55 protein-coding genes (2 of these 55 running past the window's edge) are annotated in these 57,671 nt (G+C 48.8%); 39 read left to right on the forward strand and 16 right to left on the reverse strand.

The features are described from left to right. Together SU32_RS02305 and SU32_RS02310 are read left to right on the forward strand one after the other, a co-directional pair. Positions 1-1,127, forward strand: the end of a protein-coding gene (locus SU32_RS02305; RefSeq protein ID WP_053997710.1) for a TRAP transporter permease. The gene continues 1,483 nt to the left of window position 1, outside the view; 1,127 of the gene's 2,610 nt are visible here — the last part of the coding sequence; its start codon lies off the left edge, out of view; the stop codon is at positions 1,125-1,127. Further along, positions 1,124-1,555 carry a universal stress protein gene (locus SU32_RS02310; RefSeq protein WP_053997711.1) on the forward strand — a complete coding sequence of 144 codons (432 nt, stop codon included), beginning with the start codon at positions 1,124-1,126 and terminating at the stop codon, positions 1,553-1,555. The genes SU32_RS02305 and SU32_RS02310 overlap by 4 nt, the downstream gene beginning before the upstream one ends. Here SU32_RS02310 and SU32_RS02315 read toward each other — a convergent pair. The 5 genes from SU32_RS02315 to SU32_RS02335 form a co-directional block, all read right to left on the reverse strand. Then, entirely contained in the window at positions 1,535-2,443 is a 909-nt protein-coding gene (locus SU32_RS02315) for an NAD-dependent epimerase/dehydratase family protein (RefSeq protein WP_053997712.1), read from the reverse strand. The genes SU32_RS02310 and SU32_RS02315 overlap by 21 nt on opposite strands. After that, complete coding sequence (locus SU32_RS02320) at positions 2,440-3,255, reverse strand: glycosyltransferase (RefSeq protein WP_053997713.1); 816 nt, start codon at positions 3,253-3,255, stop codon at positions 2,440-2,442. Before SU32_RS02320 ends, SU32_RS02315 begins: the two co-directional genes overlap by 4 nt. A 1-nt stretch (position 3,256) precedes the next feature. Further along, positions 3,257-4,477, reverse strand: coding sequence for an NAD-dependent epimerase/dehydratase family protein (locus SU32_RS02325; RefSeq protein ID WP_053997825.1), 1,221 nt, complete (start codon positions 4,475-4,477; stop codon positions 3,257-3,259). Between the two features lie 155 nt (positions 4,478-4,632). Beyond that, positions 4,633-5,298, reverse strand: a complete 666-nt coding sequence (locus tag SU32_RS02330; RefSeq protein WP_053997714.1) for a ferredoxin reductase domain-containing protein — start codon at positions 5,296-5,298, stop codon at positions 4,633-4,635. 154 nt (positions 5,299-5,452) lie between these two features. Then, on the reverse strand, positions 5,453-5,710 hold the full coding sequence (locus SU32_RS02335; protein WP_053997715.1) for a hypothetical protein: 258 nt from the start codon (positions 5,708-5,710) through the stop codon (positions 5,453-5,455). Positions 5,711-5,868: 158 nt separating this feature from the next. Here SU32_RS02335 and SU32_RS02340 point away from each other — a divergent pair, with 158 nt between their 5' ends. From SU32_RS02340 to SU32_RS02350, 3 genes are all read left to right on the forward strand, one after another. Further along, positions 5,869-6,447 carry a hypothetical protein gene (locus tag SU32_RS02340; protein WP_053997716.1) on the forward strand — a complete coding sequence of 193 codons (579 nt, stop codon included), beginning with the start codon at positions 5,869-5,871 and terminating at the stop codon, positions 6,445-6,447. 248 nt (positions 6,448-6,695) lie between these two features. Beyond that, positions 6,696-8,549 (forward strand): methyl-accepting chemotaxis protein, encoded by a 1,854-nt coding sequence (locus SU32_RS02345; RefSeq protein ID WP_053997717.1) that lies wholly within the window; start codon positions 6,696-6,698, stop codon positions 8,547-8,549. Between the two features lie 176 nt (positions 8,550-8,725). Continuing rightward, positions 8,726-9,343 (forward strand): MliC family protein, encoded by a 618-nt coding sequence (locus tag SU32_RS02350; RefSeq protein ID WP_053997718.1) that lies wholly within the window; start codon positions 8,726-8,728, stop codon positions 9,341-9,343. A gap of 4 nt (positions 9,344-9,347) precedes the next feature. Here the strand turns inward: SU32_RS02350 and phnX are convergent, their stop codons facing one another. Then, complete coding sequence (gene phnX, locus SU32_RS02355; RefSeq protein WP_053997719.1) at positions 9,348-10,184, reverse strand: phosphonoacetaldehyde hydrolase; 837 nt, start codon at positions 10,182-10,184, stop codon at positions 9,348-9,350. Between the two features lie 58 nt (positions 10,185-10,242). After that, positions 10,243-10,980, reverse strand: coding sequence for a phosphonate metabolism transcriptional regulator PhnF (gene phnF, locus SU32_RS02360; protein WP_053997720.1), 738 nt, complete (start codon positions 10,978-10,980; stop codon positions 10,243-10,245). 125 nt (positions 10,981-11,105) lie between these two features. Between phnF and phnG the strand changes: the two genes are divergently transcribed. From phnG to SU32_RS02450, 18 genes are all read left to right on the forward strand, one after another. Beyond that, a complete protein-coding gene (gene phnG / locus SU32_RS02365; protein ID WP_144421008.1) occupies positions 11,106-11,555 on the forward strand; it encodes a phosphonate C-P lyase system protein PhnG in 450 nt (149 codons plus the stop codon). Beyond that, positions 11,555-12,181: a phosphonate C-P lyase system protein PhnH gene (phnH, locus tag SU32_RS02370; protein WP_053997722.1), complete on the forward strand. Its 627-nt coding sequence runs from the start codon at positions 11,555-11,557 to the stop codon at positions 12,179-12,181. Before phnG ends, phnH begins: the two co-directional genes overlap by 1 nt. Beyond that, positions 12,181-13,293: a carbon-phosphorus lyase complex subunit gene (locus SU32_RS02375; RefSeq protein ID WP_053997723.1), complete on the forward strand. Its 1,113-nt coding sequence runs from the start codon at positions 12,181-12,183 to the stop codon at positions 13,291-13,293. Before phnH ends, SU32_RS02375 begins: the two co-directional genes overlap by 1 nt. Next, positions 13,290-14,165 (forward strand): alpha-D-ribose 1-methylphosphonate 5-phosphate C-P-lyase PhnJ, encoded by an 876-nt coding sequence (locus tag SU32_RS02380; RefSeq protein WP_053997724.1) that lies wholly within the window; start codon positions 13,290-13,292, stop codon positions 14,163-14,165. Before SU32_RS02375 ends, SU32_RS02380 begins: the two co-directional genes overlap by 4 nt. Further along, positions 14,162-14,938 carry a phosphonate C-P lyase system protein PhnK gene (gene phnK, locus SU32_RS02385; protein ID WP_053997725.1) on the forward strand — a complete coding sequence of 259 codons (777 nt, stop codon included), beginning with the start codon at positions 14,162-14,164 and terminating at the stop codon, positions 14,936-14,938. Before SU32_RS02380 ends, phnK begins: the two co-directional genes overlap by 4 nt. A gap of 16 nt (positions 14,939-14,954) precedes the next feature. Further along, complete coding sequence (gene phnL / locus SU32_RS02390) at positions 14,955-15,659, forward strand: phosphonate C-P lyase system protein PhnL (protein WP_053997826.1); 705 nt, start codon at positions 14,955-14,957, stop codon at positions 15,657-15,659. Between the two features lie 2 nt (positions 15,660-15,661). Continuing rightward, positions 15,662-16,279, forward strand: coding sequence for a DapH/DapD/GlmU-related protein (locus SU32_RS02395; protein ID WP_053997726.1), 618 nt, complete (start codon positions 15,662-15,664; stop codon positions 16,277-16,279). A 118-nt stretch (positions 16,280-16,397) separates the two neighbouring features. Further along, the gene (gene phnC, locus SU32_RS02400; RefSeq protein WP_053997727.1) at positions 16,398-17,258 is read left to right on the forward strand and encodes a phosphonate ABC transporter ATP-binding protein; all 861 of its coding nucleotides are present in this window, start codon (positions 16,398-16,400) and stop codon (positions 17,256-17,258) included. A 90-nt stretch (positions 17,259-17,348) separates the two neighbouring features. Next, on the forward strand, positions 17,349-18,257 hold the full coding sequence (gene phnD, locus SU32_RS02405; RefSeq protein WP_053997728.1) for a phosphonate ABC transporter substrate-binding protein: 909 nt from the start codon (positions 17,349-17,351) through the stop codon (positions 18,255-18,257). 72 nt (positions 18,258-18,329) lie between these two features. After that, positions 18,330-19,304, forward strand: a complete 975-nt coding sequence (gene phnE / locus SU32_RS02410) for a phosphonate ABC transporter, permease protein PhnE (RefSeq protein WP_053997729.1) — start codon at positions 18,330-18,332, stop codon at positions 19,302-19,304. Between the two features lie 2 nt (positions 19,305-19,306). Next, the gene (gene phnE / locus SU32_RS02415; protein WP_082376336.1) at positions 19,307-20,896 is read left to right on the forward strand and encodes a phosphonate ABC transporter, permease protein PhnE; all 1,590 of its coding nucleotides are present in this window, start codon (positions 19,307-19,309) and stop codon (positions 20,894-20,896) included. 7 nt (positions 20,897-20,903) lie between these two features. Beyond that, the gene (locus SU32_RS02420) at positions 20,904-21,566 is read left to right on the forward strand and encodes a DUF1045 domain-containing protein (RefSeq protein WP_053997730.1); all 663 of its coding nucleotides are present in this window, start codon (positions 20,904-20,906) and stop codon (positions 21,564-21,566) included. Between the two features lie 11 nt (positions 21,567-21,577). After that, entirely contained in the window at positions 21,578-22,720 is a 1,143-nt protein-coding gene (locus SU32_RS02425) for an alpha-D-ribose 1-methylphosphonate 5-triphosphate diphosphatase (protein WP_053997828.1), read from the forward strand. Next, the gene (phnN, locus tag SU32_RS02430) at positions 22,713-23,324 is read left to right on the forward strand and encodes a phosphonate metabolism protein/1,5-bisphosphokinase (PRPP-forming) PhnN (RefSeq protein WP_160316281.1); all 612 of its coding nucleotides are present in this window, start codon (positions 22,713-22,715) and stop codon (positions 23,322-23,324) included. Before SU32_RS02425 ends, phnN begins: the two co-directional genes overlap by 8 nt. A 281-nt stretch (positions 23,325-23,605) precedes the next feature. Beyond that, the gene (locus tag SU32_RS02435; protein WP_211097655.1) at positions 23,606-25,366 is read left to right on the forward strand and encodes a sensor histidine kinase; all 1,761 of its coding nucleotides are present in this window, start codon (positions 23,606-23,608) and stop codon (positions 25,364-25,366) included. Next, positions 25,363-26,688 (forward strand): sigma-54-dependent transcriptional regulator, encoded by a 1,326-nt coding sequence (locus SU32_RS02440; protein ID WP_053997732.1) that lies wholly within the window; start codon positions 25,363-25,365, stop codon positions 26,686-26,688. Before SU32_RS02435 ends, SU32_RS02440 begins: the two co-directional genes overlap by 4 nt. A 239-nt stretch (positions 26,689-26,927) precedes the next feature. Next, positions 26,928-27,914: a TAXI family TRAP transporter solute-binding subunit gene (locus SU32_RS02445; RefSeq protein WP_053997733.1), complete on the forward strand. Its 987-nt coding sequence runs from the start codon at positions 26,928-26,930 to the stop codon at positions 27,912-27,914. Positions 27,915-28,004: 90 nt separating this feature from the next. Continuing rightward, positions 28,005-30,233, forward strand: coding sequence for a TRAP transporter permease (locus SU32_RS02450; protein WP_053997734.1), 2,229 nt, complete (start codon positions 28,005-28,007; stop codon positions 30,231-30,233). Positions 30,234-30,260: 27 nt separating this feature from the next. Here SU32_RS02450 and SU32_RS02455 read toward each other — a convergent pair whose 3' ends face one another. Continuing rightward, the gene (locus tag SU32_RS02455; RefSeq protein WP_211097656.1) at positions 30,261-32,675 is read right to left on the reverse strand and encodes a bifunctional diguanylate cyclase/phosphodiesterase; all 2,415 of its coding nucleotides are present in this window, start codon (positions 32,673-32,675) and stop codon (positions 30,261-30,263) included. A gap of 205 nt (positions 32,676-32,880) precedes the next feature. Here SU32_RS02455 and SU32_RS02460 point away from each other — a divergent pair, with 205 nt between their 5' ends. Together SU32_RS02460 and cueR are read left to right on the forward strand one after the other, a co-directional pair. After that, positions 32,881-35,328 (forward strand): heavy metal translocating P-type ATPase, encoded by a 2,448-nt coding sequence (locus tag SU32_RS02460; protein WP_082376341.1) that lies wholly within the window; start codon positions 32,881-32,883, stop codon positions 35,326-35,328. 15 nt (positions 35,329-35,343) lie between these two features. Continuing rightward, positions 35,344-35,739, forward strand: coding sequence for a Cu(I)-responsive transcriptional regulator (gene cueR / locus SU32_RS02465; RefSeq protein ID WP_053997735.1), 396 nt, complete (start codon positions 35,344-35,346; stop codon positions 35,737-35,739). 93 nt (positions 35,740-35,832) lie between these two features. On the opposite strand, the gene SU32_RS02470 is transcribed toward cueR, so the two are convergent. From SU32_RS02470 to hemP, 5 genes are read right to left on the reverse strand one after another with little or no spacing between them, the layout of a single operon-like run. Next, complete coding sequence (locus tag SU32_RS02470) at positions 35,833-36,627, reverse strand: heme ABC transporter ATP-binding protein (RefSeq protein ID WP_053997736.1); 795 nt, start codon at positions 36,625-36,627, stop codon at positions 35,833-35,835. Between the two features lies 1 nt (position 36,628). After that, positions 36,629-37,717 (reverse strand): FecCD family ABC transporter permease, encoded by a 1,089-nt coding sequence (locus tag SU32_RS02475; RefSeq protein WP_053997737.1) that lies wholly within the window; start codon positions 37,715-37,717, stop codon positions 36,629-36,631. Further along, a complete protein-coding gene (locus SU32_RS02480) occupies positions 37,707-38,624 on the reverse strand; it encodes a heme/hemin ABC transporter substrate-binding protein (protein WP_053997738.1) in 918 nt (305 codons plus the stop codon). The genes SU32_RS02475 and SU32_RS02480 overlap by 11 nt, the downstream gene beginning before the upstream one ends. 1 nt (position 38,625) lies before the next feature. Further along, complete coding sequence (locus tag SU32_RS02485; RefSeq protein WP_082376343.1) at positions 38,626-39,696, reverse strand: hemin-degrading factor; 1,071 nt, start codon at positions 39,694-39,696, stop codon at positions 38,626-38,628. Positions 39,697-39,706: 10 nt separating this feature from the next. Further along, entirely contained in the window at positions 39,707-39,895 is a 189-nt protein-coding gene (hemP, locus tag SU32_RS02490) for a hemin uptake protein HemP (protein WP_201454857.1), read from the reverse strand. Between the two features lie 230 nt (positions 39,896-40,125). Between hemP and SU32_RS02495 the strand changes: the two genes are divergently transcribed. The 9 genes from SU32_RS02495 (at position 40,126) to SU32_RS02535 (ending at position 46,368) form a co-directional block, all read left to right on the forward strand. Next, complete coding sequence (locus SU32_RS02495; RefSeq protein WP_245625475.1) at positions 40,126-42,225, forward strand: TonB-dependent receptor domain-containing protein; 2,100 nt, start codon at positions 40,126-40,128, stop codon at positions 42,223-42,225. Between the two features lie 56 nt (positions 42,226-42,281). Then, a complete protein-coding gene (locus SU32_RS02500) occupies positions 42,282-42,677 on the forward strand; it encodes a hypothetical protein (RefSeq protein WP_144421009.1) in 396 nt (131 codons plus the stop codon). Continuing rightward, positions 42,674-43,387, forward strand: coding sequence for a MotA/TolQ/ExbB proton channel family protein (locus tag SU32_RS02505; RefSeq protein WP_082376345.1), 714 nt, complete (start codon positions 42,674-42,676; stop codon positions 43,385-43,387). The genes SU32_RS02500 and SU32_RS02505 overlap by 4 nt, the downstream gene beginning before the upstream one ends. Further along, positions 43,377-43,760 carry an ExbD/TolR family protein gene (locus SU32_RS02510; protein WP_053997743.1) on the forward strand — a complete coding sequence of 128 codons (384 nt, stop codon included), beginning with the start codon at positions 43,377-43,379 and terminating at the stop codon, positions 43,758-43,760. Before SU32_RS02505 ends, SU32_RS02510 begins: the two co-directional genes overlap by 11 nt. A 9-nt stretch (positions 43,761-43,769) precedes the next feature. Beyond that, positions 43,770-44,174, forward strand: a complete 405-nt coding sequence (locus tag SU32_RS02515) for an ExbD/TolR family protein (RefSeq protein ID WP_053997744.1) — start codon at positions 43,770-43,772, stop codon at positions 44,172-44,174. Continuing rightward, the gene (locus tag SU32_RS02520; protein ID WP_053997745.1) at positions 44,174-45,133 is read left to right on the forward strand and encodes an energy transducer TonB family protein; all 960 of its coding nucleotides are present in this window, start codon (positions 44,174-44,176) and stop codon (positions 45,131-45,133) included. Before SU32_RS02515 ends, SU32_RS02520 begins: the two co-directional genes overlap by 1 nt. A 4-nt stretch (positions 45,134-45,137) precedes the next feature. Continuing rightward, the gene (locus tag SU32_RS02525; RefSeq protein WP_053997746.1) at positions 45,138-45,338 is read left to right on the forward strand and encodes a hypothetical protein; all 201 of its coding nucleotides are present in this window, start codon (positions 45,138-45,140) and stop codon (positions 45,336-45,338) included. 15 nt (positions 45,339-45,353) lie between these two features. Then, positions 45,354-45,668, forward strand: coding sequence for a heme-degrading protein HmuQ (hmuQ, locus tag SU32_RS02530; protein ID WP_053997747.1), 315 nt, complete (start codon positions 45,354-45,356; stop codon positions 45,666-45,668). A 250-nt stretch (positions 45,669-45,918) separates the two neighbouring features. Then, positions 45,919-46,368 (forward strand): winged helix DNA-binding protein, encoded by a 450-nt coding sequence (locus tag SU32_RS02535; protein ID WP_245625476.1) that lies wholly within the window; start codon positions 45,919-45,921, stop codon positions 46,366-46,368. Here the strand turns inward: SU32_RS02535 and SU32_RS02540 are convergent. From SU32_RS02540 to SU32_RS02550, 3 genes are read right to left on the reverse strand one after another with little or no spacing between them, the layout of a single operon-like run. Next, positions 46,365-47,666, reverse strand: a complete 1,302-nt coding sequence (locus tag SU32_RS02540; protein WP_053997748.1) for a TRAP transporter large permease — start codon at positions 47,664-47,666, stop codon at positions 46,365-46,367. The genes SU32_RS02535 and SU32_RS02540 overlap by 4 nt on opposite strands. Positions 47,667-47,675: 9 nt before the next feature. Next, a complete protein-coding gene (locus tag SU32_RS02545) occupies positions 47,676-48,203 on the reverse strand; it encodes a TRAP transporter small permease (RefSeq protein ID WP_053997833.1) in 528 nt (175 codons plus the stop codon). Positions 48,204-48,259: 56 nt separating this feature from the next. Then, the gene (locus SU32_RS02550; protein ID WP_053997749.1) at positions 48,260-49,234 is read right to left on the reverse strand and encodes a TRAP transporter substrate-binding protein; all 975 of its coding nucleotides are present in this window, start codon (positions 49,232-49,234) and stop codon (positions 48,260-48,262) included. Between the two features lie 164 nt (positions 49,235-49,398). On the opposite strand from SU32_RS02550, the gene SU32_RS02555 reads away from it, so the two are divergent. The 5 genes from SU32_RS02555 to SU32_RS02575 form a co-directional block, all read left to right on the forward strand. Beyond that, positions 49,399-52,983 (forward strand): hydantoinase B/oxoprolinase family protein, encoded by a 3,585-nt coding sequence (locus SU32_RS02555; protein WP_053997750.1) that lies wholly within the window; start codon positions 49,399-49,401, stop codon positions 52,981-52,983. 75 nt (positions 52,984-53,058) lie between these two features. After that, positions 53,059-54,564: a malonate--CoA ligase gene (locus tag SU32_RS02560; protein WP_053997751.1), complete on the forward strand. Its 1,506-nt coding sequence runs from the start codon at positions 53,059-53,061 to the stop codon at positions 54,562-54,564. A gap of 213 nt (positions 54,565-54,777) precedes the next feature. Then, positions 54,778-56,280, forward strand: a complete 1,503-nt coding sequence (locus tag SU32_RS02565; RefSeq protein WP_053997752.1) for a CoA-acylating methylmalonate-semialdehyde dehydrogenase — start codon at positions 54,778-54,780, stop codon at positions 56,278-56,280. A gap of 26 nt (positions 56,281-56,306) precedes the next feature. Then, on the forward strand, positions 56,307-57,452 hold the full coding sequence (locus tag SU32_RS02570; protein WP_053997753.1) for an acyl-CoA dehydrogenase family protein: 1,146 nt from the start codon (positions 56,307-56,309) through the stop codon (positions 57,450-57,452). Then, a protein-coding gene (locus SU32_RS02575) for an enoyl-CoA hydratase/isomerase family protein (protein ID WP_053997754.1) crosses the window boundary here: on the forward strand, positions 57,452-57,671 show its beginning. It continues 812 nt past the right edge of the window; the window shows 220 of its 1,032 coding nt (coding positions 1-220); its start codon is at positions 57,452-57,454; its stop codon lies off the right edge, out of view. The genes SU32_RS02570 and SU32_RS02575 overlap by 1 nt, the downstream gene beginning before the upstream one ends.

The raw sequence follows: 57,671 nt of genomic DNA on the forward strand, positions 1-57,671 counted from the left end.
ACAATACGGTCAACGCATTCAAAGACGGTATAGTCGATCTTGTGCAAGGCTTGATCGATGGGGCACGCAACATGATCGGTATCGGTCTGGCAACGGCAACAGCCGGTGTGATAGTCGGGACCGTCACGCTAACAGGCGTTGGTCAGGTGATGGCTGATCTAGTGGAGTTTTTGTCCGGCGGTAATCTGATCATGATGCTTGTCATGGTTGGCCTGCTGAGTCTTGTGCTGGGCATGGGGCTTCCAACGACCGCGAACTATATTGTTGTGTCATCCTTGATGGCCGGTGTTGTCGTGGAGCTAGGCGCACAATCCGGTTTGATTGTGCCGTTGATTGCAGTCCACTTATTCGTCTTCTATTTCGGCATTATGGCAGATGTTACCCCGCCCGTGGGATTGGCCAGTTTTGCCGCCGCTGCTGTTTCCGGCGGCGACGCGATCAAGACGGGCTTTGCGGCATTTTTCTATTCGCTTAGAACAATCGCACTGCCGTTCGTATTTATTTTCAACACGGACTTGTTGTTGATTGATGTGACATGGGCGCAAGGCATTTTAGTCTTTGTGATTGCCTCGATAGCTATATTGGTCTTTACCGCGGGCACTATGGGTTGGTTTGTAACCAAGAACCGCATTTATGAGAGCGTAGTATTAATTCTCATATCTTTCATTCTTTTCCGTCCGGATTTTGTCGTCAATCGTATCCAGCCGCCGTATCAGGCAGTAGAGCCTGCTCAGTTTGAAGAAGCCTTGGCCGGTGCGCAAGTTGGCAAAGAGTTTCGCATTGTGGTCTCCGGACCTGATTTCGATACGGGAGACACAACCGAGACAACATTGGTCGTGCCTGTTGATGGCGAGGGTTCGGGTGCCGAGCGCTTGGAGAAAACCGGACTGCTGCTTCTTGAAGAAGATGGTGCGGTTAAGATGGATGAACCGACATTCAGTTCGCCATTCGCGCAAAATCTAAGCTCGTTTGATTTTTATGGCGATGATCCGGTGATGATTAAGAGCATTAAGGCACCTGCTGAGCAAATGGCGAAAGAGCTGGTGTTTATTCCTGCGCTACTATTGTTGGCACTCGTTGCCTTTATCCAGCGGGGCCGTGCTTCGAAATCAGGAGATGTGGTATGAGCAATTCAATATTGTGTGCTATCGATATTAGCAATCCGAAGGCTGATGCTCCGGTTTTGGAACGTGCGGCTGCGTTGGCAAAGTTGGATGAAGCCCAACTGGATGTGATCACGGTCGTTCCGGATTTTGGTATGAGCCTTGTCGGGTCTTTTTTCGATGAAGGCCACCATAAGAAGATGCTTGCGGAAGCCAAGAAGCAACTGAACGCGCAAATTACCGATGTTCTTGGTGAAGAGGCCAACAAAAAAGTTCGTCATATTGTTGCTTTCGGCAAGACCTACCAAGAGGTTCTGCGCATGGCGATAGAGGCAAAATCCACCGTTATCGTTGTTGGTGCGCATAAACCTGATTTGTCAGAATATTTGCTGGGTCCGAATGCCGCGCGTATTGTGCGTCACTCGAAATGCTCAGTCTATGTCGTCCGCTAAACCGGATAAATCAAGTTTTCCGCGCGGCTGCCAGCCAAGCTGTCGTAAGCGCGAGCAGTCCATTTGGTTATATGTGCTGGCATCTGATTTTTCAGGCAAAGGCAACTTGGGTTGGCCGATCATCGACGCATAGGCTTTAAGAAGCGTATGCCGGTCAAGAAGAATATCGGACACATTTAGTACTGCTATGCTCTTGTTGTTTTGATTTTGCAGATGCTCTGCATTTATGTGGATCAGTAGCCTGACCGCTGCTGCAAGATCTTCTCCGTGAACCTCGGTGCCGATGCGCGGAGCAATATCTTTACCTTTAGTGAATTGTGAGAATAGTTCTTGCCACTTGTGTTTGTAAGATCGTGATGGTGATCCATAAACACCGGTAGAACGCAGCGAAACGGCAATAAAACTATTATCGGCAAGCGTGGAAAGCATATTCTCGGCTTCCAGCTTGGTTTTTCCGTAAAGCGTATCCGGATTGGGCGGCGTATTTTCAAAGAGCGTGGAGCCCGGCTTTTGAGTTCCGTAAACCGCGCGGCTGGATAAGAATATTACACGCTTCACACCCGCAACTTTTGCAGCTTCAAACAGCGCTTTTGAACCGGTCACATTCCGCTCGATAAATGCGTACGGATCATCGCCTTCACCGCCGCGATATTTTCCCGCCACGTGGTGAAAGGCAGCATGAACGAGAACATCCACATCTTTGAATAAATTCGGCGACACAGATGTTTCAGAAAGCGAATAGTGTCTAAATTCGACGTAGCCGGTAAAGTCTTGTTGAGAGGGTGGTGTGCGTCCCAGAGCGATCACGTGGTGGCCTGCATCCAGTAAGTCGTTGACGATAAAGCGCCCGACATATCCGGTGGCACCGGTGATTGCGACGCACGTCATTTTATATCTGACGGGTTGGGCAGGCTATCGATAACCGGCAGATCTATACCGTCGTAATACGCTTGCCATAAATCAATAAGAGGCTGTAGATTATCCGCCTTTCCATGGTTCTTCTCCCATGGCTTTTCATATTGATAGTGAACGATATGAACTGACTTCCAGTCCCATAGATCGGGCATATTAAACCAGACATATTGGAGCATGTTGAAAAACACTGGCAGGCCGTGCCAATCATTAAAATAAGTCTCCAAAAAAGTCTGATCCGTCCGCCGCCAATAGGCATCCGGTGCATCAAGCACTGTCATCATGTGATCGAATGTTGCTTGCGAAGGCTTGGCAACAAAAACACCTGAATTAAGCCGATGAAAATCAGCTACGGTTTCATAAACATTGGGCGCCGCAGAAAATTCCGGATAGGCAAAAAGCTTGTCGATGTTGCGGATCACCAGCGCATCGGCATCAATAAAAACCACCGTCTCATACTGCACAAACTGCCATAATCTAAGTTTGATAAAGTTATCCAGCGGCGTATGAAAAAGCGGTTTGTCGCCTTTTAGAAACGGCGCATTTTCATGGATTTTTTTCTTTTGATGGCGTTCATTGAACGCATCCGAGCAAGGCAAATGATCAACGGCAATCGTTGTCGCACCCAGTTTTTTTAGTGGCTGCAACACACTTTGACCTAGGGCCTTGGTGTGCATGACCACGATATCGGCACTGGTATCTGTTAAGGTCAATGACCGCACGAGTGCTCGAGCGGCCATTGCATAATCGTCATTGGTGACGAGTGTTACAAAAGCGTTTTTTGTCATATTAGGAAACGGCTTTTAACCGTTTCTTTTCCGGATCTGTATCGACTGTTTGGGCAATTTCCTTGGTCCAGGCGGAAGACGCTGGAACGCGGCTGCGATCAACGCGGTAAGCGTATTTTTTCGCAACTTCTATAACTTCTTCCAAAAGGCCCTCAGCCAATGTGATCGGTTTCAGGCCAAGCTTGATAAACTGCTCTCTATCAACAATAAGATCGTTTTCAGCAGCTTCCTTGCGCGGGTTAGGAAGGTTGACAATCTCGCCGCCTGTCAATTTCGCGACCAATTCTGCCAGATCGCGGACACGGTGCGTTTCAGTTACCTGATTGAAGATTTTTACACGGTCGCCGGCTGCTGGCGCATCGGCAAGAGCAAGCTCAATACAGCGAACAGAATCCTGAATGTGGATGAAAGCACGTGTCTGCCCGCCAGTGCCATGTACCGTCAATGGATAGCCAATGGCAGACTGGATAAGGAAGCGGTTAAGAACGGTACCGTAATCACCATCATAATCAAACCGGTTGATGAGCTGTTCATGGCGGCGGGTTTGCTCGGTATGCGTGCCCCACACAATGCCCTGATGCAGGTCGGTAATACGCAACTGGTCATTTTTTGCGTAAAATTGGAACAGGAGCTGATCGAGACACTTGGTCATATGATAGATCGAACCGGGATTGGCCGGATATAGAATTTCCTGATTTACAGTGTCACCGGTCATGGTTTCGATGCCGACAGGCAGATAGCCTTCCGGTATCGCTGCACCAACCGTAGAATAACCGTACACACCCATCGTGCCCAAATGCACCAAATGGGCGTCCAGACCGATTTCGACCATTGCATTTAAAAGATTATGTGTCGCGCTGACATTGTTGTTGACCGTATAATTTTTGTGACGGTCAGATTTCATGGAGTAGGGCGCGGCCCGTTGTTCAGCGAAATGTACAATAGCGTCCGGCTTGTGCTCGGCGAGCCAGTTTTTCAGCACATCATAGTCTTTCGCCAGATCAATCAGATGAAAATGAATGCGTTTGCCGGTTTCCTGATGCCAGATACGGGTGCGTTCCTGAATGGAGTCCATAGGCGTTAGGGACTGGACACCAAGTTCAGTGTCGATCCAACGACGGGAAAGATTGTCGATGATATGAATCTCATGGCCCTGATCCGAGAGATGCAGTGATGTTGGCCAACCAACAAATCCATCTCCACCGAGGATTGCTATTTTCATTTCCATTCGCTCCTATTTTAAAAATTCAGAGGCCTATAGCGCGGGTTTGTGACAATAAAAAGTAATGTAATACAAGGCCGCTGCTTGACGGCCAAATATATGGTATTGTTCACAGGAAATGAGCTTGTTTGCCTAAGCAATCTGTTTTGACGGCATTATTCCTCAAAAGTCAGAGCATCTGGATCTGCGCCCAATTCTTTCAAATTGTCCATCACAGAATCCATCATCGGAGGGGGGCCGCAAACATATATATTGTCGGAAATATCGATGACATTTGCCGATAGAACGTCCTTGTCGATGAAGCCATGTGCGTAGCCTTTTGTGTCTTCTTCGCTGAGTACATGTAATACTTTCAGCTCTGGCATTGTGCTGAGCAGATCCTGCGCGATGATATCCTCGCGGGTCTTGTTGCCAAAAATCAGCTTATTGCCATGCAGCTCGCCGCGCTTCTCCAAGTCTTTAAATATCGCCAGAAATGGTGTTACGCCTGCACCGCCAGCAACGAACGTTCCATTGCCTTTGAATTGAATTGTGCCCCATGGGTCTTCAATGATCAAAGCATCACCCGTAACCAGTGATTGTAATTCATTGGTCACGCCTTCATGGTCGCGATAACTTTTGATTGTAAATTCTAGAGTATCTTCACCGGGAAGCGACGTGAACGTAAATGGCCTTTTCTCATCGCGCCAACCATCCTTATCAATTGCAACTTCTGTCGCCTGGCCGGGTTTGAAATCATAGCCCTCCGGTTTCGAGGTGCGGTACCGCATAACATCGCCCGTCAGAGGCTCGATGCTGAGTATGTTGATTTTGTGAGACATCTAGTTTTCCTTTTACTGCTGAAAAACAAACGGAAAAATGCCCTTAAGGTTCCTTTTGCGAACTCAGCAGCCAGTTAGAATTTTTCCCTAGAAAGAAATCATAAAAAAAACCGCCCCGTGTTGGGGCGGTGATTTTAGTGGATATGAACTTGATTTAAGCAGCAACGCTTTCATCGTGTTCTTCGATAGTTTCAGTTTCTGCAAACTTAAACTCGCCAAGACTTTTTGAAAATTCTGAAATCTCTTCCGACATTTGAGTTGTTGCAGCATTGGATTCTTCGACCATCGTAGCTTCCGCTTGGCACCACCGAACGAAGTCTCGATAATCGCCATCCTTGCTTCCTGTTTTGATAGGGTGAAACGATACCAGGCGCATGTTCTTGCTTTTGGGTTTCAGGCGGAAAGGGCGCATTAATTTGCCTGTTAAAAGCTTTTTCTGGTAGTTTAGATTTGAATTTTGAATTGAGAAGGGCTTTTCATCATTAAGGCGTGGTTAACCGTGCATAAAGATTGGATCCTGAAAATAGCGGGAGTGATCAATAGACATCACCTAACTTAGCGGGGCTCCGGATGAAATTTATAAAGCTTGCACTCATATGTGCAATTTCACTTTTACCAGTTACATCGCTTCACGCAGAAGAGGCGCATGTTGCTCAAATCCGAGATTATATTGACCTCGATCTGCGACCTTGGCTTAATGATGAAATAATAATCACTGCGATTAAGGCGCAAAATGAAAAAGTAGCTGACATGTCCGAGGAAGATATTATCGCTCTGGATAACAAGTGGCGGGAGCAAATATCTTCTGACGCAAAGCCTTTTATCGATGAAGTGCTTGACCGCCCGCTTTCAAAATTCTTGGCAGCAAAACAGAGTGAGTCGGCTGGCCTGATTTCCGAACTTTTTGTTATGGATGCCAAAGGAATGAATGTCGGACAAAGTTCACTGACGTCAGATTATTGGCAGGGTGACGAAGCCAAGTGGCAAAAGACTTACCTAGAAGGCGCTGATGCTATTTTCATCGACTCTGCAGAAGTGGATGGTTCAACCGGCGCATTGCAGTCTCAAGCAAGTATTGCGATTAGCGATCCTGCGACAGGCGAAGTCATCGGTGCCATTACAATCGGTATTAACTTGGACGCGCTCTAAACTTTAAGACGCAGTTTATTAACAGGCGACATTGTTCGACTACTCGCCAGTTTTCACCATATGGGGGCTGGTCACTTGTTCGTAGGTCCACCTACAATGCATTCCGAGCATCCAATTAAGCAGGATGGGAAATTGAAGCCGTTTCTGTGCCATAATGGTTAAAAATGCAAGCTTTTGGGCGTTTCAGTAACGTTATTTTAATTATAATTTGCCGAGTATGACCACAAATATCAATTGTGGAACTCACCATGAATTTACTTTCTCGCTTCGGCTTGGTTCGCACCGTAACGGCAATAGCTGTTGGAACCTTGCTGTTATCCCTCGTCGCTGTGTCCATTGCTATTTCACTGAACATTTCTGGCCGGATTCAAGAGCAGGCTGTTGCAAGCCAAAACGCAAGCTTGCGCACTTTGGCAACGATCGCAGAGCGCGATATTCCCGGCACGCAGGTGACTTGGGGAAAGTCTGGCAATGTTGAGCGCGTTGTCATGGAGGCCGTGCCGGAAGAATTCTCCAGCCACGATATGATTGATACGGTTGGTAGAATGACCGGTGAAACGGCAACGATTTTTGCTTGGGACGAAGAAACAAAAGATTTCTGGCGCCGCACAACAAACATCATCAAGCCTGACGGAAAACGCGCTGTAGGAACACAGCTCGGACAAAACGGTGCTGTGTATCCTGTGCTGACAAATGGCGAAACGTTCCGCGGCGAGGCCGTTATTCTGGGAACGCCTTATTATACAATTTACCAGCCAATATTCTCGCCTGACAATAAAACAATCGGCATTATCTATGCCGGCGTTCGCTCCGAAGTTATCAATGCCCAAGCCAGTGAAATGGTATGGACGGTTGGTATAAGCGCGATTGTTGTTTTGGGTGTTGCCGCGGTGATCATGGCGTTCTTCTCATCAGCTGTGCTGGGTCCGATCCCGCATCTGGCGAAGACAGCCCGCACACTTGCGCAAGGTGATTTTGAAGCCAAAATACCCTATTTGGAACACCGCAATGAACTGGGTGAACTTGCACAGTCACTGGAAGTGTTTCGTCAAAGCGCAATTGAAAAGCAGGACATTGAGCATCAGTCTTCACAGGACCGTCTGGCAACAGATGAAGAGCGCAAGAAGAACGAAACTTTCAAACTGCAGCAGGAACGCGAGATTCAAACTGCCGTTGATGAAATTGGCGCTGCATTGAGCCGCCTGAGTGAAGGTGATCTTTCAGTCAAAATTGCCGGACCTTTCAATGAAAAACTTGAAAAACTGCGTACTGATTTCAACCAGGCGGTTGAACGGATGTCGATGACTATGACTGAGCTTCGCAATGAGGCTTATGAAATTAAATCCGGCACAGAAGAAATGCGCACATCCGCAGATGATCTGGCGCGCCGCACAGAGCATCAGGCATCATCGCTTGAGCAGACCTCTGCGGCCTTGGAAGAAATTACAGCGACTGTTCGTAATGCGTCAGAGCGTGCCGAAGAAGCCTCTAAAATGGCGACTGAAGCACAGGGCAGCACGGTCAATTCACGCAAAGTTGTCGCCAATGCTGTCGATGCCATGTCGCGCATCAAAACAGCGTCAGGTGAAATTACAAAAATTATCAATGTTATTGACGAGATTGCATTCCAGACGAACCTTCTCGCGCTCAATGCAGGTGTTGAAGCTGCACGCGCCGGCGAAGCTGGAAAAGGGTTTGCTGTTGTTGCTCAAGAAGTTCGTGAGCTTGCACAACGCTCTGCAACTGCTGCCAAGGATATAAAAACATTGATCACCAAGTCCAGTGAAGAAGTTGAGGGCGGTGTCCGGCTTGTTAATGAGACCGGTGAAGCACTTAAAGGCATATCGGACCACGTTCATAATATTAATGACCAGATGCATTCGATTGCGGCATCATCGCGTGAGCAGACAATTGGCTTGGGTGAAATCAATACGGCCATGACGCAGATGGACAGTGTGACCCAACAAAATGCTGCGATGGTTGAAGAGGCGACAGCCGTTATGCATATCCTCGCAACAGGTTCGGAGAAGCTTGCGAACCTGATCGGCCAGTTCAAACTGGTTGAAAGCGAAATGACGTCAACGCAGAAACGCGCTGCATAGCAGAATACAATTTGACTGTTTAGAAGCCCGCTACGTTCATCGTAGCGGGCTTTTTGTTTTCTGTTCTTATTTCCAAATTTGTTAGTGTCGCAAACTTTCCCGTTCAGTATAAAAGCTGGAAAACATGGCTCAAATTTCATACGCTTTGTAAATTGGAATTAGTATGGAGCATGCACATGTCGATGAAATACTTACTTCTTCTGGGCAGTATATTTTGTGCTGGAACAGCGGCAGCGCAGCAAGCGCCTTCATTTAATTGCGATAATGCCCAAAGTTCCGCAGAAGAGCTGGTGTGCTCCAACCCTAAGCTTGCACAGCTCGACCGTCAGGTGGGTACGCGTTTTAAAGAAGCGCTTGAGGTTGTCCGAAAACTTGATGCCGGTGCACAAGAGGCTGAAAAAGAACTGCGCGCCTATCAGCGGGGCTGGATTGGCGGACGCGATGAATGTTGGAAGTCGGATGATCTGGAGAGCTGCGTTCGTTTAAGCTATCGGCAACGCCACGCGGAGCTGGTGGCTCGATATTTATTGGAAGATGCAACTGCCGTTGCCACTTGGCAATGTGGTGATACGCCAGCCAATGAACTGGTTACATTTTTCTTTGATACTGAACTTCCAAGCGTTCGCATTGAGCGGGGCGACAGTATAAGTGTGGGATATATTTCCCGCACGGCATCAGGGTCGCGATATGATGCCGATTTCGGGCGATTTATCTGGATAAAGGGCGATGAAGCGCAGTATCGGGAACCGGATCCCGACGGCACCGAATACTCTTGCACCGTTGTTAAGGAATGATCGCTTAGCGTTCATCAATCGTAACAGAGGCATCAGTCTTTCTGGCAATAGTGTCCAAGAGGGCCGGTAGATCAGCAACAGTATCTATAACATAATCCGCGCCGGCATTTAAAAGTTTGGCTGTTGCTTTTTCGCGCAACGCCGCGACTTCCTCCGGTGCCAATGCATCAAGTTCGGCCGGTGTTTTTCCAGCATAATTGCCGGAAAGGCTTACCCCAACTGTTATGCATCCGGCAGATACACCTTCCGCGATACCCGGTTCGGTATCATCAACCTTGATAATTGTTTCTGCTGGATAAACCGCCAGATCAACCATGCACTTGTATATGCCAAGTGGGCCCGGACGCCCCTCTTTCAAATCATCGGAGCAAACAAGATTTTCAGGTGAATAGCCTTGCTCTGCCGCGATAGGCAAAACATTTTCCATGATTGACCGCGTATAACCGGTCGTTGAACCGACTTTGATATTTTTCTCTTTCAAGTAGTCGAGCATATCGGTCGCACCGGGCACGAGTGTTGCATATTGCGCGACGACTTTTTCGTTCATCGGCACAAACACTTCGTAGATTTTGTCGACATCTTTATCACTAGGCGCAGTGCCGTATTTCTTTCGCCATGCCTCATTGATACTAGGCATTTCTATCATCGCCTTGATATGGTGCCATTTTGGCATTCCCATTGACGAGCGTGCTTCTTCAATCATGGTCGTGATGCCAAATTCTGCAAAGGCTTCAATAAATACGCCCATCGGAGCAAAAGACCCGAAATCAATCATTGTACCGGCCCAGTCAAAAATGACGGCTTTTATTTCTGATGTGTTTTGGGCGTGAACTTGCAGCATCTTTATATCCTTCTTTTGCACCGCATAGGTATTTGAAATGACAATTGCGTGACAGTTGTCAGGCGTTGATAATCGCTAGAGAAACACGGTCGGCTGCAAAGCGTGTGGTTGAAAACTGAATGGGATTGCCTTCCATATCCGAGTTGATTGCTTGAGTAACCAGAACGATAGCACCGGGAGAAAGCTGTAAATATTCTGTATCTGCCATCGTGGCATGATGCGCCTCAATTTCAGTCGATTGGCGCAGATAATCCGCAATTCCACATTGGGTTAGCGCTTTTGTGATCGATCCCGTTGTTTGGTATGCGGTGCCAATGTCAGGAAAGCGCTTGGCACAAAACCAAGAGGTTGAACGCGAAAGCGGCATGTCGTCGGCATCGCTCAGCGTTTTCAGACAAATTACTTTTGAACTCGGCGTAATGTAAAGCGCTGAAGCTATTTCAGGTGTGGCTTGATCAATGGAAAGATTGAGCAATCTTCCGCGTGTCGTTTGTACTTGATTGCCAATACCATCTGAAAATCGTGTTCGCTTTCCAATAGGGTAACTGATGCGTTTGCGTGCGCGAACAAATGTGCCTTGGCCCTGCCTGCTTTCAACGATCCCTTCCTTTGCCAGGGCGTTCAGTGCGGCTCTGACCGTATGGCGATTGACTTCAAATCGCTTTGCCAGCGTTGTTTCCGAAGGCAAGCGGTTGTTTTGAACCGATACATTGGTTGCAATTTCATTGCGCAGCTCATCAGCGATCTGTCGCCATATTGCAATTCCCGAACGGCGTTCCAGTGTTTTCGAAATCATAAGCGTCGCCTTACTCTTTTCTTCTCATTTCACCGATGTGTCATACGCCCGTCATGTTGACCCATTAAGCCAGATATCACATGTTTAGTTGTCTAGATCAATAGACAAATTTTATGAGGCAGTTTATGGGTGATTTACAATCCATCCGGCGCAATCGACTGGCAGTTTTAGCAATGTCGGACACTTCAGAATTGGTGAAGTGCTGGAAGACTTTGGGCGTTGATCCGGAGTTCACCATGCCGCGCGCACCGCAAACAGGAATTGTCGGTCTGCGCGGGCGCATCGGTGGTGGAGGGGATGCTTTCAACTTTGGTGAAGCCACAGTTACGCGGGCGACCGTCAAATTGGCATCCGGCTCTATCGGCCATGCCTATGCACTCGGCCGTGATCACACAAAGGCAAAGCTCTCAGCCATTATCGATGCACTTTGCCTGGATGACGATTGGTCGGCGCGTATTGAGGACAACATCATCACGCCACTCCGGAACCAAATTGAATCCCGTGATGAGCGGCGCGCTGCTGAAACAGCAGCGACGAAAGTTGATTTCTTTACGATGGTCCGCGGAGAAGATTAATGCAGGAACTTCAAGCAACAATAGAAGACAATGCGTTAGAAGGCGGCTTTCGCGAGCCGGTCTTTGACGCTCAAAAAGTTTTTAACGCCATTATGAACGCGATGGCACGTCCGGGAACGATTGCAGACCTGCCGGAACTGACAACCGCTCCGCAGCCTTTCTCAAATACCACTGCAGCAATAATCACAGCGTTGTGCGATGCTGACACAGTGCTTTGGCTGGATGAAGTCGCTGCGCAAAATGAAGCACTGAAAGAGTGGATCACGTTTCACACGGCAGCGCCGCAAAAACAGCAAAAATCGGAAGCTATGTTTGCAGTCTTGACCGACAAAAACATGTCTTTGGAGCTCGCAGATTTTGCGCAAGGCTCGCAGGAATATCCTGATCGTTCAACCACGCTGATTATTCAAGTTGAGAAACTGGAAGCCGGGCGCGGTTTGAGCCTTTCCGGGCCGGGTATCAAAGATACATGTGCGCTTGATATTCAAGGTTTGCCTGAAGAGTTTCTTGATCAATGGCGGCAGAACAATGCACGTTTTCCATGTGGCGTTGATGTCATTTTGGTGAGCGAAACATCGCTTGCCTGTTTACCGCGCACCACAAAAATTTCACAGGGAGCTATCTGATGTATGTGGCTGTTAAAGGCGGCGAAACCGCAATCAATAATGCCCATAAATTACTCGCCGATCGTCGTCGCGGTGATCGCGATGTAGCAGCACTGACTTTGTCGCAGATCAAGGAGCAATTATCGCTTGCTGTGGACCGTGTCATGGCAGAAGGCTCATTATATGATCGCGACCTTGCTGCGCTTTCAATAAAACAGGCGCGCGGCGATATTATTGAAGCTGTGTTTTTGCTGCGCGCCTATCGCACGACCTTGCCACGATTTGGCTATTCACTGCCCGTCGATACAGGCGAAATGAAGATCGAGCGCCGCATTTCGGCGACATATAAGGATTTGCCCGGTGGTCAAATGCTCGGGCCGACATTCGATTATACACATCGCTTACTTGACCCGGAGCTGGTTGAGGACGAAGCTGCCGGTGAACCTGAAACGCGCGAGCCGGATGCAGGTCATACGCAACGTGTGTCCTATATTCTCGCAAATGAGGGCCTGATTGAAGGCGACGGCAAAAATGGCCACGGCGCGGAAGTCCCGGGCGATATTACGCGCACGCCGACCGAGTTCCCGATGAACCGCGATGAGCGCTTGCAGTCATTATCGCGCGGCGATGAAGGCTTTCTTTTGTCTCTGGCTTATTCGACACAGCGCGGCTATGCCCGTTCGCACCCTTTTGTTGGTGAAATCCGTATCGGTGAAGTCGACGTTGAAATCGAAGTGCCGGAGTTGGGTTTTTCTGTGCCGGTTGGACGTGTTCAGGTGACTGAATGCCAAATGGTCAACCAGTTCCAGGGATCGGCAAAAGTGCCGCCGCAATTTACCCGCGGTTATGGCTTGGTGTTCGGACAGTTGGAGCGCAAGGCAATGGCGATGTCATTGTGTGACCGTGCCCTGCGCGCACGCGAGCTGGGTGAAGATATTGTTGCCCCCGCACAGGATGAAGAATTTGTGATTGCACATGCGGACAATGTGCAGGCGACAGGTTTCGTGGAACATTTGAAACTGCCTCATTATGTGGATTTCCAAGCTGAACTTGGCATCGTGCGGCAGATGCGCCGTGAATATGCTGAACGCAATGATGCTGTTTCCGAAATGATCAAGGAGGCGGCAGAATGAACATTCAAGCTGATTACAATTTCGCTTATTTGGACGAACAAACCAAACGGATGATCCGCCGCGCGATACTGAAAGCGATCGCAATTCCCGGCTATCAAGTTCCGTTCTCAAGCCGGGAAATGCCGATGCCATATGGCTGGGGTACGGGCGGCGTTCAGGTCACCGCTTCAATTATCGGGCCTGATGATGTCCTGAAGGTCATCGACCAAGGCGCTGATGATACGACCAACGCTGTGTCGATCAGAGCCTTCTTTGCCAAAGTGGCACGCGTGCAAACAACCACCCATACGGGCGAAGCGACGATCATCCAAACGCGGCACCGTATTCCGGAAGAACAGTTACGCGAAGGGCAAACGCTGGTCTATCAGGTGCCAATACCAGAGCCACTTAGGTTTCTGGAACCGCGTGAAACGGAAACACGTAAAATGCACGCTCTTGAAGAGTACGGTCTTATGCATGTGAAGCTTTATGAGGATATTGCCACACATGGCCATATCGCCACGACCTATGCCTACCCGGTAAAAGTCGAAGGTCGTTATGTAATGGACCCTTCTCCAACACCCAAATTTGATAACCCCAAAATGCACATGTCCGAAGCGTTGCAGCTTTTCGGTGCAGGCCGTGAAAAACGCATTTATGCAATTCCGCCTTTCACAGATGTTGTCAGCCTCGATTTTGATGACCATCCGTTCGAGGTTCAAAAATTCGATAAACCGTGCGCGATTTGTGGTGCTGAAGCTGTTTATCTGGATGAGGTCATCCTCGATGACCGTGGAAAAAGAATGTTTGTTTGTTCAGATACTGATAATTGTGAAAGCAGGCAGGCTGCCGGTCATCGGGGCGAGCTTTCCGGAATGGAGGCAGCACAATGAGCGACCAACCTCTTTTATCTGTCAATGACGTTTCCAAATTTTATGGATCACGGGTTGGCTGCCGCGATGTTTCCTTTGACCTTTACCCCGGTGAAGTGTTGGCGGTTGTCGGCGAAAGCGGATCGGGCAAGACAACACTTCTGAACTGTATTTCAACGCGTCTAGAGCCAACAAATGGTTCTGTTACTTATCGCATGCGCGATGAAACCACACGCGACCTTTATCAAATGAGTGAAGCGGAGCGGCGCTTTTTGATGCGGACGGATTGGGGATTTGTACATCAAAATCCTGCCGATGGTTTGCGTATGGCCGTGTCGGCAGGTGCCAATGTTGGCGAGCGTTTGATGGCTGTTGGTGACCGGCATTATGGCAATATTCGCGAGACAGCAATTGACTGGCTTGGCCGCGTTGAAATCAATGAAGACCGTGTCGATGATCAGCCTCGTGCGTTTTCCGGCGGTATGCGGCAGAGACTGCAAATCGCGCGTAATCTTGTCACTGGTCCGCGTTTGATTTTCATGGATGAGCCGACTGGCGGTCTCGATGTTTCTGTTCAGGCACGCTTGCTGGATTTGATACGCGGCCTTGTGAGCGATCTTGGTCTTGCCGCTATTGTTGTAACGCATGATCTGGCGGTTGCGCGTCTTCTGTCTCACCGGATGATTGTAATGAAGGACGGTCACGTCATCGAAAGTGGACTCACTGACCGTGTGCTCGATGACCCGCACCAGCCTTACACGCAGCTACTCGTATCTTCCATATTACAAGTTTAATTACAGGCCTCTGATGATGACCGCAGCTATAACCGTTTGTGACGTATCAAAGACTTTTACCATGCATCTGCGTGACGGGATTAAAATTCCCGTTGTCAGTGGTGTTAACTTCGCAATCAAGGCTGGAGAATGTGCCGTTTTGGGAGGCCCGTCAGGGGCAGGTAAAAGCTCGATTTTGAAAATGCTTTACGGCAATTATTCGACCGACTTCGGAGCAATTTTGCTTAGCCATAATGGTGAAGAAGTTGACTTGTCGAAGGCTGAACCACGCAAAATTATAGAATTGCGCCGCGATACCATTGGTTATGTCAGCCAGTTCTTGCGCACGGTACCGCGCGTGTCTGCGCTTGATGTTGCTGCGGAACCGTTGACCCAGCGCGGTGAAGATTATGAAGTTGCACGTAAAAAAGCTGCGGATTTATTTGCGCAATTGAACCTGCCTGAACGCTTGTGGAACTTGCCGCCTGCAACATTTTCAGGCGGTGAGCAGCAGCGCGTCAATATTGCGCGCGGTTTTATCACCGATCACCCCATCCTGCTTTTGGATGAGCCGACAGCATCCCTCGACGCAAAAAACCGTGCTGTGGTGGTGGATTTAATCACGCAGAAAAAAGCCGCAGGCGTCGCGTTGCTTGGCATATTTCATGATGAGGATGTGCGCACAAAAGTAGCTGACCGCATAATAGATGTAACAACTTTTGCCGGTTCGAAAGCTGCGTGATCATGGCAAAAAAACTATCCGAAGAACCGCTTATTCATCCGACCGCACGGGTAACTGATACATCATTGGGACGCTATACCGAGGTGGATGAAGGCTGCATTGTTTCTGAGTGCGAAATCGGTGATTATTCCTACCTGATCCGGCAGACCGAAGCTTGGTGCGCAACAATTGGGAAGTTTGCAAATATAGCAAGCCATGTTCGCATCAATGCAACCAATCACCCCACGTGGCGCGCCACCCAACACCACTTTACTTATCGTGCCGGTGATTATTTCGATGGCGCCGAGAATGATACAGATTTCTTCAAATGGCGCCGCGATAATCGCATCCATATTGGTCACGATGTTTGGATAGGACACGGGGCGACAATCTTGCCCGGCGTCACTGTCGGCAATGGAGCAGTTATCGGTTCAGGAGCTGTCGTAAGCAAGGATGTTGCGCCTTTTTCGATTGTCGGCGGTGTCCCTGCAAAACTCATTCGGGAACGTTTCGAAGCTGGACTTGGCGATAAAATGAACGCTCTTGCCTGGTGGGACTGGCCACATGACACCCTTCATGAAGCTTTGGGTGATTTTCGCACATTATCGGCGCTGGATTTCGTTCATAAGTATCAGAAATAATTGCGTAAATTAGAATTGTGGAACGTCACAAAACTTACAAAAAACTGACATGCTGTGTTCATACAGGGGCCATATGCCAGTCACATGAAATTGTAGATGAACGGCAAGGAATGCCAATATGCTCGAACTCAAAAATGTAACACGCCGGTTTGGCCCAAATACGGCTGTCGATAATGTGGATTTTGCAATCCCTGAAGGTCAGATGGTTGGGGTGATTGGCGCATCCGGTGCAGGTAAATCGACGCTGTTACGCATGATAAACCGGCTCATTGATACATCCGAAGGCGAGATCAATTTCGGTGGTGTCAGAACTTCCGCGCTTAAAGGGCAGCAGTTGCGCAACTGGCAGCGTGATTGCGCCATGATTTTCCAGCAGTTCAATTTGGTTCCGCGTATTGATGTGTTGACCAATGTTATGCTCGGCCGGCTTAACCACCGTTCAACGGTTGCGAGCCTTCTTAATATTTTTTCCGATGAAGAGCGTGCAATGGCCATTGCTGCTTTGGAGCGGTTGGGCATTGAAAAGGTTGCCTTGCAGCGTGCGGGCACATTATCAGGTGGCCAGCAACAGCGTGTTGCGATCGCGCGCGCATTAATGCAGCAGCCCAAAGTAATCCTTGCCGATGAACCGATTGCTTCGCTGGATCCGCGCAATGCCCAGATCGTGATGCAGTCGCTAAAGGATATCAACCAGTCTGACGGTATTACCGTTATCACCAATCTTCATACACTTGATACTGCCCGCAGCTTTTGTGAGCGCATCATTGGTATGCAGGCAGGCCGCGTTGTTTTCGATGGTGGTCCTGACGATCTGACAGAGGATGCGGCGCGTAAAATTTACGGTGCTGACAATCTGGAAGATGCCTTTTCAGAGGCTGTAACCTCAACAAGTTTAAATGGTTCACGTTCTAAGTCTTCCGGTAGCGAAAGGCCGCCGGTTGCGCGTCCTGCTGCTGAACAAAATCCTGTTTACGCGTGACCTGATTTCCAAATTGCTGCGTTGCGTTTGCCCAGTGTCGCAGCTTTTCACTTAATTATTAAAAGGGCATACCTTTTATGGAGACTGAAAATGCTCAAGAAAGCACTTTTGGCAACGGCTGCTGTTGCCACAATTTTCGCTACGACTCTTTCTGCTCAAGCCCAAGATGTTTTCCGCATCGGTATCCTTGGCGGCGAAAACGAAGCTGACCGCCTGCGTAATTTCCAGTGCATGGTCGACGAACTGCCGGAAGCTATCGGCGTTAAAGAAGTTAAGCTTTTCCCTGCTGCTGACTACGATGGTGTTATTCAGGGTCTGCTTGGCGGTACGCTGGACTATGCCGAGCTAGGCGCTTCCGGATACGCAAAAGTGTATCTTACAGACGCCGAAGCTGTTGACCCTGTTTTGACAACTGTTCAGACAGATGGCGCAACTGGTTATTATTCAATCATGCTTGCACGTAAAGATTCAGGCATTGAAAGCATTGAAGATATGAAGGGCAAAAAGCTTGGCTTTGCCGACCCTGATTCAACATCCGGTTATCTCGTTCCTTCAGTTGCATTGCCTGCGCAGCTTGGCATGCCAATCAACGAGTATTTTTCTGAAACCGGTTTTGGCGGCGGCCATGAAAACGGCGTTCTTGAAATGCTTAAAGGCAACTTTGACGGTCAGGTAACATGGTCATCTGGCGTTGGCGAATATGAAGACGGTTATACGTCTGGCAACATTCGCAAAATGGTCGATAAAGGCCTTTTGGACATGGCTGATGTAAACGAAATCTGGCGTTCGCCGCTTATCCCGAATGGTCCGGTCGTTGTTTCAAACAAATTGGATCAAGACATTCGCGGCAAGTTCGTTGAGTTTATGAAGGCGCTTCCGGAAGCAAATCCTGATTGCTTCGCAGCCATCCAGGGCGGCGACTTCAAAGGCTTCACAGAAGTTGACCATTCTTTCTACGAAACAATCGTAGCAGCCCGTAAAGCAAAAATCGGTTCATAATTTTATACCGATTTAAGCACCACGCCTCCTTTGAGATTTCTTGGGCGTGGTGCAATTTTTCGTGAGAAGAAAATGTTGGCTACCCAATCAAACAATCCCGCTTTGCATATTGATGCCGACGGCAATTACGACGTCGACGGGCATTTCAAACAATTGCGCGGGCAAAAACGCCTTTACACTATCCTTGGATTAGGTGCGCTTTTTATTGTACTGTTTTTTTCGCTTTGGTTTGCCAATGAGACAAACTCCGGAAAATTTCTGGATCGCTTGCCGCATTTCTTTGACTTTGTCGGCGATTTAATCCCGCGCGATGGTTGGGAAATCGGTCGCGCTCTGTTCGATTTATCAAGCCCCTACTTCGATGGATCATTGAAGTTCAATTACCCTGAAGGGCGGGTATACATTACGGAAAGCCTTTATATCCCCGAATATTTTTACAAGATGATCGAGACGCTCAACATAGCGATACTCTCAACCTTAATCGGGTTTATTTTTGGCTTTATTCTCTGCTTCCTGGCAGCATCCAATTTGACTACCGAACGCTGGCTCCGATTTGTCGTACGCCGGTTTTTGGAAATACTGCGCGCTTTTCCTGAGATTGTTATTGCCGGCTTTTTTCTGGCTATTTTTTCCCTTGGTCCAATTCCGGCAATCATTGCCGTGTCGATCCACACCATCGGTGCATTGGGAAAAATGTTCTACGAGGTTGTCGAGAATGCCGATATGAAGCCGGATGAAGGCTTGCGTGCGGCGGGAGGCAATTGGGTCGAACGTGTGTGGTTTGGTATTGTACCCCAGATCATGCCCAATTTCCTGAGCTATGGCTTGCTTCGCTTGGAAATAAACGTCCGCGCTTCCACTATTTTGGGAGCCGTTGGAGCAGGCGGCATTGGCGAAGTGCTAAGGCTTTCTATTAGCCGCGGCCATGAAGCAAAGACGCTTGCCATTATCCTAATTTTGTTCGTCACAATTGTCTGTGTCGATCAACTGTCCGCATATCTGCGTAAGCGAATTGTTGGCAACCAAGCTTTTGAATTTGGAGCATAGTCATGAACGCGTCCGCTATGAACCTGTCTACCAAAATGCTTACACCGCAAGACGTGTCTGCGATCAAAGCACGTTATCCAGATGCTTTTCAGCGCTCTTTCCTAAAACGCTTCAGTACCGTTCTGTGCTTTGCTGTAGTCGCCGTGTACATGATTTATGTCAGCTGGTTTTTCGCGATTGGAAAAGTGTTCAGCGAAGGAAACTGGAACATCGCAGGCAGCTATCTTGCCGATTGGGTTTCTTATGAAATCAGACCGGACATAGACTATCGGACCGGCGAAATCCTGATCGAGTTTCCAAGATTTTCACCGCTTGGCGCAGAGCCTGATCCGGAATGGATCGCAACTGAACGCGGCACTGTTACGTTGATAGAAAAGAAGCAGACGGCTTCAAAACCTTCTACACCATCAACGTCGGGGTCATTTATGGCGCCTGGTTCAGCAACAGGCGGCGGTGAGCTTAGTTTTATGGCGCCGGACTCTAGCGCGACGAACACCGGAGCAAACAGCAGTAATGCACCTGCACCTGATAATAACGCTGAGCCGCAAACAGTGACACGTGAAGGCATCAATCAGGCGGAGATTGTATTTTCTAATACAGCAAAAGTTATTGTGACGCCGGACATTGTGACAGTGATGAACGGTGAAGAAAGCCTCGCAATAGACGTAGACCCCATCAACGAAACCGTAATTCCGCGTGACAGTTTGCCTGAATGGGCACTTCAGAAACGGGAAAACGAAAAGATATTCATCAACTTTGGCTTTGCCGGGCGTGCGGAAATTCGCGCAAAAGAAGTCAAAATCATGCGCCGTTTCTTTGGTTGGGAGAATTTCTTCTTTGATACGAATTCACCCTATTGGGGCCAAAGTTTCACTGAGGTTGTCGGGAATGTATTCAGTTCACAGCGCTTGTCAGAAAACCGATCCAACATTTCACTTCTGGTCGATAATTTCCTCAACAATGCCGAATGGCAGCATGGGGACGTTTATATCAAACTACTGCAAACCATTGTTATGGCGTTTGTCGGTACTTTATTTGCCGTATTGATTGCATTTCCGTTGTCATTTGCCGCTGCGCGAAACATCACGCTCAATCGTTTTCTCAATCAGATACTCAAGCGGTTTTTTGATTTCCTACGCTCTGTAGATATGCTGATCTGGGCATTGTTTTTCACACGTGCCTTCGGCCCGGGACCATTGGCCGGTATTAGCGCCATATTCTTTACCGATACCGGAACCTTCGGAAAGCTTTATTCGGAAGCACTGGAAAATATCGATGATAAGCAACGCGAAGGCGTGCGTTCGGTCGGTGCGTCACCTGCGGCAGTGCAAAGATTTGGTGTTGTGCCGCAAGTTCTTCCTGTTTTCGCGAGCCAAGCGCTCTATTTCTGGGAATCAAATACGCGTTCTGCGACAATTATTGGTGCGGTCGGTGCCGGCGGAATTGGTTTGAAACTTTGGGAAGCGATGCGTACCAATCAGGACTGGGAAAATGTATTCTATATGGTGATTCTCATACTGATCGTCGTTTTTGCATTCGATGCGGTTTCCAATGCGCTCCGCAGTCGGTTGATAGGAAAGCAGCAAAGCTAATTATACTATGCGCTATGCAATTTATTATACCCCGCCGAAAGATGCGCCCCTGTCGCAATGCGTTGCGACCTGGCTTGGGCGTAACGCTTTTACCGGTGAGACGATTGAAACAACACACGGTCTTGATGATTTACTGGTTTCGCCGCGTAAATATGGTTTTCATGGAACATTGAAAGCACCATTTCATTTGGCAAAAGGGGTGCGCGAAGATGACCTTATTGAGCTGTTTGACACTTTCGCGCAAAATCATTCAGCGTTCACTTTGCCCAATGTCCAACTTTCTAAACTCGGACCTTTTTTCGCGCTGACCCCGTCTGCACCGAACGGACAGCTTGAAACTCTTGGCAGTGAAGCCGTGCGGACATTCGAGCCTATGCGCGCGCCGCTTAGCCAAGCTGATATAGAGCGCCGCAACCCAGCAAAACTTTCAGGCCAACAACGCGCTTACCTTGAACGTTGGGGTTATCCTTATGTGATGGATGAATTCCGTTTTCATCTAACGCTGACAGGCCCAGTGGATGATGCTGATAGTTCGCGGGTCGAAGAAGCCATCAAAACGCATTTTGAGGCGTTCCTTGACAAACCTTTACCAATTGAAACGCTTGGCCTTTTTGCCGAGCAGGAACGTGGCGGACCGTTTTCGGTTCTGCGCGTTGCATCTCTTTTATGAATGAGAAGACAATGACCACTGAAACTATATTCCGGAATGCAAAACTCGTACTTGAAGATGAGGTCGTGAACGGATCCATCGTTATCAAGGACGGCAAAATTACAGATATTTCTGAAGGTAACGGCAATGTCGGCGAGGATATTGGTGGCGATTATATATTGCCAGGCCTTGTCGAACTTCATACCGATCACCTTGAGCAACATTATTCACCGCGCCCCGGCGTAACTTGGAACTTGACTGCGGCTATCCAGGCGCACGACGTTCAAGTGGCAGCTTCCGGTATTACAACCGTTTTTGATTGCCTCCGTTTAGGGGCGGATGAAGATGGCGGCTTTGAAAATGGTGAAATGAGCGCGATGTCGCTGGCAATAGCCAATGCGCAAGGCGAAGGGCGCTTACGTGCGGAACACCGCATTCACCTGCGCTGCGAAGTTTCGGCGCCCAACGTGTTGGAACACTACGAAGAATTTGTCGATGATCAAAGCGTAGGGCTGCTTTCACTTATGGACCATGCGCCCGGACAGCGTCAGTTCCAGACCATGGAGCAATATACTTTGTACTACAAAGTTAAGCGCGGCCTTACCGATGAACAGTTCAACAAGTTTGTTGAACGTCGCCAGAAGCAATCTGCAACTTACTCTGACAAGCACCGTAAATTTTTAGCCAATGCGTGCCGCGAGCGGAATATTGCAATTGCAAGCCACGATGATGCGACCGTTGATCATGTTGAAGAATCCAAAGGCTTTGGCGTGTCCGTTGCAGAGTTTCCGACAAGCATGGAAGCCGCAGCTGCGTCTCATAATGCGAATATGGGCGTATTAATGGGCGCGCCAAATGTCGTTCGGGGCAAATCACACAGCGGCAACATAGCGGCGCGTGAGCTGGCAAAAAACAATGTGCTGGATATTTTATCTTCCGACTATGTACCGTTCAGCCTGATATATGCGCCTTTCGTGCTTGCTGATGAGGTCGAAGATATATCGCTTTCAAAAGCGGTGGCTATGGTATCTGCCAATCCGGCAAGACAGGTAGGCCTTCAAGATCGCGGCCGGCTTGAAAAAGGCTTGCGGGCTGATTTCTCACGTGTTCACCGTGAAGCCGGAAGCATTCCTGTCGTAAAATCTGTCTGGCGTGAAGGGCAGCGTGTTGTCTGATTTAAGCCATACTTCGGGACGGATTTTTGTGGTTGTCGGGCCGAGTGGTTCAGGCAAGGACACCTTGATCAATTGGTTGCGCGAGCATCTGACGGATAAGCAGAAATACATGTTTGTACGTCGCAGTGTTACGCGCTCGCCGGATGGGCAGACAGAAGATCATGATACACTAACAATTGAACAGTTTGACCGCGCAAAAGCGCAGGGCAAATTTGCGGTCACATGGCAGGCGCATGGCTTGAGTTATGGTATTCCCATCGGTGTTCTTGCTCATGTGAAGGCGGGCGGCGTTGCCATCGCGAACGGTTCAAGGCGCGCGCTGGCGGATATGCAGAAGCAATTTCCAAACATGATCATCATTAATCTTCGTGTTGATCGAGCTGTATTGGCAAGCCGTCTGGCGGGTAGGGGACGTGAGGATGCCGAGCAAATCAAGAAACGCCTTGATCGCATGGACATGCCACTGGCCGGTAATTTGACCGTATATAACATTGAAAACTCTGGTCCGATTGAGAAGGCAGGCAGGTCATTCATGGATGTTTTGGCTGATCTGGACAGTGTACCTTTAGAAAAATATCAAGAAAATCTTGCGCGCAACGCTTGAACAGTCAGTTGCCCTTTCGCCTTATCCGGATTGTATTTCCCAAGTTAAAGAGTGCCGGTTTTTAAGACTTGATGCTTTGTTGGCGTTGCTAAAAACTCTCTATCGTATTTAAGATGCCTGCATCGGTATTGCTTGCGGGCAATGAATGGTGTTGATGGCAGGTTATTTTGCCATGCATGCCTGATTGGGGAGAAGTTTGAACGGTGCAACAAATGTCTGAAGGTTCTTTAGAGGCCGTATCTGAGAGGAAGGCACGATCTAAAGCTGACCGGAAGTTGAGCATGAAAATGCTCATATCAATACAAATCGGCGTCCTTGTTGTCGCCATCTGGCTTGTTGTCTGGCCAAGGCTTGAGCGCCATTTCCTGTTGCAGGCGGCAGAACAAAACGAAGTAACATTGCGTTTAGTTGGTGACAGTATTCGCGCTGCGCTCGATCGCTACGAGCCTTTACCGCATTTGATTGCCGAGCGTCCCGAACTGAGCAGTTTACTGCAAAACCCAACACGGCCAGATTTAATCGATGCAACTAACAGTATCTTGTTAAACACCGCATTATCGGTTTCTGCTTCCGATGTTTACCTGATGAACACGGCGGGAACGACAATTGCAGCAAGTTCCTACAATAAGCAAAGATCCTTTGTTGGTCGTAACTTCAATTTCAGGCCTTACTTTCAAGAAGCTCTGCAGGGTGATTTAGGCCGTTACTTCGCCCTTGGTACAACGTCGGGTGAACGCGGTTACTTTTTTGCGGCTCCGGTGCGGGAGGGCGCAGAAATTCTGGGTGTTGTCGCTGTAAAGTTTACCGTTGATGCTTTTGAAGAGGCTTGGCGAAGCGCTGCATCAAACATCATCGTGACTGATCATAATGATATTATTTTCATGGCCAGCAATCCTGAGTGGTTGATGCGCGCGACCAAACCTCTTTCGCCAGCAACATTAAGATCAATTGAGGAAAACCGGCAATACCCGCTCGAACGTGTCACAAATCTGGATGTTGACCGCACACCGCTCAATGCAGATGCCGATATACTGACAATCGAGAACACCAATTTTGTCGGTTCGTCTGATAAAATGGTCGAAACACCGCAATGGACAGTGACATCTTTGGCGCCTACCGAACCTGCCCGTTTTCAAGCCTTGCTCGCTCTCGTTGTATTCTCGCTCTTAGCCTTGATATCCATTTTAGGTATTGCGTTTTTGAGGCACCGGAGCGCGCAGCAAATCCGAACACAAAAGCTCCTTGAGCAGCGCGTAAACGAACGAACTGCCGCATTAAGCCATGAGATTGAGGAACGCCGGAATACCGAAGAAGAGTTGCGCCGCACACAGGCGACATTGATCCAAGCCGGTAAATTATCTGCCCTAGGTCAAATGTCCGCGGCGCTCAGTCATGAATTCAACCAACCCCTCGCAGCTGTAAAGGCTTATGCTGAAAATGCCCGCGCTTTTCTTGACCGTAACGAAGTCTCAGAGGCGAGCGATAACATCGGCAGAATATCAAAGATGGCTGACCGGATGGCTACGATTTCCAAACATCTACGGAATTTTGCGCGCCGCCCTCAAGAAGCAGTTGGCCCTGTTTCATTGCTACCCGTTATTGATGATGCGATGGCCGTAAGTGAGCCGCGTATCAAAGCCAGCAATGTTATCTTGAATTATACCCGCCCGGATGAAGAGCCTTATGTGATCGGCGGGCATGTCCGGCTGCAACAGGTCATTGTCAATCTCATTTCGAACGGGATTGATGCAATGGGTGGAGAAGGCTTGCTCGAACTTAATATAGTTTCGATAGACAATGGATGGCAAATTAGAATGCGCGACCATGGGGCGGGCATATCTGATGATGCTATAACTCAAATGTTTGATCCGTTTTTTACCACAAAACAAACGGGCAAAGGTTTAGGGCTGGGCTTGTCGATTTCCTATAACATTGTGCGGGATTTTGGCGGTACATTGTGGGGGAAAAACCATCCTGATGGCGGCGCGGTCTTTGGTGTTGATCTTGTTGCTGCCGATCATCTTTCCAAGGCTGCCGAATGAGCGAAACGATTCTATTTGTTGACGATGAGGAAGAGTTGCTCATTGCAGCCAGCCAGACACTCAAATTGGCTGATCTACCCGTGTTGACCTTTTCGGAAGCCGAATTGGCTTTGAACAAAGTTGCGAGAGATTTCCCGGGTATCGTTGTCAGCGATATCCGGATGCCGAACATGGACGGGATGACTCTTCTGCGAAAGGTTCTGGAAATTGATCCGGCCTTGCCTGTCATCCTCATTACAGGAAACGGTGACGTGGAACTTGCTGTTGATGCCATGCGGGCAGGTGCCTATGATTTTCTGGAAAAGCCTTACGATCCCGCACATCTGATCGACGTTGTGCGCCGTGCGCTTGATAAAAGACGATTGACAATTGAGAACCGTCTTCTGCGCAATCAGGTTGGCAGCAGAGATGCGATTGAGGCGCGTTTGATAGGACGCTCTGATGTTATGGTGCGTTTGCGCGAGCAGGTTCGCGCTGTAGCGGCAACGGATGCAGATATTCTTGTTCAAGGCGAAACAGGAACCGGAAAGGAAGTTATCGCACGCGCAATTCACCGTGCGTCCTCGCGGCAAACAAAACCCTTTGTACACATCAACTGTGCAGCCTTGCCTAAGGATCTTGTAGAAAGCGAACTTTTCGGTCACGTCTCAGGCGCATTTGCAGGTGCTGTTAAAAGCCGTTTCGGAAAATTGGAGCATGGGCGCGGCGGGACAATCTTTCTTGATGCGGTGGATTGCCTTGAAATGAATGTTCAGGCGAAGTTCCTGCAAGCTATTCAAAGCCGCCAGATAACCCCTTTGGGTTCGAACGAGGTCATTGATCTGGATGTGCGGTTTATTGCTGCTTCCAAAGAACCGCTGGACAAAGCTGTGGCAGAAGAGCGCTTTCGCGATGATTTGTATTACCGCTTGAATGTTGTGACATTATACGCACCGCCGCTTTCGGCGCGTCGTGACGACATACCTCAGCTTTTTATGCATTTGGTAGCAGAAGCTGCAGCGCGTTATCGCTGTCCAATACCTGAGGTTGACAGTCAGGCCCTGTCCAAAATGGCGACCGGTAACTGGCTTGGTAATGTGCGTGAACTGCGCAATGCGGCAGATCGATATGTTTTGGGCTTACATGCAGTTGAAGAAGATCAGGTTGTGAGTGATCAAACATTGGTCGACCGTATGAACGCGCATGAGCGTGCTATCATTACGGCAACATTGGCGGCAAATGGCGGCGCACTCAAACCGACTTACGAAACGCTCGGCATAAGCCGTAAGGCGCTTTACGAGAAGATGCAAAAGCACGGACTGGATCGTGAAAAATTCGCCTAAGTGCCGGTAAAATGCTATCTTTGTAGCGTTATCGACCCAACTATTTGCCCTAATGTTCCTAAATCGACCCAAATGCTGAATCTAAGTTGGGTGTTGGCGTTGCTGTAGGGCTCAACACCTTGTCAGAGCGACATAGTTTTAGTTGTGTTGACAGGTTCCAAAACAATGAGGGACGATACGTTAGCGCCGCAATGGCGGCAGCGTGGGCAAACGCCCAAAGAAACTTATGGGAGAGAGAAATGAAATTCCTTGCAATCCTTGCATCTTGCACTGTTTTATCAGCCGGCGCAGCATTTGCTGAGTCACATGTGGATAAATCTGATTGGCCAACAAGCTTCACAGTCGGCACAGCTTCACAAGGCGGAACCTATTTTGCGTACGGTTCAGGCTGGGCAAACCTTGTTGCAAAAGAACTTGGTATTACCGGCGGCGGCGAAGTAACCGGCGGACCAATGCAGAACATGGCGCTTGTTCATACTGGTGAAGCTGCATTTGGTATGACGACAATGGGTCCGGCAGCAGAATCGCTTGCAGGCACAAACCCGATTGCACCAGGCTTGGAGATGAACAAAGCATGCGCAATGTTCCCGATGTATCAAACGCCATTCTCTGTAACGGCGCTTTCATCATCCGGCATCAAAAGTGTTGCTGATATTCCGGCGGGCGCAAAAATCGGTTTTGGTCCAGCAGGTTCGACATCTGACACATATTTTCCACGTATGATGGAAACATTGGGTGTTGATTTTGAACGCCGTAACGGCGGTTGGACTGATTTGGGTGGCCAGCTTCAGGACGGGTTACTTGATGTGATCGCCTTTGCTGCCGGTGTACCGGTGCCAGCCGTCAGCCAGCTTGAGGTTCAGACAGATGTAAACATCATTGAGTTTACGGACGAAGAACAAGCCAAGCTTCTTGAAGCGTTTCCGGTAAGTGAATTCAGCATCAAGGCGAGCACTTATACAACGCTAAAAGAAGATGCGACGTCCGTTTCCATGTGGAACTTCTCTATTGCAAACTGCGATTTGCCGGCATCTTTCGTCAAAGAAGTTGTCAATGTCGTTATGTCTGACAATGAGCGTATGGTCGGTATCCACAAAGCGGCAGGCTCTACTCTGCCGGAGAACTGGGATAAGAACAAAGTTCTTAAATGGCATCCAGGTGCCGCCGAATGGTTCAAAGAAAACGCTGGTGCGGACATTCCGGCAGATATGATCTACGGCGGATAAGAATAGCTGAAATAGATCGCATGGGGTGCCTGAAAAACAGGTGCCCCATGCGGACGTGTATGCTTTTTATGGTCTGGGGAGGGCCTTTTCATGGTTGATGGAAGCACGAAAGTAATTGCCGAAGGTGTTGATGACGAGCCGACAGAAGCAAATCGCCGCCTGTTCGATGGCCGCACATATTTCCTAGTTGCCGCTTTTTCCGCCATTTATGCATTTTTTCATTTAGCAGCCCTCAACGGTCTGTCTATTTATGAATGGACAGGCATTAGAATCCCTTTCTTGCCAAGCTTTCCAATGGAAACTTGGAATTTTCGGATTGTTCACATAGCCGGAGCGCTGATCCTCGGATTTACGCTTTACTCAGCCCGGTCATTTTCCGGTGATGGTGAGAAGCAACCGCTTTCCAAAGTGTTGGATATTATCGTCTACTTGGCATTGCTTCCCGCGCTTTACGCGATGTGGACAGCCGGAAAGATCGCCAACATGATCGGAAATGGCGTCCAGTGGAACGGTATAAGCCCGGAGTTTGTAAATCTTGAGGTTTACCATTTTGGTACCCCGTTATTACTGGCGACAGCTATAGGTATCGTCGTCGGCTGGTTGCGCAAGCGCGAACGGGGGCAGGTGGCTATTGCCGATATTTTGCTTAGCTTGTGCGGTGTTGCCGTAGCGGTCTATTTGATCACAATATTCGGTACGCTTATGCGCAATTCCACCGGAACACCATTTGCGCCGATAGGTATGAGCCTTGCTGCGGTTGCCGGTGTGGCATTGATTATGGAGCTTACGCGGCGCGTGGCTGGCTTGGCACTGATTGTTATTGCCGGTGTCTTTCTCGTCTACGTCTTTACCGGAGAGATGTTACCTGGTTTTCTGAATGCGCCGGACATTGCTTGGACACGGTTCTTTAGCCAAGTTTATACCGACGCTGGAATTTTAGGCCCGACAACGGCTGTATCTTCTACATATATTATTCTGTTTATTATCTTTGCCGCATTTTTGCAGGCTTCAAAAGTTGGTGATTACTTCGTCAACTTTGCCTTTGCAGCGGCAGGTCGGGCGCGCGGCGGTCCGGCAAAGGTGGCCATTTTTGCGTCCGGTTTGATGGGAATGATCAACGGTACTTCTGCAGGTAACGTTGTGGCGACAGGCTCGTTGACAATTCCGCTTATGAAAAAAGTCGGTTACCATCGTAAAACGGCAGGTGCGGTAGAAGCGGCGGCCTCAACAGGCGGGCAGATTATGCCGCCGATTATGGGTGCCGGTGCTTTCATCATGGCTGAAATCACGGGTATTCCTTATACAGACATCGCGATTGCAGCCATTATTCCTGCTATCCTCTATTTCGTTTCCATCTACTTCATGGTGGATTTTGAGGCGGCAAAACTTGGAATGCGCGGTATGCGCGAAGACGAGCTTCCCAAGTTCCGTGATATGATTAAACAGGTGTTCCTGTTCATTCCGATCATAATTTTGATCGCCGCTTTGTTCATGGGGTATTCAGTTATTAGGGCAGGCGCACTGGCGACAGCATCTGCTGCGGTTGTCAGCTGGCTTACGCCATATCGCATGGGCTTGCGCAGCATCATCAAGGCCTTTGAAATGGCAGGCATCATGTCTGTACAGATCATCGCAGTATGTGCATGTGCGGGCATTATCGTCGGTGTAATCAGCCTTACCGGTGTCGGCGCACGCTTCTCTTCGGTATTGCTTGGTCTGGCCGAGGCAAGCCAATTATTGGCTTTGTTCTTTGCGATGTGTATCGCGATTTTGCTTGGCATGGGCATGCCTACAACGGCGGCCTATGCCGTAGCTGCAAGTGTGGTAGCGCCGGGCCTTGTCCAGCTTGGCATTCCTCAACTAACCGCACATTTCTTCGTGTTTTATTTCGCCGTTGTTTCTGCCATCACACCACCTGTCGCCTTGGCCTCCTATGCGGCAGCAGGGATCAGTGGTGCCAACCCGATGGAGACAAGTGTCGCCTCCTTCAAAATCGGTATTTCTGCATTCATCGTGCCGTTCATGTTCTTCTACAACGGTGCAATCTTAATGGACGGCACATGGCCGGAAATTATCCGTGCTGGTGTTACAGCGATTTTCGGCGTCTTCCTGCTGTCGTCAGGTGTCCAGGGTTGGTTTGTCGGAAGCCGCGTCGCATGGTTCATGCGCTTAGGCCTGATACTTGCCGCATTGTGCATGATTGCAGGTGGTTTGATTAGCGATTTGGTGGGTATAGGAGCAGCTATTGTGCTGTTCTTTGTTCAGCGGACCTTTAAGCCTGCAGCCGATGCACAAATTACTGTTTCAGGCAGTGACTAAGGAGCTGCGTATTTCTTACGCTTAAAATTATAGAGAGTTCCGAATTTTCTCAACTTGCGCATGTTGGGAATTTTCGGAACGCTTTTTGTGCCATGTGTTGAAATTCTGCGGTGTCATGCTTCTTGAATAGTAGAAGCCTTGCAGCACATCGGCGCCGGATTTCTCGGCCAGTATAACTTGTTCGAACGTTTCGACCCCCTCAACAGCCACTTTCGAGCCGAGAGAATGTGCCATTTCGATGGCAGATTGCATGATGACTTTCACCCGCGGATCATTGATCGCGCTTCTGATGAGTGAGCCATCCAGCTTTATCAAATCCACCGGAACAGAGGCTAGACGCGTCAGGTTTGAGAAACCTCTTCCAAAATCATCAATTGCGAGTGAGAAGCCTTTTGCTTGCAATTCACTGACTGTCTTGCTGAACACATCACGCGAAGCATCCATGACATTTTCAGTGATTTCTATTTGCAAACGGTTTGGATCAACTTTCGCCACAGATGTTTGTTCAACAAGGTTCGGTATAAAGCTATCGGCTGAGAAATGCTCTGCACCAATATTGATAGCAATGTTCAGGTTCAAACCTTGCTCGTCGAAATATTTGATATCCTTTAATGCACGGCCAATAACCCATTCTCCTAGAAGTTTCATGACGTGAGTTTGCTGAACAGCAGGCAGGAACAAATTGGGTTGAATAGGTCCATGCTCCGGATGTTGCCACCTCACGAGTGCTTCCGCAGAGTCGACTTGTTGTTTTGTAATGCAATATTTTGGCTGGTACTCAAGATAGAGTTCATCATTGTCAATCGCGTTCAATACAGCGGCGAGAATCTCACTTTTACCACCCAAGACACCTTGCGTATCATAGAGCTGGAAGCGGTTTTTACCTTCCGCCTTGGCTTTGTATAGTGCAACATCGGAACGTCTCAGCAGATCCTCAATGTTTGTTCCGTGATCTGGATACAAAGCACCGCCCGCCGATTGATCGCATGAAATTTCGACGCCCCCGATTTCAATCAATTTCGGGAATGATCTACGCAGATTTTCGCACAGGCCGGAAATCGCATCAGTGTTTTCCGGCAGTGGCAATAGGATAGCGAATTCATCACCGCCTATGCGTCCGATAACAGGGTGGGCTGAAGGTAGGCCGCGAAAGTTGATATCCATGAATTTTTTGGTTGTCGGATACAGACTTTTCGCAAATGATTTCAGTACTTCATCGCCAATGCCATGGCCCCTTATGTCATTGATTTCCTTAAATCCATCAAGGTCAAAGAAAATAAGAATACCTTTTTTGCCGAGCTTGAGGCGGGTTTCTATCTGTTTGCGGCTTTCGGATTCAAAATAGGCGCGGTTGCCGATGCCGGTGAGCGCATCTTCAAAAATCTGTTTAGCGAGTTGTTCCGAGTTTTGCTGAACTGTGGCTGTCAACTCATTATAGGCATCGACGATATGGGTTAACTCGTAAATGCTGGTTTCCGCCTGACTTGGCGGAACAGCCATTGGCAGTCCTGTGCTGGATTGTTTTTTTAGTGTGATAGCAAGGTTTTCCAAAGGCTTGGCCAACCAGCGAATTGAGAAATATAAAAGCAGCACAGCAGCGATGATAGAACCGACAAGTCCGACGAACAATGGCGTTAGGTTCTCTATGATTTTTGCTTTGACCTGACTTAGTTCCTGGGGGACAATTACGCCCCAATAGGTGCCGCTAACAGAAGCAATTCCTGAAATCATTTCAGATTTAGTGGCTGGTGAATAGTAATTTTCATTGCCGGTCTCGCCATTCATCAGACGTTTTACAGCGGAAATATCGGAAATGTTTTTTGCATCATCAGCCCAGACCTTTGTCGGGTGGGCTAGAATATTGCCATCCTGATCAACGATCACTGTGTGCCCGCTTGCGCCGAAGGAAACCTTTTCCGCCAAGTTGATGAAGTAATCTGTACTAAGGCAGGCTACAATGAAGTTTTCTCCTTCACGGCCAATGGCATGAATAGTTGGAGTGCCAGTTATTGATTTCTGTACTGGTAGAAATTGAAGTCGGGAGCTCACGGGCGTTGCTTTGATGTGCTCAAGCAAATTGGGGTCGATGAATTCGAGATTGTCGATCCGTTTCGTATCTGTAGAATAAAGCACCTTACCGTAATCTGGTGAGACAATGGAAACATCTTCAATTTTTAAATTTGCCAGCAGTCGATGGATATATTGCGTCTCAACGTTCTGTTGTAGTGACGTTACTGCTACATCGACTGCAGTACGGATGTTCTTTTGATAGAGTGTAAGGCTATCAGCGACATTTTGCGCAAGAAGGAGATTTCGCCCATTAACTTCAGTCAATTCATGGGCCGCCGTCCGCTCATATGTCATCCACGTAAAAATCGCGACCGGAAGCAGGCCAATTGCCACAAAAGCAAGCAGAAAAGCGGATCGAATTCGGATCTTCATTGCAATTTTGCTCCTTGTGGCATCGAAATAGTCGGCAGTTTCTACACGCAAGTTATACGAATGAGGTTTTAAAGTACTTAACGTAAACAACAGGCTGGGATGCAAAAGCAATTCATGCGGGCAATTGAAAATATCGATAAATTTAACCTATTGACCTTCCATTGACTGGAAGCCTTACGAAGGCGATATGTAAGGAGACCATAATATGGGCAATATAGAAAAATTCCCTGAAAAAGCAGACAGTCACAGCTGTTGCGGGGGCCATCACGCCGAACATGGCCATCATGATCACCATAAGGAGGCAGGAGCGAATCAATCAGGAAAAGATATTTATCAGGCGGCGACCATGCCGGTTGATGGAGCGGTTAAAGACCCTGTGTGCGGCATGAACGTTAAGCTGGACGCCGGAAAGCCGACTTTGTCTTACAAGGGTGATGATTATCACTTTTGCAGCCAGGGTTGCCATGACAAGTTTGAAAATGATCCATATTTCTACTTGTCCGGCAATAAAGCCAAGAAGAAGGATGCGGCGCCGAAAGACGCAAAATATACCTGTCCGATGGATCCGGAAATCGTGCAGGATGGACCGGGAACATGCCCGATCTGCGGCATGGCACTGGAGCCTATGGACGGTATTGCAGAGGGGCCCAATCACGAACTGATAGATTTCACGCGGCGTCTTTGGGTAAGCGCCGGTGCGGCTATACCTTTGTTGATCCTTACAATGGGTCCAATGATAGGATTGCCTGTTCGCGAATGGTTCGGTGAAAAATTAAGTCTTTACATCGAATTTGCCCTCGCAACACCGGTTGTCATCTGGGCAGCGCAGCCATTTTTCCACCGTGGATGGACATCAATTAAAACGTGGAACTTGAACATGTGGACACTGATTATGATCGGTGTCGGCGTTGCTTATTTTTATTCGACTGTCGCTATATTTTTACCAGAGCTGTTTCCATCTGGCTTGCAAATGCCCGGCGGCCATATGCCGGTCTATTTTGAAGCCGCTGTCGTCATCATTGCTCTGGTCTTTGTCGGCCAGGTTTTGGAGCTGCGCGCAAGGGAGCGCACCGGCGATGCAATTCGTGCATTGCTGGATTTAGCGCCAAAAACAGCACGCCGTATTACCCCGGATGGCGATGAATATGATGCGCCTTTGGAAAATATCATAAAGGGTGACCGCATACGTGTTCGTCCCGGTGAAGCCATTCCTGTGGATTCTGTTGTTTTGGAAGGCCGTACAACAGTAGATGAAAGCATGTTGACCGGCGAGCCGTTACCCGTCGAAAAAGCAGAAGGTGACAAAGTAACCGGCGGCACACTCAACAAAAATGGCTCTTTGATAATTGAAGCAACACATGTTGGCGATGAAACAATGCTTGCGGGTATTGTGGCCATGGTTTCTTCTGCGCAAAGGTCGCGTGCGCCCATACAGGGGCTTGCTGATAAAGTGGCTTCTTATTTTGTGCCGACAGTTGTTCTTGTCGCGGTTCTGGCCTTTGCCATTTGGTCATTGTTCGGTCCTGATCCAGCCTTTGTTTTTGCCATCGTTTCGGCTGTATCCGTATTGATTATTGCGTGCCCGTGCGCGCTTGGCTTGGCGACGCCAATGTCCATTATGACAGCGACGGGAAGGGGTGCTCAGGCTGGCGTTTTGATAAAAGATGCTGAAGCACTTGAACGTATGGCAAAAGTGGATGTTCTGGTTGTTGATAAAACGGGCACACTGACAGAAGGAAAGCCGACGCTGACCGATGTCGTCTCGTTTGGCGATATGGATGAAAACGAGATGCTCGCAATGGTGCGCGGCCTTGAAACGGGTTCGGAGCATCCGCTGGCTGAAGCAATTGTTGAAGGTATTAAGGCCAAAGATGTTCCGGCAGCTTCAATAAGTGATTTTGATGCTGTTACTGGCAAAGGTGTTCGCGGCACTGCAGGAAAGCAAAAAATTGCGTTGGGTAATGCGGCTATGATGAAACTTATTGATGTTGATCATAGCGCGGCTGACGAACAGGCCGATGCGCTCCGCACACAGGGAAAGACTGCAATGTACGTAGCAATCAATGACAAGCTTGCGGGCCTGATTGCCGTCTCTGATCCAATTAAAGCCACCACAGTGGATGCAATTTCTGCTTTGCATGATGCCGGGCTCAAAATTATCATGGCAACCGGTGATAATGAGAAAACTGCGCGTGCCGTTGCGGAGCAGCTTGGCATTGATGATGTGCGTGCTGGTGTGTTGCCGGAAGATAAAAAAGCGCTTGTCGATGAACTGCATAAGAAAGGTCACAAAGTGGCTATGGCCGGCGATGGCGTTAACGATGCACCTGCGCTTGCTGCAGCCGAAGTTGGTATCGCCATGGGTACAGGAGCAGATGTCGCTGTAGAAAGTGCCGGTATTACGCTTCTTAAAGGCGATTTACGCGGAATAGTGCGCGCCAGAACATTATCTGTGGTCACATTGCGCAACATTAAGCAGAATTTGTTCTTCGCGTTCGCATATAACAGCGCCGGTGTGCCGATTGCTGCTGGTTTGCTCTATCCGCTGACTGGTATGCTATTGTCGCCAATGTTGGCGGCGGCGGCAATGAGCCTTTCTTCTGTCTCGGTAATAAGCAATGCGCTGCGGTTGCGCGCGCTGAAATTGGATTAAAGCAGGGAGTTGAACATGAATATTGGTGATGTTGCAGACAAAACCAGCCTCCCTGCAAAAACCATCAGATATTATGAGGATATCAAGCTTGTAAAACCATCGCGGGCGGCGAATGGATATCGCGATTATGCCGATGCGGACATTCATCGTTTGGCGTTTATCCAGAGGTCACGCAGCCTTGGTTTTACAATTGAAGAATGCCGTCTTCTGCTATCGCTTTATGAAGATAAAGATCGTGCCAGCGCCGATGTGAAAACGCTGGCTCTTGAAAAGATTGAAGAAATTGACCGCAAAGTTAAAGAGCTGCAATCTTTAAAGTCTACATTGAAATCTCTCGCTGATCATTGTCATGGTGATGATCGGCCTGAGTGTCCGATCATTGATGATATTGCCGGAGAGTTAGGCAGATAAACTGCCCTCAGGACGAGGACGTTCTGTTTTAATAAGCAGTAAATTACATCCAAGGATTAAGGCAGCAATGATCCTTGGATATTTCGTCAAAATTTAAATGGGCGCGGCATGGGAAATTTCTGGCAGGACAAAGAAATTCATTCCGGCGGGCACCTGTCCAACAGACATTGGACAGCCATAAACAAGCTCCAGATTTTCCGCTGTTAGGACCATTTTGGGCGCCCCATATGCATGAACGCGACCTTTGTTAATAAGCACGACATGATCCGCATAATGTGCTGTCAGGTTTAGATCGTGCAATATAGCGACCACGCCGCCGCCGCTCTTGGCGTAATCCCGCGCGATGTTCATAATCTGAATCTGATGCTTTATATCAAGGCTGGAAATAGGCTCATCCAGAAAAAGACAACGCGGTTTTTTCTGAAACGTTGGTTCCCAAACCTGTGCCAGAACACGGGCAAGCTGGACCCGCTGCTGCTCACCGCCTGATAGCTCCTGATAGTATCGTTTGCCAAAGCCCGCCAAGCCCACCTTTGTGAGCGCCTCGCTAATTCGGGTCGGTACGTCGATATTGGCCTGGACGCCAAGCGTTAATCCGAGCCGCACAACTTCAAATACCGTAAATGGAAATGATAGGCTGGCTGACTGTGGTAGGACGCCGCGCATACTTGCCAGTTTGAGGGATGTCGTTGTGGAGAGATCAAACCCGTTTAAATGCGCATCCCCGTTAAAAGGAATTTCTCCAGTCAGGGCGCGTATGAGCGTTGTTTTACCGGAACCATTCGGACCGATGATTGCGGTCAACTGACCTTCGGCGGCGGCCATGCTGATATCGCTCAATATCTCTTTGCCGCCCAGATTGACGCTAATATTATTTGCTTCAAGCATATTACATATCCAATAAGCCGCGTTTGCGCAGCAAGATCCAGAGGAAGAAAGGAGCGCCGATTGTTGCCGTAACAATGCCGATTGGTAACTCCGCCGGAGCGACAATCTGGCGTGCTATTGCATCGGCCAATAACAGCATAATTGCGCCCAACAAGGCGCAGGCCGGCAACAGATATTTGTGATCGGGACCAATGAACAGGCGCAGCAAATGCGGAACCACGATACCTACAAATCCGATGCCGCCAGATACCGCAACAGATGCACCTGTAGCAGCGGCCACAGCGACAATGGCTACGCGTTTGAACACTTGGACATTGATGCCAAGATGTTGTGCGGTTGCCTCGCCCAATGTCATTGCGTTCAACCCGCGCGCCATCATAGGGGCGAGGAAAATAACGGGCAAAATAATGGGCGCTACCGCGGCGACTTTTATCCATGTTGCGCCCGCAACAGAACCAAGCCCCCAGAACGTCAAATCACGCAATTGTTGGTCATCTGCCCAGAAGACCAGCAGGCCAGTAAACGCGCCTGCCATTGCGCCCAGCGCAATGCCTGTTAGCAGCATTGTGGCGACAGATGTGCGCCCGTTGCGCGTTGATACGCGGTAAAGAATAAAAGTAGATGCAAGGCCACCCAGAAATGCGGCAAATGGTATTTGATATATTCCGAAAATAGCGACGATTGGCGCAAGCGCCGTACCACCCAACACAATTGTCGTAACGGCGCCCAGACCGGCACCGGCTGATACGCCGACAATACCGGGGTCGGCCAACGGGTTGCGGAATAGACCCTGCATAATGGCACCGGAAACAGCAAGTGATGCGCCAATCATGATACCAAGCAAAGTGCGCGGCATACGGATATCTGAAATGACTATTCGTTCCACGGCATCAATCGCGCTGTGATCATCGCTCACGAGCGCCCAAGCAACCGCAAATGCGGATGAATCTGTTGCGCCAGACGCCAGACTAAAAACGGCTGTTGCAAGCAGACCTATAGCCAGAACAACGAGCGAAAGGCGGGCAAATACGGTCCGGTCCCCGCCCTCAATTTCAGTGGGTAATTGCGGTACCGCGGCTTCAGAACTCATGGCTATGAAACGCCGTAGAAAGTTCTGAAATTGCTTCACCTGTGCGCGGGCCAAATCCGAGCAGCAATGAACCGTCCATACGAATGATCGCGCCATTTTTAACAGCCGGTGTCGTTGATAAGGCGGCGTGTTCTTCAAGGCTTGCGTTGACGGAAGAATGGTCCGAACTTTCACCGCGTCCATTCATCATAACGATAATGTCCGGTGCAGCATTAATGACAGCTTCGTCGCTTATCTGCTTATAACCTTCGTACTCGTTGATGACATTTTCACCGCCGGACAATTCGATAATGCCATGGGCAGCAGTTTTGGTGCCGGATGCATTGATTTTTCCATCCTGCATTGAAAGAACAAACATAACTTTGGGCTTGTTTTTTACATTGCTTATCTTTTTGCGCGCTTCTGAAACTTCTGAAACAACTTTCTTGCGCAGGATTTCGCCCTTATCGGCAACGCCCAGTTCTTCAGCAATAATACGGATGTTATCATCAACACCTTCGAGTGTGAAATTATCAGGAACATCGACCCATCTTATGCCTGTGCTTTTGATCACATCCACGGCCTCTTTCGGGCCGTTATTTTCCCGCGCGAGAATGAGGTCGGGCTTAACAGACAAAACACCTTCCGGTGATAGTGCGCGAATATATCCGACATCAGGAAGTTCTGTAGCTTTCTGTGGATAAAGAGAGGTGGAATCACGGCCGACAAGCTTGTCTTCTTCGCCAAGCGCGTAAATAATTTCGGTGACCGCGCCGCCAATGGCCAATATACGCTTGGCATCCGTATCAGATGCTCTGGCCTGTCCGCTGAATATCGTGATGGCAAAAAGCAATAACATGATTGAAGAACAGGCAATGCTGAAGGCTTTAGGCGCGCGCAGAAGCGCATAAATACGATAATAAGACATCTTAATTCTCACTTGCTTCTGATTTTGTTGGTAGGGATTTTACGATCTGATCCCACATGGCGACGACATCGGCCTCATCACCTTCTCTGCGATAACCGTTAAGGAGAACGATCTGGTTCCCTTCTTCATCGAAGGCCTCAATTGAGAAAATATCACCACGCTTGGTTGGCTTACGCACGAGCCATGTGCTCGCGATCTGATCGGTTCTGAGGTGAAAATGAAAATCTTCATCAAGGACATTGAGCCACGGCCCCATACGCTTGATGTTCTTTATCGGACCGCTGTGAATTTGAAGGATGCCCGAATTACGAACAAAGACCATTATTGGCAGCGCATCGGCAGGCAGCCGGTTAAACAAAAGCTCAATCGTATCGTCTGCAAGCTGTGTCGTGAATTTTTCTCCTACGAGACGAATTGCTTCCAGACGCGGTAGTTTATGTCGTCGAAGCATCGCCTGGAATGAGTGGGTGTCTTGTAGAGCGGCCCAATCTGCCTGCAGATTCTCGGTTGCTTCGGCAGATATGTTGTAAGGCTCGCTATTTGTCTTTTCCGCAGTTTTGAAGGACGGATTTTTTGGTGGATTTTTTGTCAGCACCTTCCGGATTTCGTCCCACTGTTCAAGATTGGTTTGCGGCCGCGAAAAAACCTTATGGATTGCAGTACCTGTAGTATCAAAGAACTGAAAACTACGTTGCGTTTTGCCCTCATCCAATTGCTTGGTAACATGGTAGGCGTGCGTCCAATGCTTTCCAAAAATGCGAAGATCAATCTGCGGACCAAGCACTATTGAAGCATGCTTGTTGCTGCTAAAGCTTTCATAAGTGCCGATTTTTTCGTGAACGGCGCTTTCATTGCGCGATAGGGACATCACTTCACCCGCATCCTTCAACATGGAAAAGAAGGTGCTGAGATCAACATTCATGCGCTCTACACCGTGATCAATCCAGGCTTCCAAATATTCAGCTTCGGAAATACCCAATTGCGTTGCGAGATCGCGTTCACGCATTTTCATGTTCTTGTTTTTTGCGTCGCGTATTGCGTCCGCACTGATTTGGGATTGTGCGCCCATCATAAGCTCCAGCCTATTTGTTGAGAATTAATTTGCCTTGCTTGGTAATCTTCAGTCGGTAGATTGCACCTTCGTGTTCAATCCCAACTTCACGAGCATTTTCAAAGAGGTTTTCAGATTTGATGACCGGCAGTGTTGCGTTAACATCGCTATGTAAGCGTGAGGCATCCTCACGGCGGTCATTGTTATTATTTCGTTCCATGGACAACATCCGTTGTTGGCCTGGCTTGCGGTTTGCTGGCTGGGCTGGCGCACTGGATAATTTTAACTTGACTCGCTTTATCCAGTTTCTGTAGTAGGTCCATCACATAAGCTGATCTTTTTTGTCAAGTTTAAAGAATCTCTTTAACGCTGACAAATTGTAAAGCGCGCCAGCCAGCATTCGATAGCCAGCCAGCAAATAACCAAGCAAATTTTTTTGGAATGAGGGCAATGGCTAATTCTATGGGGACATCCATCCGAGCGGGTCTTTTTATGGCGCTTTGTGCGACCACATCAATGACATCTATTTCAGCGGCAAATGCGCAGGACGCTGGCGAACGCGGTGCAACTTTATTGCAGCGTCTTATTATTGGAGCAGGGCAGGCAAAGGTTGCAACCGACACTCCACAAGCTGTGACGGCATTAGAACAAGAAGATCTCGACGATAAACAGGCAACAACCGCATCTGATATTCTTAAAGGAGTGCCCAATGCCACTGTCGTCGGGGGCGCAAACCGTGCACTTGGTCAATCATTTAACATTCGTGGCATTGGTAAGGGCGAAGCTGCCGCTGATGAAGGACGCATTATCGTCAATGTTGACGGTGTGCCGCAGTTTTATGAGCAGTACCGAATGGGTGGATTTTTCAATGATCCTGAACTGTTCAAACGCGTTGAAATTTTACGCGGACCGGCGTCATCCACGCTTTATGGCTCAGGTGCGCTTGGCGGTGTTGTAAACTTTACAACCAAAGATGCTTCTGACTTTCTTGAAGATGGCGAAAGCGGCTCTCTAAAACTCAAAGCGAATTACGATTCCAACCCGAATGGCTATTTGCTTAGTGGAATCCTCGCATTGCGCATGAGCGAGAATGCAGAGTTCTTGCTTGCAGGTAACTACCGTGCCGCACAGGAATTTGAAGATGGTAACGGCGATAAGATTGAAGGCTCGGAGTTTGCAACACCAAACGGTATTGCAAAAGGCACGTTTTATCTGGACGAAGCGCAGGAGCAAATTGTCCGCCTAAGCTACAGTCAGTTTACCAGTGATCAGGAAGATCAGGGTTATTCTCAATTACAGCCAACCGGCTTTTTCGGGAATGTTGATCGTGTCGTCAACAACAGACAGGCGCAAATTTCTTATGAGAACGCGGCAAGCGACAACCCTTGGCTTGATCTGAAAGTTTCACTTTCATACAACAATATCACAAACAAGCAGACAAATGCCGATCTGGGTGCCTTTAGCCCGATTGGTCAGGATTCATTGTATGGCTATGAAAGCTATCAACTGCTGGCAGAAAATACATTTGAGTGGGCAGGCGACAGTTTTGAAAACTATCTGACAATTGGCGGCCAGCTTATTCGCCAAAACAGAACCACCGGAACTCAAAACCCGCTTGGTCACCACCCTGAAGGTACTGATACACAGGTCGGATTTTTTGCGCAAAACGAGTTTATTTGGAATGACCGCCTAACGCTTATTCCAGGCATCCGTGTAGATTTTCAAAAACTAACTGCGGACGATTCCCTTGCCAATCTGACGGGCGGCGTTGTTCCTGAAGATAAGTCGGATGTTGCAGTCTCACCGAAGATTGCTGCGCTTTATGAATTCAACGACAATTTCTCAGTCTTTGGGTCTTACGCACATACGCAGCGCTTTCCGTCATTGGATGAAATTTATTCAAATGATTATGCATCGCCTGCACCGCCGAATTACAGCTTGGGTTTGAGCAAAGAAACATCTAACAATTTTGAACTTGGCTTCATTGTTTCGACAACCGACCTTGCGATTGAAGGCGACAGCTTCGATCTGAAGACAACAGCCTTTTACAATAAAATTGATGATCTAATCGTCAGGCAACGCAATCAATATCCACAATATGTGAATATTGGTGAAGCGGAAATTTATGGCGTCGAAGTTGAGGCGGCATATGACACTGAGAGCTTCTTCACCAATGTCGGCTTTGGTTTGACTGTCGGCGAAGACCTTACAACCAACACGGCTTTGACCACAGTTGCACCACCTGAAATTACAGTTGGAGCGGGTGTAAAAATGCCGGACTATGGCCTGACATTTGGTTGGGATGGACGCTTTGTGTTCGAGCAGACCAGAGTAGATGTTGCGGCCGCAGATCAGCTACGCAGCGATGGTTTCAATACGCAAGACCTTTATGTCTCTTGGCGGCCGGGCGACGATACCCAGTTTAAAGGCTGGGAAGGCGCATTTCGTGTCGAGAACGTTTTCAACACGCAATACCGTGATTTCCTAGCCAACGACAATGGAAAAGGCCGTACCTTTAAACTCACACTAGCAAAGGAATTCGGCTGGTAAGCCGGATAAATTCAATGGCAATTAATTACCCCTCAGACCTCCTAAAGACCCTCATTGTGGGGTTATTAATTGTGCCTGCGGCACAGGCTCAAGAGCCTGTGTCGCCTACTCTCTCGTTAGAACTCAATGCGGTTGAACAGGTGAACACCAATTGCCGTTTGGTATTTGTTGCTGAAAACAAATTGGGTAGTGCCCTTGAGAGCTTATCGCTCGAAACCGTGTTGTTTGACGCTGGCGGGAAGGTAAACCGCTTTACCCTTTTTGATTTCAAATCCTTGCCTGCTGATAAGATGCGTGTTCGCCAATTTGAATTGCCGGATACACAATGCAGCGCCGTATCTAAAATTCTCATCAATGGCGTTGCAACATGCAAAGGCGCATCGTTTTCCGGTTCAGAGTGCAGTGAGGCAATGAAACTTAACAGCACGACGGATACGGAGATTGCAGGATGAATTTGTTTGAAAACCCAATCTTGCGGATCAAGGAATTCATCGGTGTCGGCGGTCCTGTCGTCGCGCTCCTTTTATGTCTTTCAGTCATCGCATTGGCAGTAATTCTATACAAGGCTTGGCAGTTTTCGGCTTTGCGCGTTGGCAAAGGGCAGCGTACTTTGGCGGTACTTGCCGATAAGCAGGATATAGCACGTGGTCATGCTGTAGAAAAACTTGGTGGAATGTCAGGATATTCGGCCCGGATGGCAACATATGCAATTGGCTTAAAGCAGGCCGAAGACAATCAGACATATAAGCGCAGCGACATTGAAGAGGCTCTTGCGCTAGCTGCAGCCACCCAAATAAAATCTCTACAGTCCGGTTTCAGAGCGCTTGACTCGATTGCACAAATTGCACCGCTTATCGGTCTTTTTGGCACTGTGCTCGGTATGATTACGGCGTTCCAGGCGTTGCAGCAATCCGGTACGAGTGTTGATCCTTCAGTATTGGCAGGCGGTATCTGGGTGGCGTTGTTAACAACCGCGGTGGGCTTGGCTGTGGCGATGCCAACCAGCATAGCGCTTACCTATTTTGAGAGCCGTGTTGAAGATCATCGTTTGGCTTTGGAGCAGATCATTGCTGCAATCCTAAGTCCGGTCGCTAGTGGTGCTGGTCGCAATTCGACCCCTATAACAGTACCGCAAACGCAGCAGGCAGTGCATGCGCATTGAGGCATCTTCATTCCGCCGCCGCAAAATTTCGATGACCTCATTGATTGATGTCATCTTTTTATTGCTGCTGTTTTTTATGTTGAGTTCAACTTTCTCCCGCTTCTCTGATGTTGAACTGAGCAGTGGCGTAGCTGGCAGCGCTTCACAGGACATCATGCCGGCTTTTATTAAGCTCACGGATCAGGGAATTACGCTGAATGGACGTTCTATAGAGCTGGATATGCTGAACGAGCAGGTTGCGGCGCTAAAAGATGATGCCGGCATCAACGGGCTTATCTTATCCGTTGATGAAACAGCAAGCGCCCAACAATTTGTCGATGTACTGACCGCAGCACGGCAACTTGTCGGCATCAGCCTTCAAGTTGTTAAGTAAGGCGATACAATGCGATTAAACCATTTTACTGTTAAGCGTCAGAAAGCAGAGCCAACGATTGCTTTGATCAATATTGTGTTTCTAATGCTGATCTTTTTCCTCGTGGCTGCGCAAATTGCGCCTCCGCTTGATGGTGATGTTAAACTTGTGTCGACACAGGATCTCGAAAGCCGTGACCCACCGGATGCACTCATTGTTTTGCCGGATGGCTTGATGACATATCGCGGCGCATCTATCACGCCGTCACAATATTTTACGATCAAGCAGGAAAGCCAAAACAGCGATCTTGAAACAATTCGGCTGGTTCCTGACAGGGCTTTGTCCGCTGTTAAGCTGATTGATATTGGCAATGAGCTTAAAACTCTTGGTGCCCAAAAAATCCTTGTTGTGACTGAGCGGGGAATATCAGAATAATGCCGTTTAAGTCAGTCTTTAAACTTGTCTCGTTCCTGGCAGTATTTGCCTCATTGACATTGCATGTTGTTGCAATGGCCATTGCACCGCAGTTCAACGAAGATGTTCAGGTCAGCGGTGGTGAGGAAGCGGTTGCAGCCGCGCTTGGCAGTAATTTTCAGGACCTTGTTAAAGCAGGTGATGAACTATCACCGATAGAGGCGGAAACCGTCGAACCTGTTGAGCCGGAAACAGTTGAAGAAAATGATGCCAAAACGGATGTTGCCGCTGAGCCTGAAGCGGTGCCAACACCTGTGCCGTCGGTACCTGTTGCCGAAACCGTCCCTTCAGAGCCTGTTACTGTGCCTGTGCCTGTCGCGCCTGCTCCACCTGCTGATGTGGCGATGCTCGCGCCAACCGAACCGATGCAGACCATAGAGGCGCAGCCTGATGAGCCTGTCATTCCGGTTCCCACGACACGTCCATTTCGCCAGATCGATAAAGATCGTTTGGAAAAGGCTAAGCTTGAGAAAAAGAAAGCCCAAGCTCAGCGCAAAAAGACGGTAAAGACGACGAAAAAGAAGAAAACCTCGTCTGGTAATTCAAAATCCAAAGCGAAAGCCAATGCAAGAGCAGGCAACGCATCTGGTCAGAAAAATAATAAAAGTGCCAACGTTGGAAAGAAACAGTCAAATCGATCCACTAAGGCCGGGAATGCGGCCGCATCAAATTATCCCGGTAAGATAAGATCCAAGATTTCGCGTACCCGGCAAAGAAATGCAGGCGGTAGAGGCATAGCAAGGGTTCGTTTCAGCGTAAGTTCGTCTGGTGCCGCGACTGGAATTTCCATTGCAAGAAGTTCAGGTAATGCAAAGGTTGACCGCGCTGCAGTTGCTCATATCAAACGCGCTTCACCATTCGCCAAGCCGCCGGCCGGTGCGCAACGTCAATTTGTAATACCGCTTGAATTTAGGAGGTAGCGAAATGCCTGAGGAACGAGCACTTTTTGGTGGGCCTGAGCTGCATAGTTTGGCCGCGCAATATGGCGCCAATGAAGGCCCGTTACCAATCATTCTGGATTTACTTGAATGTAAATATGAAAAGTCCGGCAGTGCGATACGCCAAACCAAACTCGAACACACATTGAGCGTTTCGCCCAAGCCAGTCAGAACGAATAAAAACTAAATACGGAGACATCACATGTATATCGCAATGAATCGCTTCATCATTAATGATGGCCATGAGGAAGATTTTGAAAACATATGGCGCAACCGCGATTCTTCTTTGAAAGAAATGGCGGGCTTTCAAACATTTCATTTGCTCAAAGGTGCGCGCAACGAAGAGACCAAGCAAACATTATATGCTTCTCACACTGTTTGGGAGAGCCATGAGCATTTTGTGAACTGGACAAAGTCGGAGCAGTTTCGCAACGCGCATAAAAATGCAGGCACCAACAAAGGCATGTATGCCGGACACCCAAACTTTGAAGGGTTTGACGCTGTAGTCAGCGAATAATCAGTGTTATAAAATCAATCAGATTTGAGCGTGATACCGGCCTGGAATATTGGGTGCGCATCTCGCTCAAGTTAAAAATTTGGCGCATCTATTGAAATGATGTGCTTCATAACGTTGACAAATTATTGTTAAAACACCACAAAAAATCTGTCTGTAGAGATTGTTTAAAGGTTTTGATGTGGCTGAACTAACCCCCAAAAAACGCAAAATTGTATCATCCCGGCACTTGGCCGGCACCGAAGGATGGCAATTGTCCGAATTCGAATATGGACTTATTATTGCTTACAACGGATTTAGCCGCTGGATGAATAAGTGCATGGCAGCAGCCGGACAGCCGGATTTAAGCTCGCTTGAAATATTGGTTCTGCACAACATCAATCACCGCGAGAAACATAAAAAACTGTCAGACATCACCTTCTTGCTGAACATGGAAGATTCCCATGTTGTGAACTATGCAATTAAAAAATTGCAAAAGGCAGGCCTGATTGCAGGTGAAAAACGCGGCAAAGAAATGTTCTACAGCACAACGAAAATCGGCTTTGAATATTGTGAACGCTATCGGGAAGTACGCGAACAATGTCTGCTCGATAGCCTTAAACATATGGACCGAAGCAATGATGAATTAAGTGACATTGCTTCAGCATTAAGAACCTTGTCAGGCCTATATGATCAGGCCTCACGGGCGGCCAGCTCGCTTTAATTATTCATCAGGTCGGGTAGGGCCGTTACTATTTCCGGAAACATTGTAATCAGAACAACTGCGACCAGCAGTAGCGAGAAAAACGGCAGAGCAGCTTTTGCGATGCGTAAGATGTTTATGCCCGTCAGGCCTTGAATAACAAACAGGTTGAAGCCGACCGGCGGCGTAATCTGGGACATCTCGACAACGATCACCAGATAAATGCCGAACCAAAGTGGATCTATGCCTACGCTTTCCACCATTGGCATAATGATAGATGTGGTCAGCACCACAACTGATATCCCGTCTAGAAAGCAGCCGAGGATAATGAAGAAGACCGTCAAAGCAGCAAGCAGCGCATAAGGCGGCAGTTCAAATGAACCGATCCACGCCGCTAAATTACGCGGTATGCCGGTAAAGCCCATAGCCACTGAAAGAAAAGCAGCGCCGGCTAGAATAAAAGCAATCATGCATGAGGTGATGGTCGCGCCCATTAAACTGTCTTTGAGCATCTTGATCGACAGAGATTTGTTCCACCATGCAAGAACCACCGATAATACAACGCCGACAGCCGCAGCATCGGTTGGAGAGGCAATGCCTGCATAAATCGAGCCAATCACACCTGCGATCAGCGCAAGAACGGGCAGCAGGCTCATCGAAGCTTTGATCTTTTCCAGAAAGCTGAATTTTTCGGACACGGCAGGAAAAAAGTCGGGTTTTGTTAGCGCGATAAACATGACATATCCCGCAAACATCGACACGAGCATTAGGCCGGGTAGCACACCGGCGATAAACAAGCGGGCAATGGACTGCTCTGTTGCAACACCATAAACGATCAGAATAATTGACGGTGGGATAAGCAGGCCAAGGGTCGCTGAACCGGCGAGTGTGCCGAGAATTAGACTTTCCGGATAGCCGCGCTTGGTTAGTTCCGGAATGGACATTTTGCCTATTGTCGCCGCTGTTGCCGCCGATGAACCAGAGACCGCAGCAAAGATGGCGCAGCCAAAAACATTGACGTGTAGAAGGCGGCCGGGCAGGCGGCCAAGCCAAGGCGCCAGTCCGGTAAACATATCATCTGAAAGTCGTGAGCGAAGCAGAATTTCGCCCATCAAAATAAACATCGGCAAAGCTGCCAGTGCCCAAGAATGACTGTGCCCCCAGACTGTTGTGGCTAAAATCGGACCGATCGGCGCTGAGGATAGCGCCAGCATTGAAATCACACCGGTAATGGTCAGCGCGAAGGCCACCCAAACACCGCTTGCCAGCATGGCAATGAGGGCAACAAGAAGAAAAAAGACGATAAGTATTTCTGACATCTGGCTGCCTTACATTTCTTCTTTGTTTTCAAGAACGGGAGCGCCCTTCATCAATGTGCGGACCAACAAATCAATGAGCGCTATAGATAAGATAATCATGCCGAGCATGACGCTTGTTTGGGGAATCCAGATCGGCACAGCGATTATGCCGGCGGATTTGTCGCCGAAGCTGTATGATTCAATGACAAGGTGAATGACATAATATGTCATGAAGACCGAGCAAGCTGCGCACAAACCAAGAGAAAACACTTCTGCAGCAAAGCGGGCTTTTCCATCAGCCATATAGTTGAGCGCAAGCGTAACACGGATATGCCCGCCGCGCGTCAAAGTATAGGCAAGTGCAAGAAATGCGGATGCGGCCAGAAAATAACCTGCAAAATCCGCATAGGAAGGAATGGTCATCGCAACACTGGAACCACCTATTTTGGTGATAATATTCATGATTACTTGTGCGGTAACGAGCAGACAAATAGCTGCAATAAGAGCCGCAGCGATAGCGCCGCTCACTATGTAGAGCTTATCCAGAAACTGTCGCATATGACCTCCGTTTAAAAGAAACGGCGCCTTAAAAATCATAAGGCGCCGCTAGATCGTTACTTATTATATTCTTCGGCAATAGCTTTTGCCTCATCGGAAGCATTGGCTTCCCATTCAGCTTGCATTTGTGCGCCTATTTCTTTCAATCCTTCAATCAGTTCCGCACTTGGCTCGACAACAACCATGCCGTTTTCTTTGAGTTCAGCAGTTTTCGCTTCGGTTTCTGCCTTGCTCATTTCCAAACCGCGTGCTTCAGCAGCAGATGCAGCGTCCATAACGGCTTTTTGAACGTCTTCACTCAAGCCATCAAACGCAGCCTTGTTCACAACAACGATGTTCTTTGGAACCCATGCATTGATAGGTGTGTAGTGAGAGACATAGTCCCATGCTTTTGTGTTTGCACCTGTTGATGGAGATGTGATCATCGCTTCAACTTGGCCCGTTGAAAAGGCTTGCGGAATGTCCGGTGCTTCAACCTGCGTTGGTGCCGCACCTGCAAGCTGCGCAAATTTTTCAAGGGCGGCATTATAAGCGCGGAATTTCAGGCCGCTCAAATCAGCAGTCGTTTTGACCTCGCCTTTTGTGTAAAGCCCTTGTGGCGGCCATGGTACAGAGAAAAGTGGAACCAGATTTTGCTTTGCCAACAGTTCGGTAACAACAGGCTTTTGTGCCGCCCACAATTTAGCAGCGTCCTCATAGCTTGTTGCCAAAAACGGTTCGGAGTCCATGCCATAGGCCGCATTTTCATTGGACAGGCGCGACAGGAAGAATTCGCCAATCGGCACCTGCTGAGAGCGGACAGCATTTTTAATTTCTTCGTGCTTGATCAACGAACCAGCAGAGTGGACGGTAATGTTTAGCTCACCGCCAGTTGCTTCTTTTACGTCAGACGCAAACTCAACGATATTTACTGTGTGAAATGTCTTGTCTGAGTATGGAACCGGCATGTCCCAATCAGCAGCGTTAGCCTGACCAAACCCTGCGGACGCAATGATTGCGGTGGCGAACACCGTATTGCGGAAATGTTTCATTATTTATTCTCCCTGTAGTTATTGATAGCGCGCAACGCGCGTTCAAATCGTTACGAATTCACTAAATACGACTGCTTAGAAAAATGCAACGTTGACAAATTGTCAGCGTTTTGGTCATAAATCAACAAAAAACTTATAACGACCATTCGGGAAAGGGTAGTGCAGTGCAAAAATGGGATTTCTGGATTGATCGTGGCGGCACCTTTACAGACATCGTTGCCCGCGCACCTGACGGTACGTTGAAAGCGCACAAATTACTTTCCGAAAATCCGGAAGCTTATCCTGATGCTGCAATCCAGGGTATTCGCGACTTGATGGGCGTTTCAAAAGTCGAGCGTATTCCATCGGATAATATCGCTACGGTTAAAATGGGAACCACGGTTGCAACCAATGCTTTGCTTGAGCGTAAAGGTGATCGTGTACTTTTGCTGACGAATAAAGGGTTCGCGGATGCGCTGGAGATCGGATATCAGGCAAGACCGAGGCTTTTTGATCGTGAAATTAAAAAGCCTGAGCTTTTATATGAGCAGGTTGCCGAAGTCTCAGGCCGATATCTGAACGATGGTGTGGAAGAAGAGAGCTTTGATGAAGCCGAAGCACGTACAGTTTTAAAAGAGGCATTTGACGCCGGTATTCGCTCGGTCGCGATTGTTTTCATGCACGGCTACCGCTTCCCGGATCATGAGAGGCGCGCAGCGCAGATCGCGAGAGAAATCGGGTTTACACAAGTTTCTCCCAGCCATGAGGTTTCCCCGTTGATCAAGTTTGTGGGAAGGGGAGATACGGCAGTTGTAGATGCTTATCTTTCTCCGATTTTGCGCCGTTATGTAGAGCAGGTGGCAAGCGAACTCGATACAGAAAATTCAGATTTGCAGCTGATGTTTATGATGTCCTCTGGCGGGCTGACGGCGGCGCATTTGTTTCAGGGACGTGACGCGATTTTGTCCGGCCCGGCTGGCGGCATTGTTGGTGCAATCCAGACCAGCAAGCTTGCGGGCTTTGAGAAAATTATCGGCTTCGACATGGGCGGTACATCCACAGATGTTGCGCATTATGCCGGAGAACTGGAGAAAGACTTTGAGACCGAAGTCGCCGGCGTGCGGATGCGTGCACCGATGATGAAAATCCACACAGTCGCTGCCGGTGGCGGCTCACTGCTTACATATGATGGTGCGCGTTTTCGCGTCGGCCCTGAATCGGCAGGAGCAAATCCCGGTCCGGCAAGTTACCGGCGCGGCGGGCCTCTGGCGGTGACAGATGCCAACGTTATGCTTGGCAAACTCCAGCCCCAATATTTCCCGTCTGTGTTTGGGCCGGATCAAACACAGCAATTGGACCGTGAAGCGGTCAAAGTGAAGTTTGAAGAAATTGCGAAAGCAGCTAACGTAGCATCTTCTGAAGAAGTCGCGGAAGGTTTCTTGAAGATCGCCGTTGAAAATATGGCCAATGCCGTAAAGAAGATTTCGGTGCAGCGCGGCTATGATATCACGCGTTATGCTTTGACCTGTTTTGGTGGTGCAGGCGGACAACATGCCTGCGCGGTAGCAAGTGTCCTCGGCATGAAAACTGTCGTTATACATCCGTTTTCCGGCATTCTGTCAGCTTATGGTATGGGATTGGCAAATATTAAAGCCAGTCGGCAGCATAGCGTTGAAGAAACGCTTGATAACGCCATGCTGAGTGATCTGGAAGAGACCATAGAGGCGCTTGAGAAAAGCACGAAGCAAGAGCTTTTCGAACAAAGGATTCAAGAGGCTGATGCCGACGTTACAATCAGCGTTCATCTAAAATATAAAGGTACGGATTCCTCGCTAGAAGTGAAATTTGCTACTGTTGAAGCGATGCGCAAACAGTTCGAAAACATTCATAAAGAGCAATTCGGCTTTATCATGCCGGATGCGGAATTGGTCGTCGAGCTCGTTGAAATAGAGGCCAGCGGCGGCGGTGCAGGCAATCTTGAAAAACAAGAAAAAGCCACTGATGCAGCACCTGATTATATTGAAACAACGGAATTTTATTCCGGCGGAAAATGGCAAAAGGCAAATGTGTACAAACGGGCATTGTTAAAGCCGGGGCACAAAATTGTCGGGCCCGCTATTATTGTCGAGGATATTGGCACGATCATTGTCGAGCCGGGTTGGTGCGCACGGTTAAACAGCTTCAGTCACATCATCATGGAGCAAGATGCGAGTGTACATAAAGAAGAAAGTTTGAGCACAAAAGCTGACCCCATCATGCTTGAAGTCTTTAACAATCTTTTCATGTCAATCGCCGAGCAAATGGGTGTGCGTTTGCAGAAAACGGCGCGCTCAACAAACATCAAGGAAAGACTGGATTTCTCCTGTGCTGTTTTTGACCGCGACGGCTCTTTAATCGCGAACGCACCGCACACACCTGTGCATTTGGGGTCAATGGACAGGTCGGTTGCCAGCGTTATTGCCGCCCATCCAAAGATGTCCAAGGGTGACGTATTTGTGACCAATGCGCCTTATAATGGTGGCACACATCTTCCGGATATTACCGTTGTCACGCCTGTCTTTGGTGACGACAGTGAAGCGCCGTTATTCTTTGTTGCCTCACGCGGTCACCACGCAGATGTTGGCGGTATTGCTCCGGGATCCATGACGCCGCTTGCCACGTCAATTGAGGAAGAAGGCGTTGTTCTCGACAATCTGATGCTGGTCAAATCTGGCGTGTTTTTAGATCGCGACATCCGTGACAAGCTTATTGGCGGAAAATACCCGTGCCGCAACACTGATCAAAACATCGCTGACTTGAAGGCCCAGATCGCGGCCAATGAAAAAGGCGTAACAGAGCTTAAATCAATGGTCGAAAACTTTGGCCTTGATGTTGTCAAAGCATATATGAGCCATGTGCGTGATTATGCTGAAGAGTGCGTTCGCCGCGTTATCTCGACTTTGTCGGACGGCCAAGCCGAGGTCTTTTTTGATCAGGGCTGCAAAATTGCTGTCAAACTAACTGTCGACAAAGACGAGCGTTCGGCAACGCTGGATTTCACCGGTACAAGTGAGCAGCAATCTGACAATTATAACGCACCGGAGCCGGTGACGCGCGCCGCTGTTTTATATGCTTTCCGCTGCATGGTGGATGATGACATTCCCATGAATGAGGGCTGTATGCGTCCGCTAAATATCGTTTTGCCAAAGCAGTCCATGCTGACGCCGGAATATCCGGCGGCCGTGGTTGCGGGCAATGTCGAGGTGTCCCAAGCCGTCACCGACTGTCTGTTTGCAGCACTTGGTGCAACTGCCGGTGCTCAGGGCACGATGAACAACTTTAATTTTGGCGATGATATATACCAATATTATGAGACCATTTGTGGTGGTTCCGGTGCCGGACCAGGGTTTAACGGTGCCCATGCGGTGCATACGCATATGACGAATACCCGTTTAACCGATCCTGAAGTTCTCGAACTGCGTTATCCTGTGGCGCTAGAAAAATTTCAGATCAGGCGCGGCTCCGGCGGTGCTGGCGAATGGACCGGCGGGGACGGGCTTAACCGGACAGTACGCTTCTTGGAGCCAATGGATGTATCATTCTTATGCGGGCGGCGTATTGTTGCGCCAAGCGGATTAGCCGGCGGTAAAGATGGCAAAACCGGCCGCAATGCCAAGCGGTTGACCGATGGCACTGTTGAGGAGTTGCCGGGCCGCACGCAGATACGTTGTGAAGCAGGGGAAGCGGTCATTATTCAAACACCTTCGGGTGGCGGGTATGGAAAAAAATAGGTTTAAGTGTACAACCCGAATAATCTGCATCTCTTGATCGGGGTGCAGATAGCTTGAAAAGGAGAAGCGCTATCCATGACCAATCCTCTCTTTGACAAGCTCTTTGGTAAACATGCGGGTAAAGATACGACGTTTTTGATGCTCTCTTGCGGAGCGGTGTTCTCGCATGATGCTTTTTTGAAAATGGCAGCGCGTTTTGCCAATACAATTCGACATCTTGGTCTACAGGCTGGCGACAGACTTGCATTGCAAGTTGATAAATCGCCTGAAGCATTGGCCGTTTATGCGGCGTGTGTTCAATCCGGTGTTGTGTTCTTGCCGCTTAACACTGGATATACAGCAGATGAAATCGACTATTTTGTCGACAACGCCGGCGCAAAATTAGTGCTCTGCTCGCCTGACAAATATGACGCTCTCAAGCCCGTTACCGACAGACATAGCGCAGGCTTGGAAACGATGGGCGGTGAAGGCGGTGGGAGTTTTACTGAGATCGCGCAAAGCCAGCCGGATAATTTCGAGACTGTTGAGCGAAACGGCGATGATCTGGCTGCATTCCTTTATACATCGGGCACAACAGGGCGCTCTAAAGGTGCGATGCTTACGCAAGACAATCTCTTGTCAAATGCGCTGACACTGGTTGATTATTGGCAGTTCACATCAAAAGATGTGCTGCTTCATGCGCTCCCGATCTTTCATACACATGGTTTGTTTGTAGCCTGTAATGTGACGCTCGCGGCAGGCGGGTCGATGATCTTTCTGCCCAAGTTCGATATTGATCAAATCATTGAAAATCTGCCCCGTTCCACATCGATGATGGGGGTGCCGACATTCTATACACGGCTGCTTGATGACGAGCGTTTTACCAAAGATCGTGTTTCACATATGCGTCTTTTCGTATCCGGCTCTGCGCCGCTTTTAGCTGATACGCATATTCAGTTTGAAGCCAGGACAGGCTACCGTATTTTAGAACGTTACGGAATGACTGAAACAAATATGAATACGTCCAATCCTTATGAGGGTGAGCGCCGTGCAGGCACTGTTGGTTTTCCGCTTCCCAATGTTGAATTGAAAGTGTGTCATCCCGAAAGTGGCGAGGAATTACCAACCGGTGAAATCGGCGTCATTGAAGTTCGCGGCCCGAATGTTTTTAAGGGCTACTGGCAAATGCCGGAGAAGACCAAAGAAGAGCTTCGCGACAATGGCTTCTTCATCACCGGTGATCTGGGACACGTAGATGAAGATGGTTATGTAAGCATCGTTGGTCGCAATAAGGATCTGATTATATCAGGTGGATATAATATCTATCCCAAAGAAATTGAACTCATCCTTGATGATCAGGATTACGTCCTGGAAAGTGCTGTTATCGGCGTTCCGCATGCCGATTTTGGCGAGAGCGTGCTTGCTGTTTTAGTGCCACAAAAGGGCAGGCAGCTGGACTTATCTGCTATCGAAGAAAATATGCGAAAATCTCTGGCGCGATTTAAACAGCCCAAGCGCTATGAAATCATTGAAGAACTCCCAAGAAACACGATGGGTAAAGTACAGAAAAACATTCTGAGGGACCGTTATACCAGCGCTTAATTGCTCATCGCTTCCTGCGTTCTGGCGGCTTGTAATATTTCGCAACATTCATGAAATTCTTTGGAAATAGTTCTTTACTAATCCGTATTGACGTTTGGGAGGACGTGCGAGCACATTCAATAACGGATTATCCGGTTAGACTGTCGATACAAACGGCATTTTAGTCCCTCGCGCATTTCCCCAATCAATGATGCTTTATGGTTGGAGACTTGTATGACAAAGCAAATCGGGCACTTTATTGACGGACAGCAAGTTGCAGGAACATCGGGCCGCACGGCAGATGTTTACAATCCTGCGACTGGGGAAGTTCAGGCTGAAGTTGCTCTTGCCAGCCAATCTGAACTCGATAAGGCTGTTGCGATTGCCAAAGCAGCGCAGCCACAATGGGCCGCTACCAATCCTCAAAAACGCGCACGCGTGTTTATGAATTTCGTGCAATTGTTACATAGGGATATGGATAAGCTCGCTGAGGCCTTGTCGCGAGAGCACGGCAAAACGCTGCCCGATGCCAAAGGTGATGTGATCCGCGGTCTTGAGGTTGCCGAGTTTTGCATTGGGACACCTCACATGATGAAGGGTGAGTTTTCCGAAGGCGCTGGCCCCGGCATTGATATGTATTCCATGCCTCAAGCATTGGGTGTGGTAGCGGGTATTACGCCGTTTAACTTCCCTGCCATGATACCGATGTGGAAGTTCTGTCCTGCAATCGCTTCCGGCAATTCATTTATTCTCAAACCATCCGAGCGCGATCCTTCTGTGCCAATCATGTTGGCTGAACTGATGATCGAGGCAGGCTTGCCCAAAGGTATTCTCAATGTCGTGAACGGCGATAAGGAAACCGTTGATGGTATCTTAGACCATCAGGACATTGAAGCGGTTGGCTTTGTCGGGTCGACACCGATTGCAGAATATATCTACACACGTGGCTGTGCGAACGGAAAGCGCGTTCAATGCTTTGGCGGCGCCAAGAACCATATGATTATCATGCCGGATGCTGATCTGGATCAGGTTGCTGATGCGCTTATCGGCGCGGGTTACGGTGCTGCGGGCGAACGCTGCATGGCAATTTCTGTTGCTGTGCCCGTGGGTGAAGAAACTGCAAACCGATTGATCGACAAGCTGACCCCACGTGTGGAAGCATTGAAAATTGCACCCTATTCATCCGGCGACGATGCTGATTTTGGCCCGCTTGTTACTAAGGAAGCGCTGCAGCGCGTTAAAAATTATGTCGATGCGGGTGTGGAAGCTGGAGCAGACCTTATTGTGGATGGCCGTGAGTTTTCGATGCAGGGCTATGAAAACGGCTTCTTTATGGGCGCTTGTCTTTTTGACAATGTCACCAAAGATATGTCGATCTACAGAGAGGAAATATTCGGCCCAGTCCTTTCGGTTTTTCGTGCGAAAACCTATGAAGAAGGGTTGGATTTGGCCATGAGCCACGAATACGGCAATGGCGTTTCAATCTATACACGCGACGGTGATGCCGCGCGTGATTTTGCGTCCCGCATCAATATCGGCATGGTGGGCGTTAATGTTCCTATTCCTGTTCCGCTGGCCTATTATACATTTGGTGGCTGGAAACGGTCAGGTTTTGGTGATCTGAACCAACATGGTGCTGACGCATTCAAATTCTACACCCGAACAAAAACAGTAACATCGCGTTGGCCTTCTGGTATCAAGGACGGGGCGGAATTCTCAATACCGACGATGAATTGAACGGATAACAATGCTGGAGTGGTGGCATGGATTTTGAGTTCACAGAAGAACAACAAGCAATTTTCGACATGGCGAAAGCCTTTGGCGAGGAGCATATTGCGCCATTTGCCTCTCAATGGGAGCAGGAAGGCACAATTCCCCGCTCGCTGTTGAAACAGGTTGGTGAACTGGGTTTGGCGGGCATTTATGTGTCTGAGGAACATGGCGGCTCCGGCTTGACGCGCACGGACGCCGTATTGGTGTTTGAGGCACTTTCTATGGCTTGCCCATCAGTTGCGGCATTTATTTCGATCCACAATATGTGCGCCTGGATGATCGACCAGTATGGTTCGGATGAAGTGAAGGCGAAGTGGCTGCCGCAATTGTGCTCATTTGAGAAGGTTGCATCTTATTGCCTGACCGAGCCTGGTTCGGGTTCCGATGCTGCTGCGCTTCGAACCAAAGCAGAGCTCAAAGATGATCAATATGTTTTGAACGGTACCAAGGCGTTCATTTCGGGCGGCAATTATTCCGATCTTTACATCGTTATGTGCCGCACAGGCGGTGAGGGCCCAAAAGGCATTTCAACATTATTGGTGGAAGCCGGAACTACTGGCCTAAGTTTCGGCGCGTTTGAGAAAAAAATGGGGTGGAAAGCCCAGCCGACAACGCAGGTGCAATTTGACGATTGCTACGTTCCGGCAACCAATTTGCTTGGTGATGAAGGGGCTGGTTTCAGCTATGCGATGTCCGGCCTTGACGGCGGGCGCTTGAACATCGCGGCGGCGGCTCTGGGCGGCGCGCAAACAGCACTTGATAAGTCTGTCGCCTATGCCGGTGAGCGCAAGGCTTTCGGCAAAACCATTGACCAGTTTCAGTCATTGCAGTTTCGCTTGGCGGATATGGAAATGCGGATGCAGGCTGCGCGAGCTTTGTTGCTCAAGGCAGCGTCAAAGCTGGATAAAAAAACGCATGATTCCACCAAGTTTTGCGCCATGGCGAAACGCTTTGTAACGGACACTGCCTTTGATGTCGCCAATGATGCTCTGCAAATTCATGGCGGCTACGGATATCTGGAAGACTACGGCATCGAGAAAATTGTGCGTGACCTTCGTGTGCACAAAATCCTTGAAGGAACCAATGAAATCATGTCGATGATTACGGCCCGTGCCTTAATAGCAGAGAATAAATAGTGCCTGATTTATCTATTCGTAAAAAAGGGCCGGTTGGTCACATAACGCTAACGCGCCCCAAATCACTTAATGCCCTGTCGCATGATATGGTGCTAAAGATAGAGGCAGCGCTGAAAGACTGGTTCGAGGACGACACCATAAAATGCGTGATGATTGATGCTGAAAATGAAACAGCATTTTGCGCGGGCGGTGATATTGTCGAGCTCTACAATCAGGGCA

The organism is Ahrensia marina, assembly GCF_001293565.1.
Classification (GTDB): domain Bacteria; phylum Pseudomonadota; class Alphaproteobacteria; order Rhizobiales; family Rhizobiaceae; genus Ahrensia; species Ahrensia marina.

Excerpts from the sequence above, each read along its gene's own strand:
- SU32_RS02310 (WP_053997711.1), top strand. The coding sequence starts at position 1,124 with ATGAGCAATTCAATATTGTGTGCTATCGATATTAGCAATCCGAAGGCT.
- SU32_RS02315 (WP_053997712.1), bottom strand. The coding sequence starts at position 2,443 with ATGACGTGCGTCGCAATCACCGGTGCCACCGGATATGTCGGGCGCTTT.
- SU32_RS02320 (WP_053997713.1), bottom strand. The coding sequence starts at position 3,255 with ATGACAAAAAACGCTTTTGTAACACTCGTCACCAATGACGATTATGCA.
- SU32_RS02325 (WP_053997825.1), bottom strand. The coding sequence starts at position 4,477 with ATGAAAATAGCAATCCTCGGTGGAGATGGATTTGTTGGTTGGCCAACA.
- SU32_RS02330 (WP_053997714.1), bottom strand. The coding sequence starts at position 5,298 with ATGTCTCACAAAATCAACATACTCAGCATCGAGCCTCTGACGGGCGAT.
- SU32_RS02335 (WP_053997715.1), bottom strand. The coding sequence starts at position 5,710 with ATGCGCCCTTTCCGCCTGAAACCCAAAAGCAAGAACATGCGCCTGGTA.
- SU32_RS02340 (WP_053997716.1), top strand. The coding sequence starts at position 5,869 with ATGAAATTTATAAAGCTTGCACTCATATGTGCAATTTCACTTTTACCA.
- SU32_RS02345 (WP_053997717.1), top strand. The coding sequence starts at position 6,696 with ATGAATTTACTTTCTCGCTTCGGCTTGGTTCGCACCGTAACGGCAATA.
- SU32_RS02350 (WP_053997718.1), top strand. The coding sequence starts at position 8,726 with ATGTCGATGAAATACTTACTTCTTCTGGGCAGTATATTTTGTGCTGGA.
- phnX (WP_053997719.1), bottom strand. The coding sequence starts at position 10,184 with ATGCTGCAAGTTCACGCCCAAAACACATCAGAAATAAAAGCCGTCATT.
- phnF (WP_053997720.1), bottom strand. The coding sequence starts at position 10,980 with ATGATTTCGAAAACACTGGAACGCCGTTCGGGAATTGCAATATGGCGA.
- phnG (WP_144421008.1), top strand. The coding sequence starts at position 11,106 with ATGGGTGATTTACAATCCATCCGGCGCAATCGACTGGCAGTTTTAGCA.
- phnH (WP_053997722.1), top strand. The coding sequence starts at position 11,555 with ATGCAGGAACTTCAAGCAACAATAGAAGACAATGCGTTAGAAGGCGGC.
- SU32_RS02375 (WP_053997723.1), top strand. The coding sequence starts at position 12,181 with ATGTATGTGGCTGTTAAAGGCGGCGAAACCGCAATCAATAATGCCCAT.
- SU32_RS02380 (WP_053997724.1), top strand. The coding sequence starts at position 13,290 with ATGAACATTCAAGCTGATTACAATTTCGCTTATTTGGACGAACAAACC.
- phnK (WP_053997725.1), top strand. The coding sequence starts at position 14,162 with ATGAGCGACCAACCTCTTTTATCTGTCAATGACGTTTCCAAATTTTAT.
- phnL (WP_053997826.1), top strand. The coding sequence starts at position 14,955 with ATGACCGCAGCTATAACCGTTTGTGACGTATCAAAGACTTTTACCATG.
- SU32_RS02395 (WP_053997726.1), top strand. The coding sequence starts at position 15,662 with ATGGCAAAAAAACTATCCGAAGAACCGCTTATTCATCCGACCGCACGG.
- phnC (WP_053997727.1), top strand. The coding sequence starts at position 16,398 with ATGCTCGAACTCAAAAATGTAACACGCCGGTTTGGCCCAAATACGGCT.
- phnD (WP_053997728.1), top strand. The coding sequence starts at position 17,349 with ATGCTCAAGAAAGCACTTTTGGCAACGGCTGCTGTTGCCACAATTTTC.
- phnE (WP_053997729.1), top strand. The coding sequence starts at position 18,330 with ATGTTGGCTACCCAATCAAACAATCCCGCTTTGCATATTGATGCCGAC.
- phnE (WP_082376336.1), top strand. The coding sequence starts at position 19,307 with ATGAACGCGTCCGCTATGAACCTGTCTACCAAAATGCTTACACCGCAA.
- SU32_RS02420 (WP_053997730.1), top strand. The coding sequence starts at position 20,904 with ATGCGCTATGCAATTTATTATACCCCGCCGAAAGATGCGCCCCTGTCG.
- SU32_RS02425 (WP_053997828.1), top strand. The coding sequence starts at position 21,578 with ATGACCACTGAAACTATATTCCGGAATGCAAAACTCGTACTTGAAGAT.
- SU32_RS02435 (WP_211097655.1), top strand. The coding sequence starts at position 23,606 with ATGAAAATGCTCATATCAATACAAATCGGCGTCCTTGTTGTCGCCATC.
- SU32_RS02440 (WP_053997732.1), top strand. The coding sequence starts at position 25,363 with ATGAGCGAAACGATTCTATTTGTTGACGATGAGGAAGAGTTGCTCATT.
- SU32_RS02445 (WP_053997733.1), top strand. The coding sequence starts at position 26,928 with ATGAAATTCCTTGCAATCCTTGCATCTTGCACTGTTTTATCAGCCGGC.
- SU32_RS02450 (WP_053997734.1), top strand. The coding sequence starts at position 28,005 with ATGGTTGATGGAAGCACGAAAGTAATTGCCGAAGGTGTTGATGACGAG.
- SU32_RS02455 (WP_211097656.1), bottom strand. The coding sequence starts at position 32,675 with ATGAAGATCCGAATTCGATCCGCTTTTCTGCTTGCTTTTGTGGCAATT.
- SU32_RS02460 (WP_082376341.1), top strand. The coding sequence starts at position 32,881 with ATGGGCAATATAGAAAAATTCCCTGAAAAAGCAGACAGTCACAGCTGT.
- cueR (WP_053997735.1), top strand. The coding sequence starts at position 35,344 with ATGAATATTGGTGATGTTGCAGACAAAACCAGCCTCCCTGCAAAAACC.
- SU32_RS02470 (WP_053997736.1), bottom strand. The coding sequence starts at position 36,627 with ATGCTTGAAGCAAATAATATTAGCGTCAATCTGGGCGGCAAAGAGATA.
- SU32_RS02475 (WP_053997737.1), bottom strand. The coding sequence starts at position 37,717 with ATGAGTTCTGAAGCCGCGGTACCGCAATTACCCACTGAAATTGAGGGC.
- SU32_RS02480 (WP_053997738.1), bottom strand. The coding sequence starts at position 38,624 with ATGTCTTATTATCGTATTTATGCGCTTCTGCGCGCGCCTAAAGCCTTC.
- SU32_RS02485 (WP_082376343.1), bottom strand. The coding sequence starts at position 39,696 with ATGATGGGCGCACAATCCCAAATCAGTGCGGACGCAATACGCGACGCA.
- hemP (WP_201454857.1), bottom strand. The coding sequence starts at position 39,895 with ATGGAACGAAATAATAACAATGACCGCCGTGAGGATGCCTCACGCTTA.
- SU32_RS02495 (WP_245625475.1), top strand. The coding sequence starts at position 40,126 with ATGGCTAATTCTATGGGGACATCCATCCGAGCGGGTCTTTTTATGGCG.
- SU32_RS02505 (WP_082376345.1), top strand. The coding sequence starts at position 42,674 with ATGAATTTGTTTGAAAACCCAATCTTGCGGATCAAGGAATTCATCGGT.
- SU32_RS02510 (WP_053997743.1), top strand. The coding sequence starts at position 43,377 with ATGCGCATTGAGGCATCTTCATTCCGCCGCCGCAAAATTTCGATGACC.
- SU32_RS02515 (WP_053997744.1), top strand. The coding sequence starts at position 43,770 with ATGCGATTAAACCATTTTACTGTTAAGCGTCAGAAAGCAGAGCCAACG.
- SU32_RS02520 (WP_053997745.1), top strand. The coding sequence starts at position 44,174 with ATGCCGTTTAAGTCAGTCTTTAAACTTGTCTCGTTCCTGGCAGTATTT.
- SU32_RS02525 (WP_053997746.1), top strand. The coding sequence starts at position 45,138 with ATGCCTGAGGAACGAGCACTTTTTGGTGGGCCTGAGCTGCATAGTTTG.
- hmuQ (WP_053997747.1), top strand. The coding sequence starts at position 45,354 with ATGTATATCGCAATGAATCGCTTCATCATTAATGATGGCCATGAGGAA.
- SU32_RS02540 (WP_053997748.1), bottom strand. The coding sequence starts at position 47,666 with ATGTCAGAAATACTTATCGTCTTTTTTCTTCTTGTTGCCCTCATTGCC.
- SU32_RS02545 (WP_053997833.1), bottom strand. The coding sequence starts at position 48,203 with ATGCGACAGTTTCTGGATAAGCTCTACATAGTGAGCGGCGCTATCGCT.
- SU32_RS02550 (WP_053997749.1), bottom strand. The coding sequence starts at position 49,234 with ATGAAACATTTCCGCAATACGGTGTTCGCCACCGCAATCATTGCGTCC.
- SU32_RS02560 (WP_053997751.1), top strand. The coding sequence starts at position 53,059 with ATGACCAATCCTCTCTTTGACAAGCTCTTTGGTAAACATGCGGGTAAA.
- SU32_RS02565 (WP_053997752.1), top strand. The coding sequence starts at position 54,778 with ATGACAAAGCAAATCGGGCACTTTATTGACGGACAGCAAGTTGCAGGA.
- SU32_RS02570 (WP_053997753.1), top strand. The coding sequence starts at position 56,307 with ATGGATTTTGAGTTCACAGAAGAACAACAAGCAATTTTCGACATGGCG.